This is a genomic window from Patescibacteria group bacterium, assembly GCA_041650895.1.
Classification (GTDB): Bacteria; Patescibacteriota; Patescibacteriia; order 2-01-FULL-39-33; family 2-01-FULL-39-33; genus CAISTG01.
Map to the genome: position 1 here is coordinate 807403 of JBAZKF010000001.1, position 57671 is coordinate 865073.

At 42.4% G+C, this 57671-nt stretch carries 60 protein-coding genes and 2 pseudogenes (2 of these 62 only partly in view); 58 read left to right on the forward strand and 4 right to left on the reverse strand.

Annotated elements, in window-relative coordinates; genetic code table 11:
• The 19 genes from WC473_04010 to WC473_04100 form a co-directional block, all read left to right on the forward strand.
• A protein-coding gene (locus WC473_04010) for a LamG-like jellyroll fold domain-containing protein (protein MFA5124955.1) crosses the window boundary here: on the forward strand, positions 1–8403 show its 3' portion. The gene continues 4179 nt to the left of window position 1, outside the view; only the last 8403 of its 12582 coding nucleotides appear in the window; its start codon lies beyond the left edge, outside the window; the stop codon is at positions 8401–8403.
• An 11-nt stretch (positions 8404–8414) separates the two neighbouring features.
• Positions 8415–9290 carry a hypothetical protein gene (locus WC473_04015; GenBank protein ID MFA5124956.1) on the forward strand — a complete coding sequence of 292 codons (876 nt, stop codon included), beginning with the start codon at positions 8415–8417 and terminating at the stop codon, positions 9288–9290.
• Positions 9291–9383: 93 nt separating this feature from the next.
• Positions 9384–10397: a hypothetical protein gene (locus tag WC473_04020; protein MFA5124957.1), complete on the forward strand. Its 1014-nt coding sequence runs from the start codon at positions 9384–9386 to the stop codon at positions 10395–10397.
• Between the two features lie 8 nt (positions 10398–10405).
• Positions 10406–10837, forward strand: coding sequence for an rRNA maturation RNase YbeY (ybeY, locus tag WC473_04025; GenBank protein ID MFA5124958.1), 432 nt, complete (start codon positions 10406–10408; stop codon positions 10835–10837).
• 96 nt (positions 10838–10933) lie between these two features.
• The gene (ftsA, locus tag WC473_04030; protein ID MFA5124959.1) at positions 10934–12184 is read left to right on the forward strand and encodes a cell division protein FtsA; all 1251 of its coding nucleotides are present in this window, start codon (positions 10934–10936) and stop codon (positions 12182–12184) included.
• A gap of 15 nt (positions 12185–12199) precedes the next feature.
• Positions 12200–12961, forward strand: a complete 762-nt coding sequence (locus tag WC473_04035) for a hypothetical protein (protein ID MFA5124960.1) — start codon at positions 12200–12202, stop codon at positions 12959–12961.
• Positions 12962–12982: 21 nt separating this feature from the next.
• Positions 12983–14329, forward strand: a complete 1347-nt coding sequence (ftsZ, locus tag WC473_04040; GenBank protein MFA5124961.1) for a cell division protein FtsZ — start codon at positions 12983–12985, stop codon at positions 14327–14329.
• A 255-nt stretch (positions 14330–14584) separates the two neighbouring features.
• A complete protein-coding gene (locus tag WC473_04045; GenBank protein MFA5124962.1) occupies positions 14585–16633 on the forward strand; it encodes a ribonucleoside triphosphate reductase in 2049 nt (682 codons plus the stop codon).
• 62 nt (positions 16634–16695) lie between these two features.
• The gene (gene nrdD / locus WC473_04050; GenBank protein MFA5124963.1) at positions 16696–16866 is read left to right on the forward strand and encodes an anaerobic ribonucleoside-triphosphate reductase; all 171 of its coding nucleotides are present in this window, start codon (positions 16696–16698) and stop codon (positions 16864–16866) included.
• A gap of 18 nt (positions 16867–16884) precedes the next feature.
• On the forward strand, positions 16885–17571 hold the full coding sequence (locus WC473_04055) for an anaerobic ribonucleoside-triphosphate reductase activating protein (GenBank protein ID MFA5124964.1): 687 nt from the start codon (positions 16885–16887) through the stop codon (positions 17569–17571).
• Between the two features lie 49 nt (positions 17572–17620).
• Entirely contained in the window at positions 17621–17860 is a 240-nt protein-coding gene (locus WC473_04060; protein ID MFA5124965.1) for a hypothetical protein, read from the forward strand.
• 4 nt (positions 17861–17864) lie between these two features.
• Positions 17865–18966 (forward strand): peptide chain release factor 2 gene (prfB, locus tag WC473_04065; GenBank protein MFA5124966.1). Its coding sequence is split into 2 segments (ribosomal slippage): positions 17865–17909 and positions 17911–18966, totalling 1101 coding nucleotides; the frame shifts between segments, so codons are not numbered across the junction.
• Positions 18966–20489 (forward strand): ComEC/Rec2 family competence protein, encoded by a 1524-nt coding sequence (locus WC473_04070; GenBank protein ID MFA5124967.1) that lies wholly within the window; start codon positions 18966–18968, stop codon positions 20487–20489. Before prfB ends, WC473_04070 begins: the two co-directional genes overlap by 1 nt.
• Positions 20490–20617: 128 nt before the next feature.
• Positions 20618–21265 carry a type II secretion system F family protein gene (locus tag WC473_04075; protein MFA5124968.1) on the forward strand — a complete coding sequence of 216 codons (648 nt, stop codon included), beginning with the start codon at positions 20618–20620 and terminating at the stop codon, positions 21263–21265.
• Between the two features lie 80 nt (positions 21266–21345).
• Complete coding sequence (locus tag WC473_04080; GenBank protein MFA5124969.1) at positions 21346–22410, forward strand: CARDB domain-containing protein; 1065 nt, start codon at positions 21346–21348, stop codon at positions 22408–22410.
• A 186-nt stretch (positions 22411–22596) separates the two neighbouring features.
• A complete protein-coding gene (locus WC473_04085) occupies positions 22597–23220 on the forward strand; it encodes a hypothetical protein (protein ID MFA5124970.1) in 624 nt (207 codons plus the stop codon).
• A gap of 98 nt (positions 23221–23318) precedes the next feature.
• Complete coding sequence (locus WC473_04090; GenBank protein MFA5124971.1) at positions 23319–24203, forward strand: MBL fold metallo-hydrolase; 885 nt, start codon at positions 23319–23321, stop codon at positions 24201–24203.
• A gap of 71 nt (positions 24204–24274) precedes the next feature.
• Complete coding sequence (locus WC473_04095; protein MFA5124972.1) at positions 24275–24652, forward strand: response regulator; 378 nt, start codon at positions 24275–24277, stop codon at positions 24650–24652.
• Between the two features lies 1 nt (position 24653).
• Positions 24654–25145, forward strand: a complete 492-nt coding sequence (locus tag WC473_04100; protein MFA5124973.1) for a nucleoside-diphosphate kinase — start codon at positions 24654–24656, stop codon at positions 25143–25145.
• Between the two features lie 105 nt (positions 25146–25250).
• On the opposite strand, the gene WC473_04105 is transcribed toward WC473_04100, so the two are convergent.
• The 3 genes from WC473_04105 to WC473_04115 all read right to left on the reverse strand — a co-directional run bounded on the left by WC473_04105 (position 25251) and on the right by WC473_04115 (position 26672).
• Positions 25251–25472 carry a DUF2769 domain-containing protein gene (locus WC473_04105; protein MFA5124974.1) on the reverse strand — a complete coding sequence of 74 codons (222 nt, stop codon included), beginning with the start codon at positions 25470–25472 and terminating at the stop codon, positions 25251–25253.
• 4 nt (positions 25473–25476) lie between these two features.
• Positions 25477–26394 (reverse strand): flavodoxin family protein, encoded by a 918-nt coding sequence (locus tag WC473_04110; GenBank protein MFA5124975.1) that lies wholly within the window; start codon positions 26392–26394, stop codon positions 25477–25479.
• A 101-nt stretch (positions 26395–26495) separates the two neighbouring features.
• Entirely contained in the window at positions 26496–26672 is a 177-nt protein-coding gene (locus tag WC473_04115) for a bL28 family ribosomal protein (protein MFA5124976.1), read from the reverse strand.
• A 112-nt stretch (positions 26673–26784) separates the two neighbouring features.
• Between WC473_04115 and WC473_04120 the strand changes: the two genes are divergently transcribed.
• From WC473_04120 to WC473_04155, 8 genes are all read left to right on the forward strand, one after another.
• Entirely contained in the window at positions 26785–27414 is a 630-nt protein-coding gene (locus tag WC473_04120) for a site-2 protease family protein (GenBank protein MFA5124977.1), read from the forward strand.
• A 295-nt stretch (positions 27415–27709) separates the two neighbouring features.
• Positions 27710–28138, forward strand: a complete 429-nt coding sequence (gene rpsL / locus WC473_04125) for a 30S ribosomal protein S12 (protein MFA5124978.1) — start codon at positions 27710–27712, stop codon at positions 28136–28138.
• A gap of 116 nt (positions 28139–28254) precedes the next feature.
• Positions 28255–28722: a 30S ribosomal protein S7 gene (gene rpsG, locus WC473_04130; GenBank protein ID MFA5124979.1), complete on the forward strand. Its 468-nt coding sequence runs from the start codon at positions 28255–28257 to the stop codon at positions 28720–28722.
• A gap of 545 nt (positions 28723–29267) precedes the next feature.
• Positions 29268–29588, forward strand: a complete 321-nt coding sequence (locus WC473_04135) for a hypothetical protein (protein ID MFA5124980.1) — start codon at positions 29268–29270, stop codon at positions 29586–29588.
• 186 nt (positions 29589–29774) lie between these two features.
• Positions 29775–31907 carry an elongation factor G gene (fusA, locus tag WC473_04140; GenBank protein ID MFA5124981.1) on the forward strand — a complete coding sequence of 711 codons (2133 nt, stop codon included), beginning with the start codon at positions 29775–29777 and terminating at the stop codon, positions 31905–31907.
• Positions 31908–32072: 165 nt separating this feature from the next.
• A complete protein-coding gene (locus tag WC473_04145) occupies positions 32073–32327 on the forward strand; it encodes a hypothetical protein (protein ID MFA5124982.1) in 255 nt (84 codons plus the stop codon).
• Positions 32328–32459: 132 nt separating this feature from the next.
• Entirely contained in the window at positions 32460–33179 is a 720-nt protein-coding gene (locus WC473_04150) for a hypothetical protein (protein ID MFA5124983.1), read from the forward strand.
• A 100-nt stretch (positions 33180–33279) separates the two neighbouring features.
• Positions 33280–35973 (forward strand): valine--tRNA ligase, encoded by a 2694-nt coding sequence (locus WC473_04155; protein MFA5124984.1) that lies wholly within the window; start codon positions 33280–33282, stop codon positions 35971–35973.
• A 143-nt stretch (positions 35974–36116) separates the two neighbouring features.
• Here WC473_04155 and WC473_04160 read toward each other — a convergent pair whose 3' ends face one another.
• Positions 36117–36821, reverse strand: a complete 705-nt coding sequence (locus WC473_04160; GenBank protein ID MFA5124985.1) for a hypothetical protein — start codon at positions 36819–36821, stop codon at positions 36117–36119.
• Between the two features lie 304 nt (positions 36822–37125).
• Between WC473_04160 and WC473_04165 the strand changes: the two genes are divergently transcribed.
• The 31 genes and pseudogenes from WC473_04165 to WC473_04315 form a co-directional block, all read left to right on the forward strand.
• The gene (locus WC473_04165; protein ID MFA5124986.1) at positions 37126–37482 is read left to right on the forward strand and encodes a hypothetical protein; all 357 of its coding nucleotides are present in this window, start codon (positions 37126–37128) and stop codon (positions 37480–37482) included.
• 172 nt (positions 37483–37654) lie between these two features.
• Complete coding sequence (tuf, locus tag WC473_04170; GenBank protein MFA5124987.1) at positions 37655–38839, forward strand: elongation factor Tu; 1185 nt, start codon at positions 37655–37657, stop codon at positions 38837–38839.
• A gap of 160 nt (positions 38840–38999) precedes the next feature.
• Positions 39000–39332: a 30S ribosomal protein S10 gene (gene rpsJ, locus WC473_04175; GenBank protein ID MFA5124988.1), complete on the forward strand. Its 333-nt coding sequence runs from the start codon at positions 39000–39002 to the stop codon at positions 39330–39332.
• A 527-nt stretch (positions 39333–39859) separates the two neighbouring features.
• Positions 39860–40465 (forward strand): annotated as a pseudogene (gene rplC, locus WC473_04180) (50S ribosomal protein L3).
• A 275-nt stretch (positions 40466–40740) separates the two neighbouring features.
• Complete coding sequence (gene rplD, locus WC473_04185; GenBank protein ID MFA5124989.1) at positions 40741–41469, forward strand: 50S ribosomal protein L4; 729 nt, start codon at positions 40741–40743, stop codon at positions 41467–41469.
• Positions 41470–41473: 4 nt separating this feature from the next.
• Positions 41474–41911 (forward strand): 50S ribosomal protein L23, encoded by a 438-nt coding sequence (rplW, locus tag WC473_04190; GenBank protein ID MFA5124990.1) that lies wholly within the window; start codon positions 41474–41476, stop codon positions 41909–41911.
• Between the two features lie 5 nt (positions 41912–41916).
• Entirely contained in the window at positions 41917–42765 is an 849-nt protein-coding gene (rplB, locus tag WC473_04195; GenBank protein MFA5124991.1) for a 50S ribosomal protein L2, read from the forward strand.
• A 103-nt stretch (positions 42766–42868) separates the two neighbouring features.
• Positions 42869–43159 (forward strand): 30S ribosomal protein S19, encoded by a 291-nt coding sequence (rpsS, locus tag WC473_04200; protein MFA5124992.1) that lies wholly within the window; start codon positions 42869–42871, stop codon positions 43157–43159.
• Between the two features lie 5 nt (positions 43160–43164).
• Positions 43165–43686, forward strand: coding sequence for a 50S ribosomal protein L22 (gene rplV / locus WC473_04205; protein ID MFA5124993.1), 522 nt, complete (start codon positions 43165–43167; stop codon positions 43684–43686).
• 75 nt (positions 43687–43761) lie between these two features.
• Positions 43762–44442 (forward strand): 30S ribosomal protein S3, encoded by a 681-nt coding sequence (rpsC, locus tag WC473_04210; GenBank protein MFA5124994.1) that lies wholly within the window; start codon positions 43762–43764, stop codon positions 44440–44442.
• A 131-nt stretch (positions 44443–44573) separates the two neighbouring features.
• Positions 44574–44984, forward strand: coding sequence for a 50S ribosomal protein L16 (rplP, locus tag WC473_04215; GenBank protein ID MFA5124995.1), 411 nt, complete (start codon positions 44574–44576; stop codon positions 44982–44984).
• A 1-nt stretch (position 44985) separates the two neighbouring features.
• Positions 44986–45171, forward strand: a complete 186-nt coding sequence (gene rpmC / locus WC473_04220; protein MFA5124996.1) for a 50S ribosomal protein L29 — start codon at positions 44986–44988, stop codon at positions 45169–45171.
• 21 nt (positions 45172–45192) lie between these two features.
• The gene (rpsQ, locus tag WC473_04225; protein ID MFA5124997.1) at positions 45193–45432 is read left to right on the forward strand and encodes a 30S ribosomal protein S17; all 240 of its coding nucleotides are present in this window, start codon (positions 45193–45195) and stop codon (positions 45430–45432) included.
• Positions 45433–45470: 38 nt separating this feature from the next.
• The gene (gene rplN, locus WC473_04230; protein ID MFA5124998.1) at positions 45471–45839 is read left to right on the forward strand and encodes a 50S ribosomal protein L14; all 369 of its coding nucleotides are present in this window, start codon (positions 45471–45473) and stop codon (positions 45837–45839) included.
• Positions 45840–45935: 96 nt separating this feature from the next.
• Positions 45936–46241, forward strand: a complete 306-nt coding sequence (gene rplX / locus WC473_04235) for a 50S ribosomal protein L24 (GenBank protein MFA5124999.1) — start codon at positions 45936–45938, stop codon at positions 46239–46241.
• Positions 46242–46243: 2 nt separating this feature from the next.
• Positions 46244–46792 (forward strand): 50S ribosomal protein L5, encoded by a 549-nt coding sequence (rplE, locus tag WC473_04240; protein ID MFA5125000.1) that lies wholly within the window; start codon positions 46244–46246, stop codon positions 46790–46792.
• A 39-nt stretch (positions 46793–46831) separates the two neighbouring features.
• Positions 46832–47017 carry a type Z 30S ribosomal protein S14 gene (locus tag WC473_04245; GenBank protein MFA5125001.1) on the forward strand — a complete coding sequence of 62 codons (186 nt, stop codon included), beginning with the start codon at positions 46832–46834 and terminating at the stop codon, positions 47015–47017.
• A 6-nt stretch (positions 47018–47023) separates the two neighbouring features.
• On the forward strand, positions 47024–47431 hold the full coding sequence (gene rpsH, locus WC473_04250) for a 30S ribosomal protein S8 (protein ID MFA5125002.1): 408 nt from the start codon (positions 47024–47026) through the stop codon (positions 47429–47431).
• A 38-nt stretch (positions 47432–47469) separates the two neighbouring features.
• On the forward strand, positions 47470–48015 hold the full coding sequence (rplF, locus tag WC473_04255) for a 50S ribosomal protein L6 (protein ID MFA5125003.1): 546 nt from the start codon (positions 47470–47472) through the stop codon (positions 48013–48015).
• Between the two features lie 11 nt (positions 48016–48026).
• Positions 48027–48380 carry a 50S ribosomal protein L18 gene (gene rplR / locus WC473_04260; protein MFA5125004.1) on the forward strand — a complete coding sequence of 118 codons (354 nt, stop codon included), beginning with the start codon at positions 48027–48029 and terminating at the stop codon, positions 48378–48380.
• A gap of 2 nt (positions 48381–48382) precedes the next feature.
• Positions 48383–48865, forward strand: a pseudogene (gene rpsE / locus WC473_04265) (30S ribosomal protein S5).
• A gap of 143 nt (positions 48866–49008) precedes the next feature.
• On the forward strand, positions 49009–49443 hold the full coding sequence (gene rplO / locus WC473_04270) for a 50S ribosomal protein L15 (GenBank protein MFA5125005.1): 435 nt from the start codon (positions 49009–49011) through the stop codon (positions 49441–49443).
• Between the two features lie 60 nt (positions 49444–49503).
• Complete coding sequence (gene secY, locus WC473_04275) at positions 49504–50781, forward strand: preprotein translocase subunit SecY (protein ID MFA5125006.1); 1278 nt, start codon at positions 49504–49506, stop codon at positions 50779–50781.
• A gap of 126 nt (positions 50782–50907) precedes the next feature.
• Positions 50908–51585: a nucleoside monophosphate kinase gene (locus WC473_04280; GenBank protein MFA5125007.1), complete on the forward strand. Its 678-nt coding sequence runs from the start codon at positions 50908–50910 to the stop codon at positions 51583–51585.
• A 681-nt stretch (positions 51586–52266) separates the two neighbouring features.
• Positions 52267–53034, forward strand: coding sequence for a type I methionyl aminopeptidase (map, locus tag WC473_04285; GenBank protein MFA5125008.1), 768 nt, complete (start codon positions 52267–52269; stop codon positions 53032–53034).
• A gap of 4 nt (positions 53035–53038) precedes the next feature.
• On the forward strand, positions 53039–53422 hold the full coding sequence (gene ruvX, locus WC473_04290) for a Holliday junction resolvase RuvX (protein ID MFA5125009.1): 384 nt from the start codon (positions 53039–53041) through the stop codon (positions 53420–53422).
• On the forward strand, positions 53419–53979 hold the full coding sequence (gene recO / locus WC473_04295) for a DNA repair protein RecO (protein ID MFA5125010.1): 561 nt from the start codon (positions 53419–53421) through the stop codon (positions 53977–53979). The genes ruvX and recO overlap by 4 nt, the downstream gene beginning before the upstream one ends.
• Before the next feature lie 51 nt (positions 53980–54030).
• Positions 54031–54879: a hypothetical protein gene (locus tag WC473_04300; protein MFA5125011.1), complete on the forward strand. Its 849-nt coding sequence runs from the start codon at positions 54031–54033 to the stop codon at positions 54877–54879.
• Between the two features lie 224 nt (positions 54880–55103).
• Entirely contained in the window at positions 55104–56366 is a 1263-nt protein-coding gene (locus WC473_04305) for a serine hydrolase (protein MFA5125012.1), read from the forward strand.
• Positions 56367–56413: 47 nt separating this feature from the next.
• Positions 56414–56767: a hypothetical protein gene (locus tag WC473_04310; GenBank protein ID MFA5125013.1), complete on the forward strand. Its 354-nt coding sequence runs from the start codon at positions 56414–56416 to the stop codon at positions 56765–56767.
• A gap of 257 nt (positions 56768–57024) precedes the next feature.
• Positions 57025–57671: the 5' portion of a hypothetical protein gene (locus WC473_04315; protein ID MFA5125014.1), read on the forward strand. It continues 547 nt past the right edge of the window; only the first 647 of its 1194 coding nucleotides appear in the window; its start codon is at positions 57025–57027; its stop codon lies off the right edge, out of view.

A 57671-nucleotide genomic window follows, 5' to 3' on the forward strand; every position in this document is an offset into this window, starting at 1 on the left:
GAAGGCATTCGCTTGAGTCCATTTAATGCTAACGGGCCCACCCGGCTTGATCCCAATACTTTTTATCGTGTTATAATTTTAGGTGGTGATAATGGTGTCAGGGGAGCTAAAAGCCAACAGGGCACTAATGAAATAAAAGAAGGCATTTTGCAAACGCCGTCCTTGGGTGATAATTATTTTAGCGACGGGCAAAATGATTATTTTTGGTATTTTTTGACGGGCGCGGTTGATTGTCCGATTGATTTTGTCGGTGTTTTGCCCCAGAGAAAACTAATGAGGTACGCCGATGAGAGTCAGATTTATATTGCTGATCCGCAGCATAACTGTCAGCACTTGAATCCTTACTTGTATGCCTGGCAATGGAGTTCACTGCTCAATTTGAGTGATGAGAATACGACTTGCAATGCCACTACCGGTAATACGGTGGCGCAGATTTGTCCTTCCACCAGTGTCAGCGCTTGCGCTACGTACGCCGGTACTGCTCCAACAGTGAAAGTATTTGGAAAAAGCGAGGGTTTTGTTAATGTCAAAGTCAGGGCCGTGGGATCGGCTCCAGCCGGAGGAACTTGTTCTTCCGATAAATGGGGTCGAGGCGAACTACAAATCGGTTATGGCGGATTTAAAGTAGTTAATCCGACTAATGATGCTTGTTTGAATACCGAGATTAGGTTTAAATTTACTACTGATGCCATCAGTGCCAGCTTAAGAGGGAATGATAATATACTTCTGTATAAATGTGCTGTCGGCGATGCGGCCTGCGCTATCAGCGACGCTTATCAACCTATTAGTTTACTTTATCCCATTTCGACTGAACAACAGTTCACTAATGAAGTCGTATTGCAAGCCAATGATCTGTTAACCGCGGCCACTCCTTATCGTGTCGTGGTTCGGGGCGGGCCACAGGGGCCGGTATCTTTTGCCAACTCCCAATTAGGTGGCCTGAATTACGCCACTAGTCAAGGTAAGGGTAGCGAGCAATGCGATCCTACAGTTTATCCTTTCCGTTTAGGTGATCCTTATAACGGTCTTTGCGATGCTACTACCTGTTTAATCAAAAAAGGTGAAAATTTGTGCGATACGTCTTTGGCCGAGTGTTCGGCTCAAGATGCGGCTTTAGTCGCTTATTATAAATTTACTGCCGGGAGTAGTTTAAGTGACAGCTCTGGCCATAATTATGTTTTGCGATCGGCTGGCACTACCGCTGTTTCTTTTGTTGGTAGTCCCTTCGGTCAAGCGCCCAAATTTGTTGGCACGGCTGGGCAGACTGCTTTGGAAGCGGTGAGTTCAGCTGGTTTAATCAGCCAATTGGAAAACAGTAGTCCTTTGACGGTTTCAGCTTGGGTCAGATTGGATAACGGAGTTTTGGGCAGATCTGACACCGATGATTCTCGCGGCTTGGGCGTAATCGCTTCAACTTACAAATATGGCGGCGATATTTCTTCACAGTTCAGGGGTTGGACCTTGGGCGATGACTGGGGTTGTTCCTTGCGTTGGGGATGTCCGGCGCCTGATGAAATATTTTTCCAGATTTTTGATAATAACGGTCAGCGTGCCGTTGTAACTTATCGCGATTTTTTCCGCAATTACGGCAGTAAGTGGACGCTAGTTACGGGTGTCTTTGTCCCGGGAGATAGTGTTAAGTTATATATTAATGGCCAGGAAGCGGGGAGTGTAAAAACTTCAATTTCTGCCGTCGCTTACGATTCTGCTACGCCATTAAGAATCGGCCAGCGCGCTGATTATTTGGACCAGGGACAATGGGATGGTTTGGTTGATGAGTTAAAAGTTTATAATCGTGTTTTATCGGCGGAGGAAATCAACAAACTGTATTCGTCCGGCGATTATTGCGATCAACTTTGCCGCGCTAAAGGTAATTCCAATTTAGCATCTTGTGGCAATAAATCAGTTGAGCCGGGCGAAGATTGCGATGATGGTAATATTAAAAATAATGACGGATGTTCCTCAGTCTGTTTGTGGGAAGGCGCCAATGCACGTTGGAATTCCCGCTGTGGCAATGGCCGAATTGAATATGGCGAACAGTGCGATGACGGCAATATTAATTCTGGCGACGGTTGCGATTCCAAATGCTTGTATGAAACTGGTTATGCTGCCGGAACCAGTAAATATAGCGCTCTTAATTGTTCTGATAATAATATTAGTACAACTACAGTGACAGTCAGTGAACGCCCCGTCGTTGCTTCCAAGATTTGTTTTAAGAATTCCGCGGGCTGTACTGAGAATTGTTTGCATACTGGCTCTGCGCCGAACGCACCAGTGTGCGGTAATGGCCAAATAGAAATCGGGGAAGAATGCGATGATGGTTTAGGAAGAAACGGAATCGGTCAGCGTTGCGGTCCTATTTGTTTACTTAACTCGGCCGAAGGAAGCGGTACTTGTCAGAATAATAAATTAGATAGCGCTTCCCTAGACAGTTATTCTTGGACCTTCCAACTAGATCAGAACGTCCAATATTGCGAACCATTTGCTATTGGTTTGAATCCGTGTCCCAACGGTATTTGGCAATTCCATCCGGCTAAGGATGTTAGTGCATTCACTATAACTTTATACAAAGGATATAACGGCAGCGCCAAACCAAGCGTTGACTGTGTTGCCGCTAATAGTTTAGGCTTTTGGCAACGCACTATTAAACAATTAGTGTCGTTTGTTAAACACATGTTTGGTTTGCGTTCAGTTATGGCTGCTGATTATTGGTGCAAGCTTTCAGAAAAGTCCTTTGATTCCATTGACCTACAGCAAATGCGCTGGGGTAATTTTCAGGATAGCGCCAGTTTTACCACCAAGGAGGGAATCACGAATAATCTGGAAATAATCGGTTACTCCGTTGATAATGACAGTTATGAGTTAAATTATATTAACAAGGACAATAATTGGGAAGCTAATACCGAGTATCGCGCTGTGGCTAGTTACGTCAAGTCTAAAGTTAATGCTACTACTTCGGCTACGGTTTTGACTTTTGCCGCCGCTTGCCCGATAAAAAGAGTTACTGCTAATGTTTGGCCGAAAGGCAGTGAAAAATCGGTTGACTCCTTTTTGTGCAATTCTGATTCAGATAATGGCCAACCCGATAATTGCGGCCGTTATTCCGACGATCCTTACGATGATGATATGTCGGCAGCTTGGACCGGCGATCCCAGTCAAAGTGGCTACAATTTAGATGCTAATGGCGCTCCGAGCGCGAGCAACCAAGATTATAAATCAGGCAACCAGCATTTATATCGCGCTTGGGCCAGGGATACCCATGATTATCCCTTACGCGCGACTTTTTATTGGGATTTGGTCAACTTCAATACAGACATGGCTTTTTCCAATATTGATTATACCAGTAATAACAGCTTTGATATCTGGATGACCGCTGGAAAAATAATGGGTAAGAGCGTTTTATCCATCGGCGCAATCGATAGAAGTGCGGCCAATAACCGTAGCGTAGGCGCGGCGACTGGCACTATGTCTATCATGAATGTAGAATGCGGTAATCCTTGGCCGTCACCACAATATTTCCCCTTTGAGGATACTAATGTCAATTGTAAAGATACTGATAGCGGCAGTTGCATTAATACTAATTTCTGGACTTGGTATTGCCGAGACAGGGGAATTATTAATGTTTGCGTGATGGGTGATAATACCGGTAAAGTCTGTCGAACACAAAGCGATTGTTTTGCCAATGGCCAATATGTGGAGGGTAGTTGCCGTTTGTATCAAGACGATGATTTACCGTCGATCGGTGATTTTACCTATGATAGCGCTACTAGTATTATTAAGCCGAAGACGGCAGTGGTGATAGGCAGTCAGGATAATACCTGCGCTAATTTGCCCAATGCTTTTGTACCTAAATTCGGTTATTTCAATAATGAAGATAGTAAACTTTATTTATGGAACAGTAAGGCCGAGGTTTATGCCAGAGAAAGCATTACCGGCGGAGAGAGTTGGCAAAAGATTGATAAAGCGTCCTGGCAAACGTCCGGTTTGCCTGCTAACTTTAAACCAATCTTGGGCTACTACTATAAAGATAGTAATAGTAATTGTACTGCAGAGCCAGTCCAATTATGGGATGCCGTTGGAAAATATTTAGTATTAAAGAACGGCCAATGGATAGAAGGCAGTAAATATGTTGGACCAAAAGACAGTCTGCCGGCTAGTTTTCATCCTATTGCCGCTTACACTTATACCTTAACGATAAGTGGCAGCAGAAAGACTTATTTAGAAGTGATGGATGTGAATGGCAGTTATGCCTATTGGCAACAGCCCAACTCATGCAATAATGCTAATGATTTTGCGCGTTGGTCGGAAATAAAGAAAAAAGAGACCCGTGGCTTACCGGCTGATTTCAAGTTAGCGACCGCTTATAGTTCTGGTAATGTTTTGCATATTTGGAGTGTCCGAGGCGATCATTATAGAGCAGATGCCACGGGTAGCGGATTTATCTTTAATAAAGACGACTCAGTCAAACCGGGTTTAATTTCTGATTTTAAACCGGTTATTGCTTATTATGATAACGCTTACGCCGGTCTGAGTAATCCGGCTGAAGTCATTTCGGACGGCCAGTTTTATTATTATAAAACTGGTAGCACCTGGGATCGGTTTACTTTGCAAGAAAAAGATTGCGACTCTAAAGTCAAGGAGTTTCTCTTTACCCGCAGTACTACTGCCTCTGCCGCCGCTGAAGCGCAAATTTATTTGATGGCCAAAGATGCTGATTTTAGCGACGTTAATTCCGTTTGTGGCGCTGATATTAATTGCCAGCCGCAAGTTTGGACCGACGGCAGTACGGTGCAAATGAACGCTAATTACAGCGGTTTGAAATTCAATTTTGATGTTAAATCGAAAGGCAAATATTATGTTTTCATTCAAACCTCTGACAGTGTCAGAGATTTACCCAATATAGTACAAAATGTTGATTTAAAAGTGGATAATAACCCAACTTCAACCAATAGTATTGAAGCCAGCGCTCCCAGTGATCAGCAAACAACTCGTTTTGGCACGACCGCAGGTGATGCCTATGAATTGGAACGCGGTTTCCATAGCGTGTTGGTTCGTTGGACTAATGATACTCCGGCTGGATCAGCTGATGATTCCAACTTCCGTTTGTATAACGTCCGGTTAGTTAAACAGGAATCGGCCGATTTATTGGATGCCATCGGTATTAGGGTGTATGACAATAACAGTCATTATTCCCCGATTCGCTGGTATGCCGATCGTTTTGGCGGCAAAGATGCTAATCCGAAGTCTTTGTTGGTTGACGGTTATCAGGCGATTTCTGACGGCCGAACGGTTTATGTAGCGGCGGCTGATTTGAATGATGGCGCCAATAAGGCTTACAGCAGTGTCTATTTGATGTCTTATAATTTGAATGCCAACCAGTCAACAGTAAATATTTTTAACCAGTTGGTGGGTAATTGGGAATTCAATGTCGGCGATAATACGACAGTAGGACATGAAGGTGGTTTGTATTATAACGATGCGAGCAGTAACTTGCAAAGTTGTGATAACAATCCGTCTGGTTCGGATTATTGCTTGACTGACATTGACTGTTTAAAGCGCGGCCAGAATTATTGTCTGTCACAAAAAGCAAAATTGATTCGTGACACCAATCGCTTAGCCGATGTACAAGAGATAAACGTTAAATTGAAGAGCTACTACGATCAAACTCGTTGCAGTAATGATTCAACCAAAGCATGTAAGACTACGGCCGATTGTTTTGGTAGCGGTGTTTGCGGAAATTATTACCCCAATTTGAAATCAGGCACTTATATTGCGAGTAAATCTTACAGTGCTTGGCCGTCTTGGCAACAAACTTTAGCCGCGGCCTTAGGCGGTAATCTTCCGGTTGATCCGATTAATAAATTTTTCGGCTGTAGTAGCCCCGCTTCCTCAGGAACTTGCTGGAATGAGGATGCCAAGGCTATGACTTGCCCCTCACCTGCTTCCGCAGTCTATTCTTACGCAGTAGCGGATTCCGGCAATTCGATTATTTTATCAGTCAAACAAGAGTTCAGTAATAATCCTAATATTTGGCAGCCATCATGGCGTTTAGTGCCGGGACTGATGTATTACAATAATGCCTCAGGATTAAGGCAGAATCCCTTTGAGTCTTATTTAGTTTCTGGTATGTGCGAGGTATTGCTTCCAACTTGTGGCAACGGTCGAACGGATACAGGAGAGAATTGCTCCAATTGTTATTTAGATAACGCTTGCTCAATTCTTAAGTCCTGCCAGAATCAAGGTGGTAATTGGGGTTGTTATGATATAACCAACTGCGGAAATGGCATTAAGGATCCAGGCGAGGATTGCGATGGCGGGGTTGGTTGCACTAGCTGCCGATGTGATAACGGTTATAATTGTTCCGGTCAAACGCCATTTCCTGTTTGCGGTGATGGCTTAATCAGGGGTGATGAAACTTGCGAATTTGATCCGGCTACAGGTAAGGCGTTTTGCGAAGCGACGGCTGGTTCTGGTTGTTGCTGTCGTTATCCTACCGACCCTGGCTGTAGCGGCTTTTGCCAATGCAAACCTGGTTATAATTGTTCCAGTCAGACAGCGGTGACAAATTGCGGCAATGGCATTAAGGAGCCGGGTGAAAGTTGCGATTGCGGTAACACCGGCTATACGCCTTTGCCGAAGCCGGCGTTTAATATTTTTGAGTGTTTGACAAACAATGGCGATAATAATCAACTCTATTCCAATTCAAGAAAAGGCGACAGCTATCAATCATGTTCAATTGATTGCCAGGCAGTAGCCAGCGTAAAGTTCGCTTATTGCGGTGATGGTATAATTAACGGCAGCGAGCAATGTGATTCTAGCCAATGTTGCGATAGGTCCTGTAATTGGATTATAGAAAATAAACCAGATGATGATCAGCCGGGAATAACCACTAAATGCAATGGTGATATTTCTCAGAATATCGGCGAGTGCGCTATCGGTTACCAGTGGATATCAAGAATTGGTTGCGAACCTCGAGTGGGGCAAATTTGCAATGAAGCGGGCAACTGCCAATGCGATACAGCTAATAATTTTATTGATCAAAACCCCGATCCTAATTTGGCCGTGTGCGTTTGTAAAACCGGTTATGTGTTGCAAGGCAATATTTGCAAAGCCATACCGCTAGGCCAGAAATGCCAAGATTTGGAGAATTCCGTGTCCCTGGGCAATGGTACTTGCACTACTTGTCAAGAATGGTGTAATTTAAGCGAAAACCCTGGCGGTAGTGTTGTTCATCCGAATTATTATTTTTATTTAGAGCATCCTGGGTTTATCTGGCCGGTAAATGTTGACCCCTGCCAACAGAGCATAGTTAAAGGTGATGCTTGTTCCGTCCCGAGTACTTGGTCTTGCGAACGTTCCCTGGCTAATTCTTGTTCAGACTATTCTGCTTGCAAAACAGAAATAAAATACGGTCCCTATTGTGGCAATAATATTTGGGATAGCCAATGGGAGACTAATAAAATTAACGACGAATCGGCCGATCCTACGGTCGATGGCAGTAATACTTATCCTAAGATTTCCAATTTAAGTTTCTGTTCTGATGCGCCAACTGGAAACCTATCTGATCCTAATTCTCCTTTAGATTGGAATTTGCCGGCTCAAACTGTCACTGATAATGTTAATGATTACATATTATGGAAGAGTAATGTTCCGCCCCAAGCCACGCAAAGCAGTTGGGAGGTGCATCTGTTGCCTTATCGTGGTGAATGTGTTTTGGGCAATTCTCTTTCGTTTGATAATGAGTTTTTGGGTTCTGTTACAGAAGAAGGTCCGTATCAAATAAGCGCCAAAGAAAAATATAGCAATAGCACTGAATCTTTACTTTTATTGTTTTTAAAGCCTTCAGGAATAGCTTGTTTTATGGCCAATTGGGATACGGATCGGGATTATAATTGTTGGTGGGGATGCCCGGGTGTACATTATCGAGCGGGTGAAACCATTTATAGTCCTGTAGGACGCAGCGATGGCAACGCCAGTACGTTCACTATGAGTAACTCTTCCGGTTTCGCCTGCACTAATAACGGCGTGGTTACTAGCAATAATCAATTTTTGCTTTATGATAAAGATTGTAAGTTGATTTCCGGCCAAACTCTTTCTAACGGGGCTTATACTAGTAACTTAAAATATCATCAGCCGGTTAAGATTAGATTTTTACGTGCTTATCAAGATGGTCAGAATTATGTTATAGAAGACAAATGGTTGAGTATGGACAACGCGAGCAATCTAGTTACGGGAATGGCTGCTTCCACTGAGGATACCCAGGGATATACCGGCGCCACTTTGTCTTCTTACAGTAGTTTTGCGGCTAAGCCATTAATCAACTGTACTAGCACTTGCAGTTCTATCGCTGGTTCCGCTAATTATTGTTTTGAATTCAGAAATCGCTGGGGTAATATTGAATAATAATACTTTTTATGTTTGACAACACAACTAACCAAGGTAATCAAACGGGGGTCGGCAGTACCGGTCAGATGCCGCCACGGGCACCGCAATTCGGTCCTAGCCCCTTCAACCAACCACAACCCCTGAATCAGCAACCAGCTCAGCCGGTTCTAGCTCCTGCGCCAACCACTCCCGGCAATCTGCCGGTTGATGATATTTTTTCTAATACTGATCAATCTTCTCGTTCAAGCGGTTCAGCTTTTGTCCGCCAGGCCCTCGGTTCTCCGGTTTCACCGTTTACTCCGCCTCAACCAGCTGATGCTCGGACGCAACCATCCGCTGCTTATCAGTCACCGGCAGGGCCAGTGTCTCGGTCCACAACCTATATTCCATCAAATGAGGAACTTTTTGGCGGTCGATCTTTTCCTTGGGGCAAAGTGATTTCTATCATTGTGATTTTGGCTGTTATTGCTGGAGCCGCCGCCGCGGCTTATTGGGGCTATTCATATTTTTTCACTATAAAAAAGAGTGCCGTTACAACTCAGGTTCCAATGGTAACCGAGCAACCTCAGGTAGCTATTCCCGCCGTCACAACTACTGTGCCGGAAGCTATTCCCGCTACTACTGCGCCAGCCGTCGTTACTATTCCAGCAACAACCGAGTCTTCTCCTGATTCCGATGGTGATGGCTTAACTGATAGCGAAGAACGGGCTTTAGGTACTGACCCGCTTAAGGCGGATACTGATGATGATGGGTTGACTGATTGGGCGGAAATAAAGATTTATCACACCGAACCGCTCAATCCCGATACTGATAGTGACGGTTATAAAGACGGCCAGGAGGTCATTAATGGTTATGACCCGCTCAAACCAGGCAATGCTAAATTATTTGAGGTGCCGAAGCAGTAAAGTAATGAATTAAAATAACCGGAAAAACAATAATATGATAGTTATATTTTTGTTTTATTATTTTTTTGATTAGTTGATTATTTATTTTAATATATGCCCGATCAACAAAATTTAACACCGCCATCCAACAAACCGGCGTTGTCGCCGGACATCTCTGGGGAGGTTTATGTAATGCCGGAAAAATTCAGGCCGGAAGCAGCTAAGTCGGGAAGTTTAGGTTTGATTATCGCTTTAGTAATTTTATTCGGAGTGATTGCTGTCAGTGCCGGCTATTTTGGTTATGATTATTATGTTAAATCCAAAGTCCAGCCACAACCACAGTCCCAGCCACCAGTGATAGAGTTATTGGAGACCCCATTGATTATTCCGGAGGAAGTATTATCGACTGAGGTTATGCCGGAAGCAACGTCTACTGCAGTTGAATCGGTAGCCACTTCTCCCGCCGTTATTTCTACTGAAGAGACAGCGGAGGCAGTTGCAGTAATTACTATCAGTCTAGATACTGACAATGATAACTTGACTGACGTGGAAGAAATAATTTTTGGCACTCTACCAACTAACCCCGATACTGACAACGATGGCTATCATGACGGAACGGAGTTAATGAACGGTTATGATCCGGCCAAGTCTGGCAATGCCATGATATTTGATTCACCGTTTATAACTAGCTTTACCTCTGATTTCAACAGCGATAATTTTCGGCTTTATTATCCTAAAGAATGGCAGATTGCTCAGATTAAAGATAGTAAGCAAGCGCTAATCACCGCCGGTACGGGTGAGGTGATCAAGCTTACGGTAAAAGACAACCAAGCCAAGCAGGCAGCCATGGCTTGGTATCTGGAAAACCATCCTCAGGTTAGTGTTAGTAGCTTGCGTTTGGTTGATTATGGCGATTTATCAGGTATTTTTGCACCTGACGGGCTAACGGCGTATTTGACCGGATCGGACAAAAACAAGCTGTATGTGTTTGAATACTTATCGGGGCGTGGCAGTGAATTCCGTTATCCCAATATCTTTAGTTTTATCATTAAATTTTTCAAATTAACGGCAACTTCATTGAGTGAGCCGACTGTTAATACTTTAGATACGGCTACCACTACAAATTAGACCAGCTTATGATAAGTTTTGATTTGACTAATGAAACCAAGTTTCGTCCGGATTCCGACTTAATTAAAAGGGCAGTCAAGAATTTTTCTCAAGCAGCAAAAATTAAATCAGGGGAATTTTCTTTAGTCTTAGTTAAGTCATCAACGATTAAGAAATGGAATCGTTTGTACCGAGGCCAAGATAAAATTACTGATGTTTTAAGTTTTGCGGAAGCGGAAGCGGAGTTTATTGAAGAAAAAAATAATTTGGGCGAGATATTGATTTGCGTTAGTCGGGCTAAAGAGCAGGCGAAATCTTACGGCTGGGATCTGAACCAAGAGGTTATTAGACTATTGATCCACGGATTAGCCCATTTGATCGGCTATGAACATGAAGGCGTCTCAGTCGTTACTCGTCAGCAGATGGAAAAATTTGAGTCCAAAGTGTTAAAGGAAATTTAATGATAGCGTTCAAGAAACACTGAACACAAATTGTGTTCAGTCTGTTCTTGCCCTTAGAACCAGTATTTGTTATAATTAACCAAGTTAAAAACACCCATGCCCAAAAGCCATTTGATCACCGGATTGGATATCGGCTCGACCGCCATTAGGATCGCGGTGGGAGAACGTTCCAAAAACGACACTAAGATAAGAATTATCGGCGCGGTTGAAGGACCATCTGCTGGGATTTCTAAAGGAGTTATTGTCGGTTCCGAGGACGCCATTTCTTCTATCTCTGCTGTCATTGAAAGAGCTGAACGTATGATCGGTCAGCCGATTGAACGTGCTTGGGTGGGAATTAATGGCAGTCATATTGTAACCACTGAATCACATGGCGTTGTAGCTGTCTCTAAAAGCAATGGCGAGATAACTTATTCAGATGTTGATCGGGTGATTGAGGCGGCTAAGGCCGTGGCTTCACCACCGAATTATGAGATTTTGCATGTCATTCCGAAAAGTTTCACTGTTGATCAACAAGTCGGTATTAAAGATCCGGTTGGCATGACTGGTATCCGTTTGGAGGTTGATGCACAGATTATTCAAGGCCAGTCCGCTCAAATAAAAAATTTAAGCAATTGCGTTTATCGTACCAAGTTAAATATCGACGATTTAGTTTTGTCTATTTTAGCAGCCGCTGAATGCGTTTTGACCACTAAGCAGAAAGAGATGGGAGTGGTCGTGGTGAATTTAGGAGGCAAGACCACTTCTTTGGCTGTTTTTGAAGAGGGCGATTTGTTGCATACCTCCGTCATTTCCTTGGGCTCAGATTATATTACTTCAGATATTGCTTTATACTCTCAAATTTCCGCTGAAACTGCAGAAAAAATAAAAGTTCGCGAGGGCAGTTGTTCTTATAAGGAATTCAAGCGTCAGGAAGAAGTGAAATTTGCCGCGGTTGGCGGTATGGAAGAAGGAACCTTTAACAAGCGGGAAATAGCTCAAGTTATCGGTATGCGCGTGGAGGAGATTTTCGAACAAGTTGACCGCGAACTGAAGAAAATTGGCAAATCAGGTATGTTGCCGGCAGGAGCTGTTATTACCGGTGGCGGAGCTAAAATTGATGGTATTATTGAAGCGGCTAAGCGATCATTGCGTTTGCCCGCATCCGTTGGCTACCCACATGATTTGGTTTCGGCTTTGGACCGCGCTTCCGATCCGGCCTTTACCGCGGCTATCGGTTTGGTGCTTTGGGGGGATCATTTAGCTGGAGGTAATTTCAGTCACGCCAGTAGCTTTTCTTGGAACGGTTCGGCCGTTGGCGGATTAATCGGGAAGATTAAGAACATTTTTAAAACTCTTTTACCATAATTTAATAGCAAACATATGCCTAAAAGTATGCCTAAAAAACGTACATCCAGAAAAAAGATAAGCAGTGTCGTCGATCCTTACGAGGTGCCACAGAATATTCCAGCCGCCTATCGCCGGCCAGAACCATTAGTATCAGGAGGAATTGGCCCAGTGGTTACAGTATTTATTATTATTATTATTATTATCGGAGCCTTGGCCACCAGTTATTACTTTATAAATCATCAGCCACTTGATTTCAGTGATACAGAAGCTGGCGTTGTAGTAGATACTCAGGATTCTACCGCTCAGTCGGATCAGACAGCAGCTCAAATCGATCCGGCAGCCGATTGGAAGACTTATGATTTTTTAGTTAAATCCAGCTCGACTGCAGCCACTTCAACTTTGTTTTCCTTTCGTTATCCTGATGGCTTGACTATAGAACGCAACGGCGAAGTATTGAGGATCTATGGTTCCACTGCCACTGATACGCAAATGTTTGTTTATTATGAGCCGGTTACTGTCGGTTTGGATAAATATTTAAGTGATTTGGACAAAGTTTCAGCCAAGTCCTGGGAAGGTAAGCCTTCAATAGAAGTAGTTACTTCTACTTCTGGCACTTTAGGTGGCCAACCTTTGGTTATTCGTGAGCAGAAACTCTTGGCCGCCGATCTTAGTGCTTATACTGCTTACATATTTAATGGCAATAATGTTTTTACCGTGTCTCTAACCACGTCGGCCTTAAATCAGCAGTTAGCTCAGTTTTTCGTGATATTTTTGAATAATTTTAAACTAGAATAATAATAGTCTTACCAAATAACTATGCCTGAAATTAAACCGGAAATTGAAACCATCGCTAAGATTCGGGTGGTGGGTGTAGGAGGATCAGGAGGGTCGGCGATCAATCGAATGGTCACAGCCAAAATCAGAGGCGTTGATTTTATAGCTATCAACACTGATTTGCAGGCTTTGCATCATAATTTAGCCGATCGTAAACATAAGTTGCCTATTGGGCAAAAATTGACCCGTGGTTTAGGCGCGGGAATGAACCCGGAGGTTGGTTTGTCGGCCGCCCAAGAAAATGCTGCTGAAATTCGCGAACTTTTGCGCGGTTCCGATATGGTATTCATTACCTGTGGTTTGGGTGGGGGTACCGGCACTGGAGCTTCACCGGTAGTCGCACAAATCGCCAAGGAGCTGGGAGCATTAGTAGTGGCTGTTGTGACTAAACCATTTACTTTTGAAGGCAAGAAGCGTCAACAGATAGCCGAAGATGGCCTGGAGGTATTGTCGCAAAACGTTGATGCCATTATTACTATACCCAACGACAAAGTCAGTCAAATCATCGATCAAAAAACTTCCATGGTTGATGCCTTTAAGGCGATAGATGATATTTTGCGTCAGGGTATCCAGGGCATTTCGGAAATCATTACCGTGCCTGCTTTGATAAATGTTGATTTTGCCGACGTTAAAGCAATTATGAAAGAAGCTGGCTCAGCTTTAATGTCCATTGGAGAGAGCAGTGGTGAAACCAGATCGCAGATGGCCGCTCGTATGGCTATATCCTCCCCCCTATTAGATCTTTCCATTGAAGGAGCTAAAGGCATTTTGTTTGTAATTACCGGCGGATCCAGTTTGACCATGTCAGAAGTTGGAGAAATAGCCGATGTTATTACTAAGGGGGCAGATGAAAACGCTAAGATTATTTTTGGTGCCAATATTGACGAGGGAATGAAGGATAAGATTCGGGTCACCTTATTAGCCACCGGCTTTGGTGACGGGATTAGGAGTGATAATAATAGAAACAATCCTTTGAAAAATAAGCTAAACTCCATTTTTGTTGATAAAAGTCCAAAAAATGTCGACGAAGAGATAAAAATAACTAAAAACTCCTTCGGTCGATCCAATCAAGAGACCGTAGTGAAGGTTAAATCACTGACAGATGATGAGGCAAGAGCGGAGAAACATGGTTTTTGGGGGGCAAAACCTCTAACTAAGGATAAAGTTGCTGTTGAAATGGAAGAAACATTATCAGATATAGAAGAAATTGAATCGGAAGGTCAGGAAATCATGCCGGTTTCTTCTCCGGACAGGGTGAATAGGATTCTGGATGAGGGGGAAGATGAGGACTTAGAAATCCCTACTTTCCTGCGGAAAAAAATGAAATAATCGCCTAAATTTAGGCAACATTTGAGGAGCCAAAAAACAGATTTAAAATTAAAAATATTTTTTATAAATCCGGCCTGTGGATAAGGCCGGATTTTTTTAAAAATTTTAAAAAAACCCTTTAAAATTAACGTTTTGACACACCCACTGACTGAGGGTATAATTATAGCAACGACAGGTTTTGCAAGACCAAAAACAACCCATGCTTTTTTGGCTTCGTGCCTGTGTTTTTTATTAATTTATAGGATTAAAGAATACATGGAAACTCAGATTAAACAGGTAAGGAAGCGCAATGGCGACATTGCTGACTTTGACCAGAAAAAAGTTACCGCTGCTTTATATAAGGCTTTGGTAGCAGTGGGGCGCGATGACCAGGATTTGACTCAGGTCCTGTCTGAAAAGGTGGTGCATATAATTAATAGTAAATTCCACCCGCGGTCTATTCCGGCCATTGAGGAAATTCAAGATGTTGTTGAAGAGGTTTTGATTAAAGATGATTTAGTTAAGGCGGCTAAGGCTTACATCATTTACCGCGAGCAGCATTCCCGTTTACGTGAACTCAAGAAGTTGCTTAATTCCAATGACATTATTGAAGGGTATCTGAATAAAATCGACTGGCGCGTCAAAGAAAATGCCAATATGGCCTATTCTTTGCAAGGCTTGAATAATCATGTGGCCTCGGCAGTATCTTCTCATTATTGGCTCAACAAGATTTATCCTCCGGAGATCAGGAATGCTCATAACGACGGTACGATGCATATTCACGATCTCCAGCTTTTGGCCGTTTACTGTTGTGGCTGGGACCTTCAGACTTTGTTACGATTGGGTTTTGGCGGCGTGGAAGGAAAGGTGCAGAGCAAGCCGCCTAAACGTTTCCGCGTGGCTTTAGGCCAGATTGTTAATTTTTTCTATACTTTGCAAGGCGAAGCGGCCGGCGCTCAGGCCTTCGCTAATTTTGACACTTTGTTGGCCCCATTTATCAGATATGAGGGATTAGAGTATAATCAAGTTAAGCAGTCCATGCAGGAATTTGTGTTTAACATGAATGTGCCGACCAGGGTAGGGTTCCAGACGCCCTTTACCAACTTAACCTTTGACCTGGTTTGTCCCTCAACCTTAGCCAATGAGCCGGTTCTAATCGGTGGCATTCCACAACGCGAAACCTACAAAGAATTTCAGCGAGAGATGGACTTGATCAATCGCGCTTTTGCCGAAGTAATGATGGAAGGCGATGCTAGGGGGCGTGTTTTTACTTTTCCTATCCCGACTTACAATATTTCTAAGGATTTTAATTGGCAAAATGAGGTACTTAATCCGATTTGGGAGATGACCGCCAAATATGGCATACCGTATTTTGCCAATTTTATTAATTCGGACATGAAAGCAGAAGATGCCCGGTCCATGTGTTGTCGTTTGCGTTTGGATAATCGGGAATTGCGCAAACGCGGCGGAGGTATGTTTGCCGCCAATCCTTTGACCGGCTCAGTAGGCGTGGTAACGATTAATTTGCCCCGCATTGGTTATCTGTCTAAAGGCAATGAAGAAATGCTTTTTTCTCGTTTGGCCCAGGTAATGGATTTAGCCCGCCAGTCATTGAAATTGAAGCGTGGAATTCTGGAGAATTTTACCGAGATGGGCCTATATCCCTACTCCCGTTATTTCTTGAATGACATTAAAGAGCGGTTTGGACAATATTGGCGCAATCATTTCAATACGGTCGGCATTAATGGCATGAATGAGGCAGTTTTAAACTTTTTAGACAAACCACTTAGCTCCAAAGAGGGCGGGGAGTTAGCCAGTAAAATGATGGATTTCATGTTGCAACGTCTGGTGACTTTTCAGGAAGAGGACGACCAATTGTATAATTTAGAAGCTACACCGGCCGAAGGAGCGACTTATCGTTTTGCTAAAAGGGATAAAGAGCTTCACCCTGATATTTTAGTCGCTAATGAAGGGCAGTATAAAGAACGGGGAGCTGCCCCTTACTATACAAACTCCACTCATTTTCCAGTTAATTATTCAACCGATATTTTTGATGTTTTAGAGAAGCAGGATAATCTGCAAATAAAGTATACCGGCGGTACCGTAGTCCATATTTTCCTAGGCGAAAAGATGCCAGATATTGAGAGTACTAAAAACCTAGTGAAGAAGGTCGCCGAAAGCTTTCATTTGCCTTACTATACTTTGACCCCGACTTTTTCCATCTGTCCTAAGCATGGTTACTTGCCAGGCGAGCATCGTTATTGTCCGATATGCGATGACGAAATCGGTTATATCAGAGAACAAAAGGAGAAATTACCATTGTAAACATAAGATAGGAATCGGAATCTGAATCGTTAATTTTAAATTATTAACTAATTTAAAATAATATGGAAGGTGACAACAAAGAAATTTTAAGGCAGCCCTGCGAAGTTTATTCGCGGGTTGTTGGTTACATTAGGCCGGTAGATCAATGGAATCCAGGCAAGCAGTCGGAATTCACTGATCGCAAGACCTTTGATAACTGTCGGACTTGTTCCGTGGAAGAACTGCCGGTTTAAGGGTATTTTACTTTTACTATGAGAATAGGTGGTCTTCAGCCGGTTACATTATTGGATTATCCGCAAAAAATGGCAGCAATCGTATTTACCTACGGGTGTAATATGCGCTGTCCTTTTTGTTATAATCCGCAATTGGTTTTGCCTGGCCTGCCAGCTGATAGGCTGTACGATGAAGATCAAGTGATTAATTTTTTAAAGCGACGAAAAAAATATCTTGATGGTTTGGTTATTACCGGTGGCGAGCCGACATTACAAAAAGGACTAATAGGATTTCTTGCTAAAATGAAGAAAATCGGTTACTCTGTTAAATTAGATACTAATGGCTTATTGCCGGAGTCGCTTAAAGATTTATTGGATCGAGAATTGGTTGATTATATTGCTATGGATATTAAGGGGCCACTCGAAGAATATGAAAAATATGCCGGTGTTACGCCTGAAGGCGTTGAGAAAAGTATTGCTTTAGTGATGTCCAGTGGTTTGCCTTATGAGTTCAGAAGCACTTTAGTTAAAGGATGGCATAACCGGACGGATATTGCGATTATGGCGGAAACAATCAAAAATGCCGATTTATATTATTTGCAGAATTTTCAGGACAGTGAGTGTTTGGCTGGTAAAGATTTTTCCGGTAAGCCGTTTTTTAAAAAAGAATTGGAGGGATTTCGTCAATTAGCGGAAGACTGGGTGAAGAAATGTGTTATAAGATAATAAATCATTGTTAGATTCTAATTGCCCTTAAGTCATAAAAAATAATAATATGACCGAAGAAAAACCTAAAGATTTAGTATTGGAATTATTACAACAAAACCTGGCGGCGACTCTAGAGTTGCGTGAAGATATTAAAAAGGTCCGCCGCTATATGATGTGGCGAACACTTTGGTCAATTATTTGGATTACTATGGTAATCGCTCCAGCTCTTTGGGCTGCTTTATATCTGCCGACGATTATGAAAGATTATGAAAACTATTTTAAGGTTTTAGAAATGGTCATATCTTAATTATATGAATGATTTATTAATAAAAATTAAAGAGCTGCAAGATAAAGTAGCCGCCACTTGGAGGTTACTTTGACCCCGATCAAGCTGAAAAAGAACTGAAGCAATTGGAAGTCAAGATGTCTAAGCCGGAATTTTGGTCTGATTCCGAAACCGCCAAGGCCGTGAGCAAACAGTATGATGATTTAAAAAAAGAGGCGGCGACTTGGCAAAAGTTAACCGATAGTTTGGTAGAACTTTTGGAATTGTCGAAAATTTTCGACAGTAGCGGAGAGTTGGATGGTCATCAGTCCGAGTTAACGGATAAATTACAGCAACTGCAAGCAGAATATGACCGCTTGGAATTTGCTGTTTTATTTTCTGGTAAATATGATAAAGAAAATGCGGTATTTTCGATTCATGCCGGCACTGGCGGCGTAGATGCGATGGATTGGGCGCAAATATTAGTCAGAATGTATTTGCGTTTTTGTGAACGTCACGGTTTTGAAGCTAAGATTATTGATGAAACAGCGGGTGGCGAGGCCGGAATCAAATCAGCAACTATTGAGGTGACTGGGCGTTACGCTTATGGCTGGTTGAAGGCCGAGGGAGGTGTGCACAGATTGGTGCGTATTTCACCGTTTGACGCGGAGAAAATGCGCCATACTTCCTTTGCTTTGGTGGAGGTGTTGCCAGAATTAGAGGAAGTGGAGTCTATAGAAATTAAAGATGAAGATATTAAAGTGGAGGCTTTCCGCGCTGGCGGTCATGGTGGCCAATCGGTCAATACCACTGACTCCGCTGTCCGCCTGACTCATTTGCCGACCGGTATCGCCGTTAAGTGTCAAAATGAAAGATCACAGTTGCAAAATAAGACTAAAGCGCTGAAAATTTTAAAGTCAAGGCTATTACAGTATTATCAGGAAGAGGCTGGACAGAAGAAAGAAAAAATCAAAGGCGAATATCGCCAGGCTCAGTGGGGCAATCAGGCTCGCTCCTATGTCTTGCAGCCTTATCGCTTAGTTAAAGATCATCGCACTGGTTATGAGACGGCCGATACTGATCGAGTACTTGACGGAGAAATTGATGATTTTGTCGGCGCTTACCTTAAACAACAAGCCGGAAAGTAATGTCATTAAGCCGTGCTCAGTTGTTATTTTTTTCTTGCCTCGCTTTTATTGCCGGAGTGTTCTTCGGTAATTTTTTTAATTTGCCAGCTTTTGGACTTTTTTGCTTAGGATTGATTCTATTGTTTTCGACTGTCGTTTCCAGTTTTAAGATTAAAGATAAGGCTAAAAATAATAACCGATTATTTATTATTTTTTTGCTTTTTAGTTTTTTTGTTTTTGGCTGGTGGCGTTACGTCTTAGCTTTGCCCGATTACAGCCAGCCGGATAGATTAAGCGGCCATACTTCATCCACAGTAGAGTTCATCGGCCGGGTCGCCAGTATTGATAGGACGATTGACAACCAGAAGTTGATGATCAAAGCTGATTATTTAGTCCGGGCAGTCCCAGATTTTTCTCCAACATTAGAAATAAGAAATCAGCCGGTGGCCGGTCGAGCAGCAGTTAAGACTGGTTTATATCCGGAGTGGCGATTGGCGGAAAAAGTTACGGTTGATTGCCACTTAGTCCGCCCGGGAATGATTGAAGATTTTGATTATGCCAGGTATCTAAGAAAAGACAAAGTTTTTGTTTCTTGTATTCTGGCTGAAGTGAGTTCATTATCTTTGCCGGATAACTTTTCAGTTTTGGGGAATATTGGCCGTCTAAAGTCTTGGTTGGCCCAGGGCATTAATAACTCCTTGTCTGAGCCCCAAGCTTCAATTATCAGGGGTATTATTTTAGGTGATAGCCGTGGCATTCCTGAATCTTACAGTACGATCTTTGCCAATTTAGGTTTGACGCATATCATTGCCGTGTCCGGTTCACACTTGGTTGTTGTTTTTGCTATTATTTTGAGTTTGCTTATCGCTCTGGGTATCAGAAGACAGAAAACTTTTTGGCCTTCGGTTTTTATTATTGCTGGTTATGTGCTTTTAGTCGGCACTCCGGCTTCGGCCGTAAGATCGGCTATTATGGCGTTAGCAGCGCTTTATGCAGTAACCTTGGGCCGATTGACCGGAATAAAAAATATTCTAGCTTGTACTGCCGCAATCATGCTTTTATTTAATCCTTTTATTTTGCTTGATGATGTTGGTTTTCAATTGTCCTTTTCCTCGGTTTTGGGGTTAGGTTATTTGTTGCCGATTTTCAGACAACGTTTCAGGAATTGGCCGGAATTATGGCAATTAAAGGAAATGTTTTTGACTACCGTTAGCGCTCAACTTTCCACCCTGCCATTAGTCGTGTATTATTTCGGGCGTTTGTCTTTATTGTCTTTGCCGGCCAATTTGTTGATTCTGCCGATTATTCCGCCACTGATGATTCTGGGGTTGATTAATGCGATAGTCGGGGTAGTTTTCCCATTCCTCGGTCAAATAATCGGCTGGTTGACTTGGTTGGCGGTTCAATATTGGCTAATAGTTTCTAGTTTAATTGATTCTTTGCCATTAAGTTCTGTCGGTTTTTCCGGCTTTGGCGTACCGGCGTTAATTCTTTCTTATATTTTGCTAGGCTGGTTTGTCCGGCATCAGGAGAAAAAAACGTAGTATATTGTAGCTTTTTTCTTATAACTGTAGCTTGACAAGATTAAATTAATAGTCTAATATCGACTTAGGCACTTTACAACCTCAACCGCCGATGCCAAATTTTGGCTAAGCATATAAGGAGATTAGCTATGACACGAGCCATGCAATATCGGATGTTTTGGTTTGATTTGGCTGCTTTATTGGATTTGGGCTTACCGCTGATGCGATCCCTGAATATCATTTGTCAACAATTATCCAATACTGATAGTTTTGGCTGTGGTATCAAAAAAATTATTGAAGACGCTCAAGGCGGTTTGACTTTTTCGGAGGCTCTGGCCGCTTCTTCAATGTTTTCATCAACCGAGATATGCGCTATTAGGGCTGGAGAAGTAGGTGAAATGTTGTGTTTGGCAGTGAATTGTATTGCTGATGGTAGGATTCCTTCCCGCGCCGATCAATATGAGTCTTTTTATCAGATTTTAAGCAGTCTGCTTGCATGCGGGGTTCCTATTCTGCAAGCGCTGAAAGAAAGTGAAAGAGGGTTGGATCCGCCCTTGAGGGAGGCGGTGGAAAAAATTCATGACTCTATTAGGGATGGTGGCACTATCGTCGATGCTATGACGGAGACAGGACAATTTTCCTTTATGGAAGCCAACCTGGTAGACGTTAGTGAGAATAGGTATTCACCATCCGATTCTTTGGATATACCCACTGTTGATATTTGCAGTGATGGATGCAACCTTGATTTTCTACTGTCCCGTTTGGCTATGTTGAGTCGACGACCTAACAATGGATGAACTTTAAACTTAATGCCAAGCCCGCCGGGTTTGGCATTTTTTTTGTCAAATGTTATAATGTTAGTAGTTAAATCGGTATTATGAAAAAAATATTTCTAATTTTAGTTGTTATCTTGATTGCTGGCAGTATCAGCGGTAAGCCGGCTCAAGCCGCTTATTTGCCGATGTCAGGAGATTTAGTCAAGACTGCCGCCAGTCCGGCAGTTTATATTATTGATGACGACCTCAAACGCCACCTGTTCTCCAACCAAGCCACTTTTTTTACTTGGTACAGTGGCAGCTGGTCGGATCAAAAAATCAAGATTGTCACCCAAGATGAATTTGATCAGATAGATAACGGCAAAAATGTCATAGTCAGGCCGGGGAGCAATCTGGTGCAGTTTGACAACAGCAATAAAGTTTTTGCCGTTACTCCCGGCGGCGTATTATGCGAGGTCCGCGCCCTGTACGGTGATAATTGGCAGTCGCGCGTTATTATTATTCAAAGTTCATTTGAGACGGATTATATCAGGGATAATTCCTGTATCCTTACTTCCGTTTCCAAATTGCCCGACGGTTCCATAATCCAGTACGTCGGTTCCAAAGATATTTATTTGATTGACGCCGGCACCAAAAGGAAGGTCACTACCAATGGTTTTAGCGTTAATGGCTATAAAGACAGTTCGGTTATTAAAAACGTCCCGACTACCATGACCTACACCAGCGGCAAGACCTCAGTGACGGCGGCCGAGCGCGGTTTGTCCATTCTTTATAGTTTAGCTTATAGCTTGACTCCGACTTCGCCGACTAAGCCTGATCTGATTGTTTACGATATTATTTTTCCTACCTCGCAACCCAAAGCTAACACCAATTATAATGTGGTGTTGCAAATAAAAAATACCGGTTCGGCTTTGACGACTTCGGCCGGCTTGCGTAATATTTCTTTTATCGGTCAGGATTTTACAATTAATACCATTAACCATGGCGACTATCCTTCCATCTCCAGACCGCTTGGCACTAGTCAAATTTTTGAAATAACTTATAATGGAAAATTCATTGCCAGCGGTAAGAAAACTTTAACCGCTAAGGTGGACGAGCCAAGCGAGTTAGCGGAAGTGAATGAAAACAATAATACTTATTCCGAGTATGTTACCGTTATTCCGTAACAGTTTATTTTTAGATGTTTTTTATAAAACCTCGTTGATTCGGGGTTTTTATTTTGGGCAAACATCTTGACAACAAGTTTAAGATTTGGTACAATTATATATTGATTTGGAATGGTTCAAATCAAGTCAATGAGTTTAAGAACATTAAAACAAACTCCGCTTAACAGCGGAACAAGGAGATGAATCATGGGTTACTTTTCCATCTTAGTCGTCATCGCAGTATTATCGGTATTATTTGGTTGGGCGTTGCATGCATATTCCGAACTCAATCATTTAGAAAGCAAAAAAAGAAAACGAGCAGAAACGCTAGTGTGGCTTAAGGCGGTTTTACCGGAAATTAAAAAGGGGGAAAAACAGTATAGTTATTTATTTTTAAGGGAAGATAAAATGGATCCCCTCGGTATTTTTGAGGAAGAATTAGGCTTGAAGCCGGGAGAATTAGAGAAATATTGCGATGCTGGCTTTGAAAGGGATGAGATATTCGATATTCTTATTCCCGAATTGGAAGAGGGGGCCCTTGATTATGATGAGCGTTTGAGGGGGCTTTATGAGACTATCAAGAGGTATTCCCCACTCTTAGACGATCTGCTTCCCAGTGAAGATCAAGTCAAAAAATATGAGTTAGCTGGAAGGATGGAAAGACGTCGTTTGGCAGTAGTGGCAGTGATTGATGCCGATGATCAGATGCGCATGGCCGTCGCGAAGCTTTATGAAGTTCTTGCAAGCTTTAGCCAAAAAGAGATTGGAGAGTTGGGCTTGGGAATCTCAGATGGTGTTTTGTTAGAACGCATGAAAGCTTACCTTGAGTAAGCTTTGTTACCCGCATAAAATTTGTAATCCCCGAACAATTTGTGCGGGGTTTTTATTTTGGGCGAATACTTTGCAAGGTAATATGCTATAATTTATTTATGAACAAGAAGTATACAAAGTATTTAATTGGCATTGCTGTTGCAGTTTTGTTGCTGGTTGGTATTAATTTTTATCAGCGTCACCCCGGCGCTGTTTTAGGAACTTTTAATATTCGTTCCACCTCGTCTTTGGAACTAATATTTTTTAATGTCGGCCAAGGAGATAGCTCGCTTATCATCACTCCTGATGGCCAGGATATCTTGATTGATGGCGGACATGATAATAAAGTACTATATGGGTTGGGTAAGTATCTGCCGCCAACCGATCGCACTATTGAAGCAATGATTTTGAGTCATCCGCATTCAGATCACGTCGCCGGCTTGGTGGAAGTTCTTAAGAGGTACCAAGTGGATAAAGTGATTATGACCGGAGTAACCCATACCGCGCCTGATTATTCGGAATTTTTAAGGTTAATTGAAGAAAAAAAAGTTCCAGTGGAAATAATCGACCGGCCGCAAGAGGAGACAATCGGCGGGCTGACTCTGCAATTTTTGATGCCGGAGAGGAGCTGGCAAGGTGAGCATGTGGCCAATCTTAATAATACTTCTATTGTCTTTAAGTTGGTTTATGGCTCTACTACGGCTCTGTATACCGGAGATTTTGAAAACGAGGAAAATTTGCTGTTGCAATCAATGGTTCAGATTAAGTCAGACGTACTCAAGGTTGGGCATCACGGCTCAACCAACGCCAATGATAAGGGGTTCTTGTCGGCTGTGGCGCCAGATTGGGCGGTGATTTCTGTTGGCGTTGATAACCAGTATGGCCATCCTCACTATCGTACGCTTTATTATTTGAAGCAGTTGGGTGCCAATGTTTTTCGTACTGACTTAGATGGGGATATCCGTTTGTTCAGCGACGGCCAGGGATTTATAACCGCCGACTAATTTTTTGACTTTACAGTTGATTTTTGTTAAGATTTCTTTGTTATTTAATTATTAATTTAATTTTTATTATTATGCCAGGTGATAAAATTAAAGTGTTGCTCGTAGAAGACGACGCTATGATCGTAGATATGTATAAGTTGCGATTGGAGGAGGAGGGTTATGAGGTCATTATAACCGATAGGGGCAGTCAAGCGATAGAACTAGCTAAGAAGGATGATCCGGATATTATCTTGTTAGATATTATCTTACCGGAAGTTGACGGTTTTTCCGTTCTCAGTTCACTTAAGAGCGAAGTAGCGACCAAGAAAATCCCGACAATTATCATGACTAACTTAGGACAGGAATCCGATCAGGAAAGGGGTCAGCAGCTGGGCGCTGAAGAATATTTCGTTAAAGCGCAACATACGCCGGCTGATGTAATAAACGTTATTAAAAAATATTTAAAATAATATGATTGAACGAACATTGGTTTTGCTTAAACCAGACGCGGTCAAGCGCGGTGTGATGGGGGAGATAATAGCTCGTTTTGAAAAAGTGGGCATGAAGATCGTGGCTTTGCGTTTGGCTTGGGTCAGTGAAGAGAAGGCCAAAGCGCATTATACCGAAGACATTGCTATTCGACGGGGCGAGCATGTCCGCAATTATTTGGTTGATTTTATCACCTCGGGCCCGGTCTTAGCTTTTGTAGTTGAGGGCGTAGACGCTATTGAGAATGTGCGAATGATGGTCGGCGCGACTGAGCCGAAATCCGCTATTCCCGGCACTATCCGTGGCGATTATTCCCATGTTTCTTATTCTCATGCCGATGCGGAGAAAAAAGTTGTAGCCAACCTTATTCATGCTTCCGCTGACAAGGCTGATGCGGAAAGAGAAATTTATGTCTGGTTTAACGAGGATGAGATTTTTGATTACAAGACGGCTTACGAAGCGCATACTTTATAAAGTTATTTAAACTAAAAAATCGCTAGCTTCGGCCGGCGATTTTTTATCACTTTTAATATTTCTCCCTCCTTAATAGTGAGTTAAATGGTTAATTTTTTGTTCCAGTTATTCTACCGCTCCTTCAATACACCAATAACCTCCGTTTAAGCTGTGTTCGATAGTAATCGGGCAACCGCCGCATAAGCAGCCGCTTTTTTTGATCTCACAGGAAGCTTTGCCTGAGGCGCAAAATAAACTTTCCGTTCGATCTCGTAGGCAATCGCTGTAAGAAGGACATTGCCCACAAATACATCTTTTCGAGTTTTCCTCGGTTTTTCGTATGGCCATATGTTTAATTGGCACTATTGACTGTGTGCCAGTCACTAATGCCAGATTTACGAAATAACTTTGCTGATTTGATAGTGTTATCGGCTAAAAGGCTTACTTCTTCAATGAAACAAGGCCCGGTTACGATAGCTTTGTCTGCCGAAGTCGGGTTACAGATTGAGGACATCGCATATAAAGCGGAGAAGGGTGGGAAGATCATCCCAAAATGATTAAGGGTCATAAATAGACTACTGATAGTTAAGGCTGCGCCAGCCTCATGTCCGGTAACAATCACTCCGGCGGTTTTTCCGCTGAAGCGACGGATAAAACCGCTACCCGGAACGTCATCGGAAGCAGTGAGGCGGATAAACTCGGTATGTTTTTTATTGAGTTCGCGATCTTTGGTTTTTTTAGGATCAGCCGGAGGCAAACTGCCGTCTAAACTGATACAGCGGTCTAGAAACAAGGACATGAGTGATGACATTTTAAAATTGTTCACAGGCGTGGCAAAAATAATCGCATCCGCGGCTAAAATCTTGTCGTACAAAGTTTTACTCATATCATCGGCACGCGGTGTGCCTTTTTGATAACAAGAACAAGGGAAGTGGCACTGGGTATTGACCGTAGAATAGCAGGCTTTGCAAGGTTTGATATCGTATTTTCTCAACAGTAATAATTCAGTTTGCGCGCCAAGTTCGTGGCAACGTTTTAGGCATGACTCCAATAATGATTCAGAATTAGATTTCTCTTGCGCCATATCCAATTCATCACGTGCCGAGCCGGATATTCCCAGTATTTTGATTTTGCCGCTCTTCTTTTTTGCCAACTGCCGGACTTCATTAATCCCTTGTTCTTGGATGTCTTTAAACCGTTTTAAGGTGGTGGCGTTAATTTCTAATTGTTTTGTTATCTCCCTATCACTTAGGTTTTTTTGTTTGATCATATGGTGTGACGGATAGCTTGCATTAATTATATCACTTTAAGACTAGAGCAACAAAAAACCCGGCCGGAGCCGGGAAAATCATCAGGGCGTAACAGCAGTAATTACTTTTGTTTTTTAGTTTTGGTTTTTAGGCAGGCGGTGCAGATAGCGGTTGATCTGCCATCCAACTTCTTGCTTTTCAGATTGATTTTCTGAGTGCGCTTGGATTTGATATTGGAGTGAGAAACGGAAAAACTGCTTCTGGTGCCGCGTCCGCAAACGGAACATGCTTTAGGCATAAAATTAAATAAAAAGTTAAAGTCTCAAAATGTAAAGTTATTCTAACAAATTTGAATAAAAAAGTCAAATCTGCTAGAATATAGTTAGATTTTAACTTTGAATTATTTTTTTATGCCTTTAAATTGGTTATTTACCGAACCGTTATTTTTTCTTTCTTGGATTTTGGCTATTTTAGTTACTTTAACTATTCATGAGTTTTCCCATGCCTTGGTCGCTAATATGTTAGGTGATTCCACAGCTAAAGATGGGGGACGGTTGAATTTTAATCCTTTAGTACATTTGGATCCATTGGGATTCATTATGATGCTGATAGCCGGCTTTGGCTGGGCCAAACCAGTGCCGGTTAATCCTTACAATTTGCGTGGCGGTCGTTGGGGTATGGCCCTGGTGTCTTTTGCCGGTCCTTTATCTAATTTTTTTGGAGTGCTGGTTTTTGCTGTATTTTTTAAGATGATTTCTCCTGTATTAGGACCGATGAATTTGCTGGTTAATTTTTTGTTTTTATTGATTTTGATTAATATTTCGCTTTTTGTTTTTAATTTGATTCCTATTCCTCCGTTAGATGGTTCCAGAGTGTTGCTTGCTGTTATTCCTGATAAATTTTACGATTTTAAAGAAAAATACCTCATGTATGGCCCGTATATTCTGTTGGCCTTGGTCTTGATTGACAACTTTACCAATGTCGGCATTTTTGGCAGACTTTTCCAGGGAATTATAAATATATTGAGTAGATTTTTATAAAATTGTTTTTAGCGTTGACTTTTAGGCGGAAATCGGTTAAAATAATATCTATAAAAAACAGTAAAAATATTTTCGGTTAAATTGTTTAAAATTAGCCAAGTTATCCGAAGGATCCCATTCCGGAATTGGGATTTTTTCATTCTCTGCCAACCGCTTGCTTATTGAACGTGAGCTCTCGTCTGGCACTAATGAACTTTGGTAATTTTCGCTGAAATTCAATGTTTTAATCGTTAAATTTTATTAAATATATAATTTTGATTCTTAATTCTTAATTTAAATTTGTAACTATTCAGTTATGCCTACAATAAATCAATTACTCAAAAAGGGACGCAAACCCAAGATTGTCAAATCTAAGACGCCTGACATTCAGACGACTTTGGATAGTTTGCATCGCCGTAAACATACCATGCAGAAAGGCAACCCCTTCAAACGTGGCGTGTGTACGGTTGTAAGAACCACTACGCCGAAAAAGCCGAACTCCGCTTTGCGTAAAATCGCCCGCGTCCGTTTGTCTAATGGCCAAGAGGTTACTGCTTATATTCCCGGCATCGGCCATAATCTGCAGGAGCACTCCATTGTCATGGTGCGTGGCGGCAGGGTTAAGGATTTGCCTGGTGTCAGATATCATATTGTCCGCGGCGTTTATGATTCCGCCGGTGTGGCTAATCGCAAGCGCGGTCGTAGCTTGTATGGAATGAAGAAAGAGAAGAAGGCAGCCAAGTAATTACGAATTTCAAATTACTGATTACTAATTTTCATGTTTAATCGCTAATAATTTCGTAAGTGTAATTTGAAGTTTAATTCGTAATTCTTAATTCGTAATTCTTAATTGAATAACATATGAGAGGTAAACCAGCAACAAAAAGAGTGATTGCCCCCGACGAGAAATATAGTCGCGAGGATATCGCTAAGTTCATCAATTATATTATGGAGCGCGGCAAAAAATCGGTCGCCAAAAATATCGTTTACGAGGCCTTGGAAATTATTTCCGATAAGACTAAAGTTGATCCTTTAGTTGTGTTTGATACGGCCATTAAGAATGCCGCTCCAACCGTAGAAATCAAGGGTCGCCGCGTTGGTGGCGCCAACTATCAAGTGCCGATGGCTGTTCGTCCTTCCCGCAGCTATACTTTGGGCTGCCGTTGGATTATCGGCGCCGCTAAAGCCAAGAAAGGCCGGCGTATGGCCATTAAGTTGGCGGAGGAGTTAACCGCCGCTTACAATAATGAAGGTGCCGCTATCAAAAAGAAACAGGATACTTACAGAATGGCTGAAGCTAACCGCGCCTTTGCGCATTTTTCCAGATAAAAGTAATAAATAATACTTAATAAGTAACCAGTACTTTTAAAATAATATAGTCAAATAATCAATAAGATAGCCACAAAAGGAGATAGATTAATGGGCGGGAAAAACACTGTTAGGGAACTTCAAGAGAGACTGAATGTTATTGAAAGGCAGATTAAAAAAATACAGGCGGATGCTGGGAAAAATATTAAGTCTGCTCGAAAAAGGTATCGCCAAATACAAAGACAGATTAGGCAATGTCAGGTTGCCTGTAAACATGGCTGGGTAGAACAAGGTTTTGACGCGAATTGTGTTTACTATTCATGCATTAAATGTGGTCGAGAAAATAAAATAGTAAGGACACGCACTGAATATAAACCTTATTGATTATTTTTTGAGGCGATAGTCCGTGTTTTCGCCTCTTCCAAAAATATTTAGGATTTTTAATATTTATTATTTGTATTCAAAACGCGAATGCAAGAAATATTGTGCCGATTCTTGGTGGGAATAGCAAATCCTCGTAATTTTGAACCTTAAAAGAAAAAATCAACTGACAGGAGGGAAAAGCAATGGAAGTTAGCCGGGCTGAACTGGGGGTCAGTATCAGCAAATTAGAATTGGATTCCTTGACGGTAAAAATTGGTCAGTTCATTGGCTATGATGGCGGAGAAGTTAAGTTTAGATTTTCGTCCCGTTTATGCCTGAATGATAATTTTGATCATCCCATTTTGCATACCGAAGCCGTATTTAAAACTCCTGAAGAAGCAACTGAGTGGGGCGATAGGTTATTGGATCTATTAAAAGGATTACCGCCGAAATCTCATACTTTTAGTAAAGGCCAGGTCGATCCCGATAAACAGAATAGGGTAATTATTTTAAGATTGCCTTAATATTATTGACAACTTCGAGAACCTGTAAAAAATATGGAAAAAGGTAATGGAAATGCTAAGCAGTTGATTTTTCGAGGTGGCAGCTCGTGCTTCCGCCTCTTCCAAAAAGTTTTATAAAATTTAAATATTTATCAGTATTATCATTAAAATTAGTAATCATTAATTCGTAATTTGTAATTAACCAGTATGCCCCGTAAAACACCCTTAGAAAGAATTAGAAACATTGGTATTATCGCCCACATTGATGCGGGCAAGACTACCGTATCAGAGCGCATTCTTTTTTATACCGGAAAGAAGCATAAGATCGGTGAAGTCCATGAAGGTGAAGCCACTATGGACTGGATGGAACAGGAACGCGAACGCGGTATTACCATTACATCCGCCGCTACCACTTGTTATTGGCCTAACGCCGATTGGCTGGGCGGTCAAGATATCCAAATCAACTTAATTGATACCCCAGGCCACGTGGACTTTACTGCTGAAGTGGAGCGCTCTTTGCGCGTCTTGGATGGCGGTGTCATTGTTTTTGACGGCGTGGCCGGCGTGGAACCGCAATCTGAAACCGTCTGGCGTCAATCAGAGAAATATCATGTGCCCAAACTTGGTTTCATTAATAAAATGGATCGCATGGGCGCAAACTTCTATAATGATCTAAAATCAATCTATGATCGTTTGACTCCTCATGCCCATCCTATCCAGTTGCCGATCGGCGCCGCTGAGACTTTTACCGGCATCATTGATTTGCTTGAAATGAAAGCCGAGGTTTACAAGGATGATTTGGGAACCAAATGGGAAATCACCGACGTGCCTGCCGATGAAGCGGAACGCGCTAAAAAATATCGCCACGAGTTAGTGGAAGCTATTGTGGAAACTGACGAAGCCTTGATGGAAAAATATTTGGCCGGTGAAGAGATCTCGGTAATTGATTTGAAGAAGGCATTGAGGAAAGCCACTATTGCTAATAAGCTTATACCGATATTATGCGGTAGCGCCTTAAAAAACAAAGGCGTGCAATTTTTGCTGAATGCCGTAGCCGAATACCTGCCTAATCCTTTGGAGGTTCCGGCTCCTATTGGCCACAGTGTTGAAGATGAGACAAAAGAAATACCTTTAGTTGTCTCTGATGATGTGCCGTTGGCCGGTTTGGCATTTAAGATTGCTACCGATCCCTTCGTCGGCAAATTGGTATTTTATCGCGTATATTCCGGCGTTTTGAAATCCGGCTCTTATATTATTAATAACAAAACCGGCAATAAGGAACGCATCGGTCGTATTTTGCGCATGCACGCTAATTCGCGCGAAGAGGTTGATGAGGTATACGCCGGAGAAATCGCCGCCTTAGTCGGCATTAAGGATGTTACTACCGGTAATACTCTGTCTGATCCGTCTTTCCCTATACTTTTGGAATCAATTAAATTTCCCGATCCGGTTATTGATATCGCTATCGAGCCTAAAACTAAGGCCGATCAAGAAAAGATGGCTTTGGCTCTATCCAAGTTGGCAGAAGAGGATCCGACTTTCCGCGTTCACACTGATGAAGAAACCGGCCAAACAATCATCTCCGGTATGGGCGAGTTGCATCTGGATATTATTGTAGATCGCATGAAACGTGAGTTTAAAGTAGAAGCCAATATTGGCAAGCCCCAGGTCGCCTATCGTGAAACTATTAAAGGCAAGGCCGAAGCTGAAGGCAAATATATCCGCCAATCCGGCGGTCGTGGCCAATACGGCCATTGCTGGTTGCGTGTGGAACCGTCCGAACCTAATCAGGGTTTTGTTTTTGCTGATGAAGTTAAAGGTGGTGTTGTGCCTCGCGAATTTATTAAGCCGATTGAAAAGGGCGCCAGGGAAGCGACAGAGCGAGGTATTCTGGCCGGTTATCCCTTGATTGATGTCAAAGTCACCGTTTATGACGGTTCTTACCATGAGGTTGATTCGTCCGAAGCCGCCTTTAAGATTGCCGCCTCAATGGCTTTGCAGGACGCCGCCAAGCGCGCCACCCCGGTCATCTTGGAACCGGTGATGAAAGTCGAAGTTACTACCCCGGAGCAGTTCATGGGCGATGTTATCGGTGATTTGAATGCTCGTCGCGCTGTCATTAATTCTATGGAAGATCGAGGTGTCGGAGCTTCGGCCGTTAAGGTCATTAGCGCGCAAGTGCCGTTGGCCGAGATGTTCGGCTACGCCACTATCGTGCGTTCCATGACCCAGGGTCGCGCTAATTACTCTATGGAGTTTTCTCGCTATATGGAAGTGCCGAAGAATGTGGAGATGAAGATCATTGAAGGTCGCCAGGGCAAAAAAGAAGAAAGACGCTAAAGATTTTAAATATAAAAAATACTCCGATAATTGTCGGGGTGTTTTTTTATATTAATTCGTTTATAATCAAGATTAAAATTTTATTAAATATTAAAATAAGGTTATTAATTATTTGTGGTAGGTGGTTTTTATGTTATAATAGGGTTGTTATAATAAGCTATAGTTATGCATAAATCATTTGAAAGAACCCTTATCGGTCCTTATCGCGATATCGCCAGGGAACAGATGCAGCAAAGCAGAGAACCGGAAGTTACCAGTAAAGACAAAGCAGAACTTGAAATGGTGTTAAATTGGCATCTTGAGAATAGGGCTAAGCAGTCATCTTTGGAGAGGGGTACTGTTAAGGGGAAGCAAAAGACTCTCAGTAATCAAAGAGAAATTTTTGAAATTCAAAAAAAGAAACAGAAGTTGGTGGAATAGCTGGAAAATGAGAGGGTCAAATTAAATAATCCTGACTATCGCCCGGAAAGAATTCCCGGAAGTCGTGAAGTCATTGCCGAAGGAGATCAGTATTATGTTATTGAGGAGGACGGCGGTAGGGTCCCGATAACTTTGGGAGAAATAATTACTGATCAGAGATTGGGTTTGAAATATTATTTGGATTCGGCAAGTATTTCCAGAGCCGTTAGGAAAAGATATATTTTTGAGAGAGTAAAAGGCCAATTGCAGGATTTATTGGATTGTCAGATTATTTTGGATCAGCCGGAAATGGCTCCCGCCGTTGTGATTAAAAAAACTATAATTAACGGAAAGCGTAAATTTTTGGATAATAATAAGGGTTTTATTGCGGAAATCATGGTAACTAATTTTTTGGATAAATTATCCTGGGATTTGGACGCTGATTTTGAATTGATTAGGACTGATGTTTACGAAGACGCAAAAAATAAGATTGATTTCGCTATTAGGCGCAAGCGTCATTATCGAGGCGTCAAAATTGAGAATGAAGAAATTGATAGCCAACGGCCAGCCGCTAAATTAGGTTTGGGTATTCAATTTACCATTAAAAAGGAAGGATTAGGAAGAAAACGTAAACAAGTTCAAGGAATTAGAGAAACAGTAAAAGAGGGAGGAGAATTGGACGATATTGTTTTAGTCAGGGTGCCATTAGAGAGTTTAAACATCATTTTTTCTCAGTGGGTAGCGGACGGTCGTCAGCCCGGCGGACCGGACAAGCTTTGGGATACGGCGATTAAACACGCTATCATTGGGGGTGTATTGAAGGGTCTGATGAGTCCCGAAGAAATTCAAGAGATTAAGGATAAGGTTAAATAAAGATCAGCGGTAAAAATACTCCGGCAGCTGTGCCGGAGTATTTTTGTTTAAAAACTTGAAAAAAATAGCATATTTTAGTACTATTAAGGCAATATAATATATGTCAAAAATAGAATTAGCCAAGGCGTATGACGCCGAATCTGTCGAAGACGGAATCTACCGCAAATGGGAAGAATCCGGTTATTTTAATCCCGATAATCTGCCGGGTGAACGGCCGGAGAAATTTGTCGTCTCCATGCCCCCGCCCAATGTTACCGGCGTTTTACACTTGGGTCATGCCCTGGAGAATTCTATTATGGATATCGAGTTGCGTTACCAGCGACTCAAGGGTAAGCGAGCATTACTTGTGCCTGGAACAGATCATGCGGCTGTGGCTACTCAAGCCAGGGTGGAAGATGAACTCAAAAAACAAGGCATCAAGCATCCGCGTCAAGAGTTGGGTCGCGAGGAACTGCTGAAAAAAATTCGCGAGTATGCAGAAGAAAAAAAATCAGTTATTTTATCGCAGATAAAAAAAATAGGTACATCCTGCGATTGGTCGCGTTTAGCTTATACTTTTGATGAACCTCGTACCAAGGCGGTGAATGAATTATTCCGTCGGATGTTTGCCGATGGTTTGATTTATCGCGGTTATCGCGTAGTCAATTGGTCGGTTAAGGGGCAATCCACCTGCTCTGATGATGAGTTGGTATATGAAACCGTTAAGACTACGGTTTATACTTTTAAGTATAGTCAGGATTTTCCTATCGCTATTGCCACCACTCGTCCGGAAACCAAATTGGGTGATACGGCTGTGGCAGTTAATCCTGATGATGATAGATATAAACAATACATCGGCCAGAAGTTTACGGTAGATGTTGGTGCGGCTAAGCCGCTTGTCATTACGATTATTGCCGACAAAAATGTTGATGTGAATTATGGCACGGGCGCGGTCGGCGTTACGCCGGCGCACAGCCAGATTGATTTTGAGATGTATGAGCAGAATAAAGATATTGGTATTATTCCGGTTATCGGTAAAGACGGTCGGATGTTACCTGTCGCGGGCAAAGATTATGATGGTTTGACTATTAATGAAGCCCGGGAAAAATTCGTAGATTGGCTTAAAGCTAATCATCTCTACATTAAAGAAGAGGAGGTTGAACATAATGTCGGCAAGTCGGACAGGTTCGGCGATGTGGCTGAAGCGCTCCCCATGGAGCAATGGTTTGTGGATGTAAAAAAGCAGATTCCCGGCCGCGGTAAAACCTTAAAGGATTTGATGCGCGAAGCCGTAACCATCGGCCATAATCATGACAAAAACAAAATTATCAAGATTACGCCGGAGAGATTCCACAATACTTATTTGCATTGGATTGATAATTTACGCGATTGGTGCATCTCCCGTCAAGTTTGGTGGGGTCACCGCATACCCGTGTGGTATTGCGACGATTGCGGAGAAATATTTTACTCTGATCAACCGGTAGACAAATGTCCCAAATGCGACAACAGCCAGGTACGTCAAGATGAGGATACCTTAGATACTTGGTTTTCTTCGGGTGCCTGGACTTTTTCCACTTTGGGCTGGCCGGAGCAAACTGACGATTTAAAAAAATACCATCCGACAACTTGGATGCAAATGGGTTATGAAATTTTATTTTTCTGGATGGCCAGAATGATCCTGATGACCACTTATGCTCTTGATGACATTCCTTTCAAAGATGTTTATATTCATGGCATTTTACGCGCCAAAGACGGCCGTAAGTTTTCTAAATCTTTGGGTAATGGCCTAGATCCGTTAGAAATTATTGAAAAATACGGCACTGACGCTTTACGTTTGTCTTTAATTAAGGGTACGACCGCCGGCAACGATGCCAGGTTTTATGAAGAGAAGGTGGAGGCGGCGAGGAATTTTGTCAATAAATTATGGAATATTTCCCGCTATATCCTGTCTACCGTGGAAAATCCTCGGTTGGTAGAAGTGGCGCCGGAACCCATTACCCTAGCTGATAAATGGTTATTGGATAAGTTAAATGCTAAAATCTACGAAGCCACCAAGCAATTGGACAATTGTGAGTTCTCTTTGGCCAGTGAGATTTTGTATGACTTTACTTGGAGTGATTTTGCCGATTGGTATTTGGAGGTCGCCAAAATAGAAAAAGGTAAGGATGATATTCTGCTTTATGTTCTGCAAACGCTATTAAGACTCTGGCATCCGTATATGCCGTTTATCACTGAAGAGATTTGGGACAAATTAGCGGACGAGAGAATATTAATGGTGGAGTCCTGGCCGGTTAGTAAAGAAGTGGGATTATGGGATAAGATAAAAGAGATAGCATATTTGTCAGTCAGCGAAGGTGGCAATGATTTTGAAGTTGTCAAAGAGTTAATCATAGCGATTAGGAATCTGCGCGCGGAAAATAAGATTGAACCAGCTAAGTTGATTGATATTGTAATTATTAGCGCTAAAAAGGAATTATTGGAGTCGCAAGCAAAGATTATTAAGCGTCTGGCACGGCTGCAAAATTTGGCGATTGATTCTGTCGGAGTCAAACCGGAAAATTCCGCGGTTAAAGTTATTGAAGGATCGGAGATTTATTTAGTCTTGGCCGGGCTGATCAATATTGGAGCAGAAAAGGAACGCTTGGCTAAAGAAATTATGGAGACGGAAAAATACTTGAGCGGTTTGCAAAGCAAGATGGATAATGAGGAATTTGTGAAAAATGCACCCAAAGCAGTGGTGGAAAAAGAAAAAGAAAAGTTGACTGTTGCCGAAGAGAAGCTTGCTAAATTACGCGAGCAAGTCAATAGTCTATAGCTCACTATTTTTTACGATATTTTCATATTCATTTTTATAAAAAGTTAGTGCAACACCTGTTTGTTAGCGTCTTTATTAAATACATAATTTTTTGAATAAAAAAGAAACCCCGCACTGCGCAAGCAGGGCGGGGAGTTGTGTAATTAGGCGATCTCGGCGGCTTCCGAGCGCATTTTATCAAAGGCGCTTTTTTTGGTGGCGTGAGATCCCCATTTAACATAAGAACTATGACTCATCTGCTGGGCTTTTGCAATATTGCCTCGGCAGATCATGAGGCAGCAGCCAAACAAGTCAAATAGATCGCGCGGGGCGTTGCGATGGCCGTACTTTATTTTTCCCGCAACGATTTGTTTTTTCCCGTCAGTGATAAGCTTTTGGCGGTATTGTCTTGCCCGATATATGGTAGCTAACGCCCCTATGGTTTCGGCGGCTCCCAATTGTACGCCGATTTCCAGGCAGACGAAGTCATACCAATAGCCATACCCGAATGGCAACGGCTTGAATAAATACCGACAGCCGTCGATGGTGTCGACATACTCTGACAATTCTTCCGCTTTGGGAATGCGCGGTATTTTCTGGAAAAAAATGTCGGCTTCAATAAAGTATTCTTCCGCTGATTTTAGTATTCCGTCGAAACACGGGGCGTCGGTCAGCAGTACGCTTCCCGTGCATTGTAGCGCGGCTAAGTCGGCTCTGCCGATTTTGTCAGCTAAGACGTTCATGGCTTCCAAGAAAAGCTCATCCGCGATATGCAGGGCGAAGTTATTGTTGTTGAAATCGCTTGCATTTCCTTCGCCTTCGTTTATGAACACAACATGCAGGTCGCGGCGTGGTCCGTATTCTCTCATTCTCTGATACTCCTTGTTCTTCGGACTTTAATAAGGAACAGATAGAACCGCCATCGTCCACATAAACGATTTTGGTTTCGGATATAGCCAATCGCCCGACAAAGACGATTAACATAGTATTATATCAAATAGTCATGCTTTTGTCAATGTTTTTAACAAATAGTTATCCACACCCTTTAATTTAGTCGTTACTACTTTACAAAGTCCTGCTTTTACTATATTATTATTAAATCAACGCTAAATTATTGCCAGTTAAAGCGGTTAGACAGTATTCAGCCGCTAATTTATCAACTCAGCAATTAATATGCCTAATCTCACAAAATTAGTAAATTTACTCAAAAAAACAGGTGATAAGGCCATTGTTTTGGATGAGCACGGTGAACCGGGCTATGTTATTATGACTGTCGCTGATTATGAAGATTTAATTTTAGGTAAATCCGGCGTCTCGGGCTTGACAGAAGACGAACTTTTAGATAAAATAAATCGTGATATCGCCATTTGGAAGGATAATCAAGAATTAAGAGAATTATCAGTTGATCAGTACAATTTTGCTAAAGACATCGGAGTTGTCCCTGGTGATGAAGTTTTCTCTGAATTTAGCCAAAATAGTCAAGAGATTCAGGATGAGGATCGATATTATTTTGAGCCGGTAAGTGGTTAAATTGATTGTGAGGTAACTGTGGAAAAAACATAGTACCGCTCCCTCTTGATTTTTTTTGTTTTTGTGATATAATAGTCAAGCTAATAAAAATAATAAATAATACTAAATAATCTTGAGTTCTGGCTAAAACTCCCCGGATTTGAGGGCGAGGAACTCAAAAAGGATAACTAACATGGCAGAAGCATTCAACAGAAGCAAGCCCCACGTTAATGTGGGTACCATCGGTCACGTCGACCACGGCAAAACCACTTTGACCGCGGCTATTTTGGCTACTTTAAGCGCTCGCGGTTTTACCGCCCAGCACAAATCAGTCGATCAGATTGACGCCGCTCCGGAAGAAAAAGCCCGCGGTATCACTATTGCGACTGCTCACGTAGAATACGAAACTGAAAAGCGCCACTATGCTCATGTGGATTGCCCAGGTCATGCTGATTATATCAAGAACATGATCACTGGCGCCGCCCAGATGGACGGAGCTATTTTGGTTGTGGCCGCCACTGATGGTCCTATGCCTCAGACTAGAGAGCATATCCTTTTGGCTTATCAAGTCGGCGTGCCTTATATCGTTGTTTTCATTAACAAGGTTGATCAAGCCGATCCGGAAATGATTGATTTAGTAGAAGGTGAAATCCGCGAATTGTTGACCAAGTACAATTATCCCGGCGAAACCACCCCGATTATCAAGGGTTCTGCTTTGAAGGCCTTAGAAAATCCGAATGGTTCTGACGCTGATTGCATTATAGAGTTAATGAACGCCTTGGATACTTATATCCCTGAGCCGCAGCGCGCTACCGACCAGTCTTTCTTAATGCCGATTGAAGATGTCTTCTCTATTGAAGGCCGCGGTACCGTTGTTACCGGTAGAATTGAACGCGGTATAATTAAGACTAACGAGGAAGTAGAAATCGTTGGTTTGGCCGATACTAAGAAAACCGTTGTTACCGGCATCGAAATGTTTAATAAATCTTTAGATGAAGGCAGAGCTGGTGATAATGCTGGCATTCTCTTGCGCGGTACTAAGAAAGAAGAAGTTGAGCGTGGCCAAGTTTTGGCCAAACCGGGTTCCATTACCCCGCACTCAGAGTTTGAAGCCGAAGTCTATATCTTGTCTAAAGAAGAAGGCGGACGCCACAAACCCTTCTTTAATGGCTATAAACCACAATTCTATGTCAGAACAACTGACGTAACCGGTGAAATCACTTTGCCGGCCGGAACGGAAATGGTTATGCCTGGAGATACCGTTAATGTTATCGTCAAACTAGGTAAAACCGTTGCCATGGAAGAGAAAATGAAATTCGCTATTCGTGAAGGTGGCCATACTGTCGGCGCCGGCGTTGTAACGAAGATCGTTAAATAATTTTTCAGGATTCATCATACTTAGCGGGGAGAAGCGCAAGTTTGTCCCCGCGATAGTAGAATGGATTAGTTAAATTTGTAATTTTTAAAACTATTCTGCCTTAGTCATTGCGTCCGTTATAAATTAATTAACGTATTCGGACGGTAAGACCAGTATAACTATGACCACTAAAGTAGCCGAGGGCAAAGCCCACCAAAGAATCAGGATCAAGCTTAAAGCGTACGATCATAAGATTATTGATAACTCTGCCAAGAAAATTATTGAGAGTTGCCATCGTTTTGGCGTGAAGGTTGTCGGTCCGGTACCCTTGCCTACAGAAAAACGCAAGTACACCGTTAACCGTTCCACTTTCGTGCACAAGAATGCACGTGATCAGTTTGAAATGCGTACGCACAAGCGTTTGATTGATATTATTGATCCGACCGCCCAGGTCGTTGACGCCTTAATGGGGCTAAATTTGCCAGCTGGCGTAAATATTGAAATTAAAATGTAGTTTTACAATTAGGAACCAAAGACAGTACGTTTTTTTTGGGGGGGGGAGATGAACGTCAGAAACCCTGACGCGGGACAAGCTATATTCAAGGTGTGGCCGAGGGAGTTACACAGTATTTCCCGTTGATAGCAGGTACTAAGTCCCCCTCCCCTTATTTTGGGAGAAAGGTCCGTAAACTTCTGATTAGATTTCTGGGGGAGCGCCTCAGTATCGAAAAGAATACCTTTCTCCTTTGTCTCTGGTTCCTAATTGATAATTAAAATATAATTCGCTTCGTTATTAAACGAGGCTAGGCCTAAGCGGCCGCTAAAGAAAATGAAGAAAGATCCCAAGCTTAAAGCAGCAATCAGCGGGAAAACCTTCATGAGTAGGGAGCAGCCCGCAAAAAGGAGTTTTACCTAAAAACCACAACTTAATAACGACTGTAGCCAATTTTTGTCTTTAGAAGATGAATTGGGTAGGGCGTGTTAAAGTTAAGGTTCGGGTAAAACCGGACTTTTTGTTTAAATAGCAAATGTGATTCAAAGATTATGAAATTCATTTTGGGAAAAAAAGTAGAAATGACACAGCTGTACAAAGAAGATGGCACAGTTGTTCCAGTAACGGCAGTTTTGGCTTTGCCTAATGTTGTTACTCAAGTCAAATCAACCGATACCAAGGATGGCTATAACGCTGTTCAAGTCGGTTTTGGCGTTGATAAAAAACCGGGTAAATCCAGAATCGGTCATTTGAAGGATTTGCCATTAGTTAAAACCGTCCGCGAATTCCGCTTGGCCGATAAAGAGGTTGCCGGTGTTAAACGCGGTGACATTATTACGGTGGAAGTTTTTGCCGAAGGCGATGCTATCGCTGTAACTGGTCAATCCAAGGGTAAGGGTTTTCAGGGCGTGGTCAAACGTCATGGTTTTCATGGTCAGAATTCTTCTCATGGCCATAAGGATCAAGAAAGAATGCCTGGTTCTATTGGCGCCGGTGGAGTTCAGCGTGTTTTTAAGGGCCGGAGAATGGCAGGACAAATGGGTGATGAGCAGGTTACTGTATCCGGACTTCAGATTATTGCCGTTGAACCGGAAAAAAACATTTTATATGTCAAAGGCGCTGTTCCTGGAGCCCGTCATGGTTTGATCATGATTTACGGTCCCGGAGAGATGATAATCAAGCAAGAAGAGCCGATGAAAGAAAATTTAGCGGAACAAGTCGTTGAAGCTCCGATTGCTGAAACTAAGGAAGTTAAGGTGGAATCACCGGAAGAAAGTGTTACTGAGACTAAAACTGAAACTAAAGAAACTATTGTTGAAGCAGCACCAGTTGAAGAAAATAAAATCGAAGAAGCAAAAGAATAAATAAGTTATTGGCCATAAGCTATCCGCCAGTTGGCAGAGCTATACGCCATAAGCCATATATAAGTATGAAATTCCCCGTATACAATTATCAAGGTGAACAAATAAAAGATACAGAGCTGCCCGCTCGGTTGTTTGGCCGTGCCGTCAATACAGCCGTAGTTCATCAAGTGGTTATTGCCCAAGAAGCTAATTCTCGCGAAGTTCTGGCTCACACCAAAACTCGGGCGGAAGTACGCGGTGGCGGTAAGAAACCCTGGCGCCAAAAAGGCACCGGTCGCGCTCGCCACGGTTCCAGCCGTTCCCCGATCTGGGTTGGCGGCGGTGTAACTTTTGGTCCGAGAAATGATCGCAATTTCACCCAAAAGGTAAATAAAAAAATGAAGCAAGCGGCTCTGGCTATGTGTTTATCCGATAAAGCCGCCAGCAAGGGATTAATCATTTTTGATAAATTGGAGAATCCTGCCGGTAGAACCAAGGACTTGAATGCTTGGCTTAAAAATATTAAGAAAGCGATTACTGGACTGAAAGACAGCAAGAAATTTCTTTTGGTGATGAGCGAAGCGGATGATAAACTGACTCGTGCCGCTAAGAATCTTAAAGGCGTGTCAACGATTTCTGCCAAGAGCTTGAATTGTGTTGATCTGCTTAAGGCCGATGCTTTGCTGGTTGGTATCAAATCAGTGGAAGAAATTGATAAAGCTTATAAACAAGTTAAAGAAAAAACTAAGGAAAAGGCCGTAGTCAAAGTTGCTAAGGTTAAGAAGACCAAGACCGCTAAGACTAAGACTAAGTAAGCATATGGGTTTATTCAATAAAAAAACAACTAAAGAAGAAGAACCGAAGGTTGTGGCGGAAAAAGCCATTGAAGTTAAAGAAGAAGCCAAGGCTGTTAAGGCTGTTAAACCAGTGAAGTCTGCTAAGGCCGTTACTGATAAAAGCAGTGTTAAGGTTTCGGTTTATGGCGTTTTGATCGCTCCATTATTGACGGAGAAGACCGCTTCCGGCGAAGCTAATAACCAATATGCCTTTGCGATTGACGCCAAGGCGACTAAGAATGAAGTTAAAAAAGCGGTAGAAAGCCGCTATGGCTTGAAGCCGGTTAGTGTTAATGTTTCAAATGTACGCGGTAAATTCGTCCGTTTCGGTCAGCAATTCGGCAAGCGTAAGAATTGGAAAAAAGCCATTGTTACCTTACCCAAAGGCAAGTCGATTAATGTTTATGAAGGTATTAAATAACAGATATGTCCATCAAGATTTATAAACCAACAACTCCCGGGCGTCGTCAGACTTCGGTCTTGACCCGCCAAGATATTACCGCCACTAAGCCGGAAAAGTCTTTATTGATTTCAGCCAAACGTATGGCCGGCCGTAACGCTCAAGGGAAAATAACTGTACGCCATCAAGGCGGCGGAGCCAATAAAAAGATCCGCGTGATTGATTATCGTCGCGATAAGTTTGATGTGCCTGCCGTGGTTAAGACGATTGAGTATGATCCAGGCAGAAATGCCCGTATCGCTTTACTGGCTTATGCCGATGGCGAGAAACGTTATATTGTGGCACCTCAGGGTTTGCAAGTCGGTGAAACTGTCTTGAGCTCACAGAATAAAATTGAATATAAATCAGGCAATGCCATGCCTCTTAAGCATATTCCCGCTGGCGTTGTTGTTTATAATGTGGAGATTCTGCCCGGTCGCGGCGGCCAATTGGCTCGCGGTGCCGGCACTGGCGTTAATTTGATGGGTTTTGACCGCGGTTTTGCTCAACTTAAGATGCCATCGGGAGAAGTTCGCTTGGTGCCTGAGACGGCTTTGGCGGTTATCGGCATAGTGTCTAATCCTGATTTTAAGAATATTCGCTGGGGCAAAGCCGGCAGGATGCGCCATCGTGGCATCAAGCCGACGGTTCGAGGCAAGGTTATGAATCCGGTTGATCATCCTCATGGTGGCGGTGAAGGCGTAAACCCGATTGGGTTGAAGCATCCTAAGACTCCTTGGGGCAAACCAGCTCTAGGCGTTAAAACCAGAAAACAAAAGAAGGCATCCGGTAAGTTTATTCTAAGCCGACGTCCATCCCGAAAAAAGAAAAAATAAAAATTAGTCAAAAGCTAAAAATCTATAAAGCTGAAAGAAATAATAATCTGTTAATGAATTGACTTTATAGACTTTAGACTTTCAGACTTTATAAATAATATTTATGTCTAGAAGCCTTAAAAAAGGTCCCTACGTCGATCCCAAACTGTTAAAGAAAGTCCAAAACACCCCCAAGGGTGCTAAGGTTGTCATTAAAACCTGGGCCAGAAGCAGTACGATTACTCCGGAAATGGTTGGTTTGACTTTTGGCGTGCATAACGGCAAAGAACATTTGCCGGTGTTTGTGGTAGAAAACATGGTCGGCCACAAGCTAGGGGAATTTTCTCCGACTAAGAAGTTTTTCCGTCATGGCGGCAAAATCCAAAAAGCCATTGAACAGGGAGCCAAAGTTTAAACTATATGCAAGTTATCGCTAAAATGAACAATTTGAGAATAAGTTATCGTAAGGTGAGATTAGTGGCTAATCTGATTAACGGTTTGACTGTGGAAAAAGCCTTGATGCAATTAACTTTCAGCAAGAAAGCGGCGGCTAAGGAATTATTAAAATTACTTAAATCCGCTATTGCTAATGCCAAGGAGAATTATGATTTGACCCCGGATAATTTGAAGATTGCCTCGATTACGGTTGATGCCGGTCCGGTATTGAAACGTTGGCAGCCCAGAGCTTTCGGTCGCGCCACGCCTCTTCGTAAGGAATCATCCAAGATCAAAGTAATTTTGGAAGAAATTGTCGCTTCCGGTAAGGCTAAAAAGGAAAAGAAGACTGATACCTCTGATATTATTAAGGTCGGAACCGGAGAGTTTGATGAACTCAAAGATATCGCTGGCAAACAGGAAGGCAAGAAAGAGATAAGGAAAGCCAAAGCTAGCGATAGGGGATTCGCCTCTAAAATTTTGAATAGGAAAACAGGTAGCAAATAAGAAATAAGAATTAAAAAGTTATCGGCTATAAGCTATCCGCCAGCTGGCGGAGCTACAAGCCATAAGCTAATATTTATGGGTCAAAAAGTTAATGCCAAAGGTTTACGGCTAAATATCAATAAAACTTGGGAATCGCGTTGGTTTACAGAGAATGATTTTTCCGAGTATCTGAAACAGGATGTCCGCATCCGCAGGTTTGTGATGAAAAAATTCCGTAATCTGGGAATCTCCAAAGTCGAAATGGAACGCTCACCAAACGCCATTGTTTTGAATATCCACGCCTCCCGCCCCGGATTGATTATCGGTCGCGGCGGTTCTGGAGCTGAAGATTTGAAGAAGGAGATTAAGGATAAATTCCTTAAAGATGATTTCAGCCGCAAGAAGGGGTTAAAGAATATCAATGTCAATATTCTGGAGTTAAGCGATCCTAACTTGGACTCTGCTTCTCTTATTCAGTCTATGGCAAGCGATATTGAAAAACGCATTCCTTTTCGTCGTGTTGTCAAACAAGCCATGGGTCGGGCGGAAAAGGCCGGCGCCAAAGGCATTAAGGTTATCATTACCGGACGTCTGGATGGGGCGGAAATCGCTCGTCGCGAGCTTTTTCTGTACGGTAAAGTGCCTCTACATACCTTGCGCGCCGATATTGATTATTGTCGCGGCATTGCCCAGACTATTTACGGCACTATCGGAATCAAGGTGTGGATCTATAAAGGCGATATCTTTAATGACAAGGAAAGTAATAAGCAAAAGTAATAAATAATTAATTTAAACAAGTTAATAATTACGGATTACGGATTACGGATTACGGCTTAGGCCTAATTTACAATCCGTAATTGTCAGAATAATGATTCGTAGTTCGTAATTTGAAATTCGTAATTGAATATATGTTGATGCCTAAAAAGTTAGCCCACAGAAAACAACATCGCCCCGATGTCAAAGACGGCGTTGCCACTTCCGGCAACTACGTAGCTTTTGGCTCGTTCGGACTCAAAGCGACAACGGCCGCCTGGGTGTCGGCACAGCAATTGGAAGCGGCTAGACGCGTCTTGGCTAAATATATCCGTCGCGGCGGCAAGAGTTGGATCAGGGTTTTCCCGCACAGCGCCATAACAGCTAAAGGCAGTCAGACCACGATGGGTGGCGGCAAGGGCGCGCCGGAAAAATATATTGCCACAGTCCGTCCGGGGAATATTATTTTCGAGCTTGATGGTATCTCCGAAGTTGAAGCGAGACAAGCCCTAACCTTGGCCGCTTATAAACTGCCGATTAAAGCAAAAGTAGTGAAGAAACAATAATATGAATATCAAGGAATTAAATTTAAAAGAAGTTCCCGAGCTTAAATCGTTGATTAACGATGCCAGAAAAAAACTGGACGAATTGAAATTCAAGGTTCATCAGGGGCAGTTGAAAAGCGTCAGGGAAATTCGTGTCCTAAAGAAGGACATTGCTTTGATTTTGACTGCTTTAGCGTCCAAGAAATAATTAGTTATTTAGCATACATATATGTCTGAGAAGATTTTAAGAAAATTTAAAGGTACAGTGGTGTCGGACAAGATGGCCAAGACTTTAGTCGTGGTGATACAATCTTTTAAGATGCATCCCAAGTACGGTAAACGCTACAAAGTCAGCCGAAAATTCAAAGTGCATGATGAGAAAAACCAGTATCATGAAGGCGACGTGGTGGAATTTGTCGAATGCCGGCCGTTGTCTAAAGACAAGAAATGGCGAGTAATATACAAATAACAGTTAAAAGTCATTAGGATTCATAAGCTAACCATTATATGATTCAGTTAAGATCAATAGTTAAATCAGCGGATAATACCGGCGCCAAACGCTTGGCTGTTTTTCGTGTCTGGGGAGGTTATAAAAAGCGTTATGCCGGGATTGGCGATATTGTCACTATGTCGGTTAAAGAAGCCGTACCCCATTCCGCGGTTAAAAAGGGCGATGTGGTTCATGGTGTTGTGGTCAGGGCCAGAAAGGAAATTCGTCGCGCTGACGGTTCTTATATCCGTTTTGACGATAATGCCGTAGTTTTGATTGATGCCAAGAAAGAAATGCGCGGCACGCGTATTTTCGGGCCGGTTGCCAGAGAACTGAGAAATCTTGGTTACCAGAAGATAATCTCTTTAGCGCCGGAAGTGCTATAGAAAGCTAAAAGTCAAAAGTCCATAAAGCTAAAAGATTAATCCGATACTTATGCCTTTACAGGCTTTCGACTTTACAGGCTTTTAAATAATAATACTATGAAAATAAAAACAGGAGACAAAATAAAGATGCTGGCAGGCAAGGATAAGGGTAAAACCGGTAAGGTCTTGCAGGTAATGACTACAGACAATAAAGTCGTGGTTGAGGGTTTGAATTTGCTGATCAAGCACCAGCGTCCCAAGCGTTCCGGAGAAAAAGGCCAGAGAATACAGTTTCCTTCCGCTGTGGCCATGGCTAAGGTCGCCTTAGTTTGTCCCAAATGCGGCCAGGCCGCCAGAGTTGGTTATAAGATAGTCGAGGATAAGAAGTTTAGATTTTGTAAAAAATGTAAAGAAACAATTTAAATATGACATTACGTTTACAGGAAAAATATAAAAAAGAGGTCGTACCCGCTTTGCAGAAAGAATTCGGCTATAAGAATATTATGGCTGTGCCTAAAGTTACTAAGGTGGTGTTGAATGTCGGCATAAACTCCCGCAATACCGATAGTGGCTTTCTTGATGCTGTGGAAAATACTTTAACCAGAATCAGCGGCCAAAAACCGGTTCGCACTAAAGCTAGAAAAGCCATCTCTGCCTTTAAAGTTCGGGAAGATATGGTAGTCGGCGTAGTCGTGACTTTACGTGGTCGAAGGATGTATGATTTTTTGGACAAATTGATTAATGTTTCTTTGCCTCGCATCCGTGATTTCCGCGGTATGTCAGAAAAAAATATTGACCAACAAGGCAATCTGACAGTCGGTTTTAAAGAACATATTGTTTTTCCGGAAATCCGCTCTGATGAAGTTGAGCGTATCCATGGCTTGCAAGTTACTGTTACTACTAATGCCGGAGAACAGAAAGCTGGCAGTGAATTATTCCGCTTACTGGGTTTTCCTTTCCAAAAGAAACAATAACTTATTTTATTAATTTAGAGATTTCATTTTAAATATTTTATGGCTACCGAAGCACAAATTGCTAAATCCAAAAGGAAACCGAAGTTTTCCACCCGAAAGGTCAACCGTTGCTGGAGATGCGGCCGACGTCATGGTTTTATCCGTGATTTCAAACTTTGCCGTATTTGCTTCCGCGAACTCGCTACTAGCGGCCAGATTCCTGGTATTACTAAATCCTCTTGGTAAATAATTATATCTATGACTGACACAATCGCAGACATGCTTACTCGCATCCGGAATGCTTCTCGGATAAAAAAGGGTGAAGTTTTCATACCGTTTTCCAAAATGAAGTTGGAGATTGCCAAAATTTTAAAGCGCGAAGGCTTTATTTCTGATTTTGAAGAAATCCAACCGGGCACCGAAGGTTATAAATTCGGCGGACTTAATGTTGTCTTAAAATATGAAGACGGCCAGCCGGCAATAACTGCTATTAATCGTATTTCCAAGCCGGGACGTCGCATTTATGTTGATAAGGACAATTTGCCTGTTGTTATAAATAATTATGGCATTGCTATTTTGTCTACCTCCAAGGGATTGATGACTAATCGTCAAGCCAAAAAAGTGGGATCGGGCGGAGAAGTTTTGTGCGAAGTTTACTAATCTAATTATTATCATCAATTACTCAATTGATTCAATATATGTCCAGAATCGGAAAAAATCCTATTAGCTTTCCGGCCGGAGTCGAGGTCAAAGTTTCTGACGGCTTGGTTACGGTCAAAGGTCCCAAAGGCAGTTTACAAGAGAAACTGCATCCTTTAGTTTCCGCTGAAGTTAAAGACAATTCTATTATAGTCAGTGTTGAAAATCAGGAAGTCAAATCACAGCGCGCCTTATGGGGGTTATTCGGCAGTTTGATCCGTAATATGATCAAGGGAGTCACTGATGGTTATAGTAAACAGTTGGAGATTTCTGGTGTCGGGCAAAAATTTGCTGTCAGCGGCAAGAAGGTTGTCTTAAATGTTGGTTTTTCTCATCCCGTAGAGTTTGCCATTCCCGAAGGTATTACTATCACAACTGAAGGCAATATTATGACGATCTCCGGCATTGGCAAGCAGTTGGTTGGTGAGACAGCCGCGCAAATTAGACGCATTAAGAAAGTTGAGCCGTATAAAGGCAAAGGAATTAAATATGTCGGCGAACAGTTTATTAAGAAAGCTGGCAAGGCGGCGGCGAAAGCGAAATAATAGCAATTATTATGAATAAAGTCAAAGCTAATAATTTAAGAGTCGAAAGAAGAGCCCAGCGAGTGCGAGCTAAGGTTTCCGGTACAGCCGGTTGCCCGCGGCTTTCAGTTTATCGCAGTTTAAGTCATATCCAAGCCCAATTGATCGATGATGCCAATAGTAAGACGATCGTGGCGGCTACTGACCTAGAAGTCAAAGTTAAAGGCGGTAAGACGGAAAAGTCCCAAGCCGTAGGAAAACTTTTAGCGGAGAAAGCCAAGGAGAAGGGAATCGCTTGCGCCGTGTTTGATCGCGGCCAATTTAAGTATCACGGCAGGGTTAAGGCCTTGGCCGAGGGCGCCAGAGAGGGCGGATTAAAAATATAAATATGTTGAAAGATAACAATAAAAAAGATTTTAGAAGAAAAGGTCCAAGACCTCCGCGTGAAAAACCGGAGTTTGATCAAACGATTGTAGAGATCGCCCGCGTTACCCGTGTTATGGCCGGAGGCAAACGTTTAAGTTTCCGCGCCTGCGTGGTTATCGGTGATCGCAAGGGTCGTGTCGGCATGGGATTGGCGAAAGCCAAAGATGTGCCGCAAGCCGTACAGAAAGCTGTGCGTCAAGCCGAGAAGAACATAATCAAGGTGCCGATCCACGAAGGTACCATCACCCATCAGGTGAGGATTAAAGTTGGCGCGGCTAAAGTCCTGCTCAAGCCGGCTCCTCCCGGTACCGGTATTATCTCCGGCGGCGCCGTTCGTATTGTTTTGGAATTGGCCGGCATTGAGAATATCGTGTCCAAGATTTTTGGCACCGGCAACAAGATTAACAACATCCGCGCCACCATTGAAGCTTTATCTATTCTGAAAAAATCCAAGTTCGGCAAGAAGGAAAAAAAAGAAGATAAAAAAGAAGAAAAAGCGGTAGTAGCCGAAATTGCCTAATTAGTCCTATTCAATTGTTAATATTATAAAGCTACGGGCCACCGGCCATAAGCTATAAGCTATTACGTATGTCATTATCATTATCTAATATCAAGCCCGCCAAAGGATCCAGAAAGAAAGCCAAAGAAATCGGACGTGGCGGTAAGCGCGGTTCATTTTCCGGACGCGGCATCAAAGGCCAAAAAGCCAGAAGTGGCGTTTCCGGCTTGAAAGCCTTGGGATTGAAGCGTTTAGTGCAGTCTACGCCAAAATTGCGCGGTTTCAGGTCAATTTATCCTAAATTGGCCGTCGTTAGTGTTGGCAAATTAGAAGCTTTTGAAGACGGCGTTATTGTGGACATCAAAAAATTAATTCAACACGGTCTCTTGGATAAAAACAATAAACAGGTTAAAATTCTAGGTGAAGGCAAATTGACCAAAAAATTGACCGTTGTGGTTGATGCTTGCTCTGCTTCAGCTAAGGACGCTATTGAACAGGTCGGCGGCAAAGTGGAAATAAAGTAAGTCAAAAGTCTTTGAAGCCGAAAGAATAGTTAGCTTTACTGATTTTATAAACTAATTTCTATGTTCGAAAAGTTCAGCCAAATTTGGAAACTTAAGGATCTGCGCAACAGCATCTTGTTTGTGTTGGGCATATTGGTTGTTTCTCGCATCGTCGCTACCATTCCCATATCGGGAATCGACGCGACCGGCCTGAAGCGGATTTTTGATAATAACCAGATTTTGGGATTAATGAATATTTTTTCCGGCGGTGGCATGAGCAATTTTTCTATCGCCATGATGTCGGTGGCTCCTTACATCACTTCTTCCATTATTTTTCAGCTCTTAACCATGGTGGTGCCTTCTTTGGAGGAATTATCCAAGGAAGGGGAGTATGGGCGCAATAAGATTAATATGTGGACACGTTGGCTGACTGTGCCTTTGGCCATTGTGCAATCCGTGGCCATGATCCAATTATTGCGTAAGGCCGGTGGCGCCGCCCTATTTGCTTCTTTCACTCCAATGAATATGCTGGTCGCTGTTGTTTCCATCACTGCCGGCACGATTTTTGTCATGTGGTTGGGAGAGCTTATTTCCGAAAAGAAAATCGGCAATGGCATATCGCTGTTGATTTTTGCCGGTATCGTTTCTCGCTTGCCCAGCGTCCTCACTCAAACAGTTAATAATTATACTCAGGCGGAGATTATTAATACCGTAGTTTTTGCCTCTATCGCTTTAGTGACGATTATCGGTGTGGTTATCATCACCGAAGGCCAACGAAATATTCCGGTGCAATACGCCCGGCAGATGCGTGGCGGCCGAACTGTAGGTGGCGCTTCTAGTCATCTGCCTTTGCGCGTTAATATGGCTGGAGTTATTCCGATTATTTTTGCCATCTCTTTAATTATCATGCCTCAGACCCTGGCTCAGTTATTTACCCAGGCGAAAACCGAAGTCGTTGCCCACGCCGCCCAATGGGTGATTATGCTGTTTGGCAACCAATGGTTCTATGGCATTGCTTATTTTGTTTTAGTGGTTGCTTTTACTTATTTTTATACGGCCGTAGTCTTTCATCCGGAACAGGTGGCGGAAAATCTTCAGAAGCAAGGCGGTTTTGTCCCAGGCACTAGGCCGGGAAAACCTACGGAGGAGTATTTGCAGAATATTGTATCCCGCATTGTTTTAACCGGCGCGTTGTTTTTAGGTATTATAGCTGTTTTGCCGATGATTACCGCCGGCTTAACCGGTACTAGGAGTATGGCCATCGGCGGCACTTCGCTTTTGATTGTTGTTTCTGTGGTTATTGAAACCGTTAATCAGATTAATGCCCAGTTAGCTATGAGGGATTACGAAGAAATCTAAGTCAATTACCAATCATAATTTTTATTAAAATATATAAAAAGAGGCGTACAAACGTCTCTTTTTAGTTGATTTTTTGTTACATTTAAGTTAAGATGGAGGAAGTATAAATTACTAATTGAATTATCTATGAATAAAAATGACAAGCCATTCGAGCTAATTGTTTTGGGCCCGCCAGTCTCCGGTAAAGGAACTCAAACTGAACTTATCGCTAAGACTTTTGATATCCCGCACATCTCTACTGGTGTTATTTTGCACGCCATCAAATCCGATGTTTCTAATCCTTTAGCTGTCGAAGTTGTGGGTTATATGGATAAAGGCCAATTAGTTCCGACAGAGTTGGTTAACCGCTTGGTAGCCGATAGGATTAAGCAGGATGATTGCCGTTTAGGCTATGCTATGGACGGTTTTCCGCGTACTTTGGAACAGGCGGAATTTTTGGATAAAAGCGCGGATGTTGATTATGTATTTTCGATTAATGTTTCTGATGAGACGATTGTGGAGCGCATGTCCGGTCGTCGGGTCTGTAAGAACGGCCATACTTTTCATTTGAAGTATTCACCGCCTAAGGATTCGGCAGTCTGTGATATTTGCGGTGAGCCGTTATTCCAGCGTGATGATGACAAAGAGGAGACCATTAAATCACGTTTGGAAGTGTATCACCGTGAAACCGATGCCATTGTTAAATTTTATCAGGATAAAGGATTATTAATGGAGATTGACGGCGAAAAACATATTGAAGAAGTTTATCAGCAAATCGTCAGAAAAATGGTAGGAGATTTACGAGGCAGGATCGGCTGGGAATAGATTCATATAAATTAAAAACCCCGGGTCGGCGCAATTGCAGACTCGGGGTTTTTTGTGCGATTTTATTAATGTGGAATAAGACTGTGCAGAAGTGCAATACGTATCATTTGGGTTAGTAGGGCGGATGCCGATATTATCAAAAAAATATAAGCAAAACACGCGTCCCGAGTGGAAATCTGTTTATTTTTTTCTCCTTCCCAGACTATTGTTCCTATGTATGCTAATGCGAGCATTAATACTAAGCCAATATAGAGTATCATGTTTTTTCTCCTTTTGCTAGTTATTAATTCGATCTTACTTTTTCCAGCGACTGTCCATATTCCGCTGGAATTGCTGTTCAGCTTCGTATCGCTGTCTCAGATCATTTGGGTTCATTAGGAGCTCCCACAGAAGTTGTCCGCGGCAATCCGGTGCTGTCGTTTTGTGTAACTTTTTCCACATCCGGTATTCTTCGACGAATTCTTGGCAACGTTTTTTGATCATATCCCACATAAGTGTCTCCTTAGTGTCTCCTTGTAATGTCCCTTTTCCTAAAGACTTCAATATAGTATTATAGCATACTTTGTTTTTTTGTCAATATATTTATCCATAACTTGATTATTAATTTATTATTTGTTTAAATTTAGCTAAATTAAGCTAGATAAGTTGGTAAAAAAATAGCCGATAAGTTATAATTAATTTATGATTAAACTTAAAAACCAAGAACAAATTAAGATTATAGCGGAAGGCGGTAAAATCTTGGCCAAAATTTTGGATTTAGTGGAAAAGCGGATAAAGCCCGGCGTCACTACGGCCGAACTCAATGATTATGCCGAGCAACTAATTAAGGAATACGGGGCAACGGCCAGTTTCAAGGGTTATAAAGCCGCTTGGGCGGAACACGTTTACCCGGCGGCTTTATGCGTCTCCACCAATGAAGAAGTGGTTCACGGCATTCCTGATGATAATCGCCGTTTAAAGGAGGGTGATATTGTCGGGCTTGATTGCGGAATAAAGTATAAAGGATTATATACTGACATGGCGCGAACCGTGGCTGTGGGAGTTATAACGCAAGAAGCCAGACGTTTAATGACTATTACTAAGGATTCGTTGTATTTGGGCATCAAAGAAATCAAATCGGGTAAAAAGTTATCCGACATCGCTAAAGCCATCCAAGCCGAGGCTGAGCGAAACGGTTTTGGCGTGGTACGGCAGATGTGCGGCCATGGCGTTGGCTTCGCCGCCCATGAAGAACCGCAGGTGCCCAATTTTTGGCCGGCTGGCGTGCCGGATGCAGTTTTGGAAGAAGGCATGGTGTTGGCGATTGAGCCCATGCTGAACTTAGGTGGCTGGGAGGTTGACACTTTGGATGATGGCTGGACGATTGTTACGAGTGACGGGTCGCTATCAGCGCATTTTGAACATACGGTCGCCGTTACTGCTGATGGTTATCAAATCTTAACAAAATAATGTTATGAAATATTTAGGTATAGATTATGGCGAAGCTAAAGTTGGACTGGCCATGGGCGATGATGAGTCGGGTATGGCTTTGCCGCTTAAGATAATCAAAAATTCGGGTCGGCAAAATTTGCTTAAGGAATTGGCGGAATTTATTATTGCCGAAGATACTGAAAAAGTAGTGGTGGGGTTGCCCATTAATACTCGAGCCGAATCTTCAAATCAAACGGAAAACGTCAGGCGCTTCAGCGAGGAATTAGCTAATTATACTCAGGTGGAAGTGATTCTTCATGACGAACGTTTTTCTTCTCAGGAAGCACAAAAATTGCGTCCCGGAGTCCAGGATGATGATTTGGCCGCCATGATTATGCTCCAGTCATATTTAGATATTAATCGATGACTTTTTTAACCAACGCTTACATTTTACGCCAGGCTCCCCGCGGCGATTATGACTTGGCGGTTACGGCTTATACCAAAGAGTCGGGTAAAATTACCGTCGTGGCCAAAGGCGCCAAGAAAATGACCTCCAAACTCCGGTCGCATCTGGAGTTTTTTTGCTTGACCAGATTAATGGCCGCTCCCGGCAGTGGGGTTTTTCGCTTAGCCGGAGCCAGTATCATCCAGGTTTTTAAAGCGATTTGTCTGGAGCCGAGCCGGGCTGTTTATGCTTTAGCCTATTTGGAGACGGTAGATCTTTTGACTCCCAGCCAGTCGCCGGATCAAGAGTTATTTTGTTTATTGAACAATTTTTTTGTTCAGCTTGATGCGGCTTCAGATGGCAAACAGCAACGGCTGGCATTTAATCTGTCCGCTTATGACCTATTGGCTCATCTGGGTTGGCGGCCACAGCTTAAATCACGAAGTCAGAAACAATTAACCTTGGAGCTTGGCCGGCTGATAACCGAGGCGGGGGATAAAGAGTTAAAATCTTTTTATTCTTTGTCGCGTCAGGAATAAAAGTGGAGAATAATCTCCACTTTTATTTTTGTTTATGATATAATAAAATATATGGAAGAAACAAACATGCCGTCTATTCCTTCAAGCGAATTGACTAGTAAACAACTAAAATGGAGTTATTGGTATGTGACCAATAAATTATTTTTGCGCCGGGTATTGATTGTATTCCTAATCATCGTGGCTGTTTTATTTTGGCTTTATGCTTTGTACGGCTTAATTACTTATTTGTTGGATTTTAATCGCCTAAATACCGAAGCGGCCAGCATGTTGCATTCGCCTTCAGCCGCTCAAACTATTTTAGATCAGAGTCGCCCCCAGCCCTTGAAGTTTTCCGAGGTAATAGTATTGCCCGCCGCTGCCGGCCATTATGATTTAGCGGTAGAAGTTAGAAATCCTAATGCAGATTGGCTGGGTTTGTTTGATTATCGTTTAAGCGCCAACGGTTCAACCTCCCCGGTTCGTTCCGGTTTCATCCTTCCTGGCACTGATAAATATCTTATCGGCATCGGTTCGGACAGCACGCAAGCGAATTTTATCGCCGAGAACTTTCGTTGGCAAAAAGTAGAGAACTTTTCCGTCCTGCAGAAAAGTCGCGATCGTTTTGTTATTGAAAATGAGCAATATTTGTCCCCGACCAAAGTCGGCGAACCGTCGCGCATAAGCTTTGACATTAGCAACGATTCATCCTATGGTTATTGGCAGGTTAATGCCGTAGCGCTGCTTTATAGCAGAGGATCCATTGCCGCTGTTAATTATGCCACTATCACTCGCCTGGAATCATTGGAAACAAGGACGGTTGAAATGAATTGGGCGCAAGATTTGCCGACAATTGATAGTATTCAAATCTTGCCCGAGGTAAATTATCTTGATGTGAGCAGTATTATACCGCCCGGCTATTAAACGGTTGACATTAGATTTATCAGTATTTAGAATAGCGCCAGATTTTTGGCGTTGTTTTTTTACAATAGAATGACTGATTATGCAACCTAAACCGCTCTGACAGTCTGACTAATAGAGTGAGGACATTGGATAGAGCTTTTAAACCCCGATTAAAGCGTTTTTTAAGTTATTAAAAGCGAAGTTTGCTCGACCGGGGTGATTGTGATAAAATAAGATTATCATATATGAAAAAAATCATCTCACATATTTTATTTTTTGTCTTGACGGCGGCAATTATTATGCCGTCTGGAGTTTTGGCTGCCACCAAGAAGCCAGTTGTGACGTATAAGGGTTACAGTATGGCGCAGTTGTCTGGACGTTTGGTTTTGCAAGCCAACACCGATAATCGTTTTTGGTATGTCGCCTCGGACGGCAAATCACGTTATATCGTGGAAAACGATGTGGAGATGTATGAGCTTATCGCCCAAGTCGGAGTCGGTATCGCTCAAGCCGACATCGCAAAATTCACCGTCCAGAAAAAGCTTTCCGCCTCTTTTCTTAAAAAATATTCCGGCAAATTCGTATTTTTAGACAACCAAAGATCACAGATTTATTACATTAATCCGAGTAATGGTTATGCTTACCGCGTCGCTACTTTCAATAAGGTTTTTGACGCTTCCAAAACTATCGGTTTAAGGGCTACCGACGCCAGTCTGCGTCAGGTGCCGATGAATGATTATCAATTCACTTATGATCCGCTTTATAACGATATTGCTTATGTCAGTTATAATGGCAAGAAGTACGAAGATAATTATCACAGTCAAACCATCCTGCCCCTAGCGTCACTGTCAAAAGTCATGACCGCGTTGGTATTAAAAGATCAAAATATTAATTGGAATAAGATCGTTGAGATTACACCGGAAGAAATACGCTATCCCTGTACCCTGCAACCCTGCGGTTCCACCAGCGAGGTTAATTTGAAAGTCGGCGATAAGATTAGAATGATGGATTTATGGATTTCCATGCTGACTGCCTCCTCCAACCAATCGGCGGTGATTTTGGCGGACAATAGCGGTTTAACGCGGAAAGAATTTATTAAGAAAATGAACGACAAAGCTAAGGAGTTAGGACTTGTCAAAACTCACTTTGAAGAGATGTCCGGCTTGTCGGCTGATAATATTTCCACAGCCGAAGAGTTTGCGGTCATTGCTAAGGTCGCTTTTGACAATGAACTCATATCTTCGGCTACCCGATTTACCGATTATACTTTTACCGTGGAGCAAGCTGACGGTTCATTGCGAAATGTCGGAGTATCAAATCGCAATTATTCTCTATTGGCATTTGATGTGGCGGCCTCCAAAACCGGTTATTTGGTGGAAGCACAACGCAATGCCGCTATTGCCAAGGACGGCAGGGTGATTGTAGTGTTACATGCTGCGTCTTTGTCACAGAGGAATAATGTAGTGGCCAAGATATTGTCTGCCGGTTGGTTGGCCACGGCTCAGTAATTTTCTTGTAGCCTTAGATTAATTATTAATTTTTCATTTATTTTATTATGTCCAACTTGCAGGAAGTGTTCAGTCGTATCAGAGAAACCAAGAAAGAACAAAAGAAGCTCAAAGAAATTTATCGCGACGCCTTAATTAATTTGCCGGAATATAAAAAAATCACAGATGAACTGAAGGAATTAAGGGATCGGAAAAAAAAGATTGAAAATGACGTCCGGGAGCAATTGTCCTCCGAATTGACTAAAATAGATGACTTAAAAATAGATTTGGAATCGGATTATACTGTTTTGTCGGATATCGCCTTAAATCAATTAGTCAAAGGCGAGACCGTCAAAGTTAAGGATGAATATGAGATTGAATATGAACCGATTTTTACGGTTAAATTCAAAAAAATGGCTTAGTATGCAGTATGCTTCCGGCGTGGCGTCAAGCCATTGACACTATGCCGGTTTTTTGATAAGCTGAAGTGAAATATCGTCTCCATAATTGAGGCGAAAAAGTTCGTTACAATCTGTGTTTAAGCCGGAAAACTTAGCTAATGTGAGGTTAGGCGGTTTCGGTTAATTCGGCGGATCGGTTGGCATCAGGCCAATCCATCGCGTCACCCACTCCGATTTTGGCTTAAATCGGGGTCGGTAACCAATAGGAGGATCAAACCATGATCCAGAAGAAGATAGCAGAAGCCCAGGTTCCCAATTACGCCCCCATACCGTACGGAGGAATAAAGATTTTTCTTTATACTATCTTTGTTGGTTTTGTGCTTTTCATGGCGTTTGTGATGTTCGGACAGTTACATCCCGCCGTCAGTATTGGGTGGAAGCTATGCTCCAGCATAAGCGTAGTCGTTGTAAGTTTATTTCTCTTCGGCCCGTCGCTTAATTTTCTGAAAGAATATTATCAGCGCAATATCCGCGGATACATTTTGATTATTATACGAAACCAAGGTCTAACGGATGAAAATTTCTATTTAATCACTGAAATATCTCGTGCTTTTAAGAAAATAGATATCGCAAAAGATTACTATATCGTCTTGCGTTTGGGCGGTTGGTTCGGTCAATGGCGAAGTGGGAGTTATTGTCGAACTTTTTTTTGTTCTGATGATGGCCGCATAGGAGATCCTTTTGTTAGTTTTGGGTTGGTCCATTTATTTTTCCGTTATGTGGACAAAGTTAAATCATCCATAAACGCGCCGGAGGACTGGCTGATAGAAATACGTGACTACGAAGGTAATCGGATTATCTGTGATTGGCGCAAGGCCTTCGTTTTGCTTAGAGAGATAAGATTTTCGCCAAAGGAATTTGAGAG

What these genes read in the sequence shown, in the direction of transcription:
- WC473_04095 (MFA5124972.1), top strand. Translation starts at nt 24,275, where the DNA reads ATGCCAGGTGATAAAATTAAAGTGTTGCTCGTAGAAGACGACGCTATG.
- rplX (MFA5124999.1), top strand. Translation starts at nt 45,936, where the DNA reads ATGAAAATAAAAACAGGAGACAAAATAAAGATGCTGGCAGGCAAGGAT.
- ybeY (MFA5124958.1), top strand. Translation starts at nt 10,406, where the DNA reads ATGATAAGTTTTGATTTGACTAATGAAACCAAGTTTCGTCCGGATTCC.
- WC473_04155 (MFA5124984.1), top strand. Translation starts at nt 33,280, where the DNA reads ATGTCAAAAATAGAATTAGCCAAGGCGTATGACGCCGAATCTGTCGAA.
- tuf (MFA5124987.1), top strand. Translation starts at nt 37,655, where the DNA reads ATGGCAGAAGCATTCAACAGAAGCAAGCCCCACGTTAATGTGGGTACC.
- rplP (MFA5124995.1), top strand. Translation starts at nt 44,574, where the DNA reads ATGTTGATGCCTAAAAAGTTAGCCCACAGAAAACAACATCGCCCCGAT.
- WC473_04085 (MFA5124970.1), top strand. Translation starts at nt 22,597, where the DNA reads ATGGGTTACTTTTCCATCTTAGTCGTCATCGCAGTATTATCGGTATTA.
- WC473_04115 (MFA5124976.1), bottom strand. Translation starts at nt 26,672, where the DNA reads ATGCCTAAAGCATGTTCCGTTTGCGGACGCGGCACCAGAAGCAGTTTT.
- WC473_04245 (MFA5125001.1), top strand. Translation starts at nt 46,832, where the DNA reads ATGGCTACCGAAGCACAAATTGCTAAATCCAAAAGGAAACCGAAGTTT.
- WC473_04110 (MFA5124975.1), bottom strand. Translation starts at nt 26,394, where the DNA reads ATGATCAAACAAAAAAACCTAAGTGATAGGGAGATAACAAAACAATTA.
- WC473_04105 (MFA5124974.1), bottom strand. Translation starts at nt 25,472, where the DNA reads ATGGCCATACGAAAAACCGAGGAAAACTCGAAAAGATGTATTTGTGGG.
- WC473_04305 (MFA5125012.1), top strand. Translation starts at nt 55,104, where the DNA reads ATGAAAAAAATCATCTCACATATTTTATTTTTTGTCTTGACGGCGGCA.
- WC473_04075 (MFA5124968.1), top strand. Translation starts at nt 20,618, where the DNA reads ATGACACGAGCCATGCAATATCGGATGTTTTGGTTTGATTTGGCTGCT.
- rpsG (MFA5124979.1), top strand. Translation starts at nt 28,255, where the DNA reads ATGAGAGGTAAACCAGCAACAAAAAGAGTGATTGCCCCCGACGAGAAA.
- secY (MFA5125006.1), top strand. Translation starts at nt 49,504, where the DNA reads ATGTTCGAAAAGTTCAGCCAAATTTGGAAACTTAAGGATCTGCGCAAC.
- ftsA (MFA5124959.1), top strand. Translation starts at nt 10,934, where the DNA reads ATGCCCAAAAGCCATTTGATCACCGGATTGGATATCGGCTCGACCGCC.
- nrdD (MFA5124963.1), top strand. Translation starts at nt 16,696, where the DNA reads ATGGAAGGTGACAACAAAGAAATTTTAAGGCAGCCCTGCGAAGTTTAT.
- WC473_04300 (MFA5125011.1), top strand. Translation starts at nt 54,031, where the DNA reads ATGGAAGAAACAAACATGCCGTCTATTCCTTCAAGCGAATTGACTAGT.
- WC473_04145 (MFA5124982.1), top strand. Translation starts at nt 32,073, where the DNA reads ATGCATAAATCATTTGAAAGAACCCTTATCGGTCCTTATCGCGATATC.
- WC473_04160 (MFA5124985.1), bottom strand. Translation starts at nt 36,821, where the DNA reads ATGAGAGAATACGGACCACGCCGCGACCTGCATGTTGTGTTCATAAAC.
- WC473_04055 (MFA5124964.1), top strand. Translation starts at nt 16,885, where the DNA reads ATGAGAATAGGTGGTCTTCAGCCGGTTACATTATTGGATTATCCGCAA.
- WC473_04080 (MFA5124969.1), top strand. Translation starts at nt 21,346, where the DNA reads ATGAAAAAAATATTTCTAATTTTAGTTGTTATCTTGATTGCTGGCAGT.
- rplN (MFA5124998.1), top strand. Translation starts at nt 45,471, where the DNA reads ATGATTCAGTTAAGATCAATAGTTAAATCAGCGGATAATACCGGCGCC.
- ruvX (MFA5125009.1), top strand. Translation starts at nt 53,039, where the DNA reads ATGAAATATTTAGGTATAGATTATGGCGAAGCTAAAGTTGGACTGGCC.
- rpsJ (MFA5124988.1), top strand. Translation starts at nt 39,000, where the DNA reads ATGACCACTAAAGTAGCCGAGGGCAAAGCCCACCAAAGAATCAGGATC.
- WC473_04100 (MFA5124973.1), top strand. Translation starts at nt 24,654, where the DNA reads ATGATTGAACGAACATTGGTTTTGCTTAAACCAGACGCGGTCAAGCGC.
- WC473_04035 (MFA5124960.1), top strand. Translation starts at nt 12,200, where the DNA reads ATGCCTAAAAGTATGCCTAAAAAACGTACATCCAGAAAAAAGATAAGC.
- rplE (MFA5125000.1), top strand. Translation starts at nt 46,244, where the DNA reads ATGACATTACGTTTACAGGAAAAATATAAAAAAGAGGTCGTACCCGCT.
- WC473_04020 (MFA5124957.1), top strand. Translation starts at nt 9,384, where the DNA reads ATGCCCGATCAACAAAATTTAACACCGCCATCCAACAAACCGGCGTTG.
- WC473_04120 (MFA5124977.1), top strand. Translation starts at nt 26,785, where the DNA reads ATGCCTTTAAATTGGTTATTTACCGAACCGTTATTTTTTCTTTCTTGG.
- rplV (MFA5124993.1), top strand. Translation starts at nt 43,165, where the DNA reads ATGCAAGTTATCGCTAAAATGAACAATTTGAGAATAAGTTATCGTAAG.
- fusA (MFA5124981.1), top strand. Translation starts at nt 29,775, where the DNA reads ATGCCCCGTAAAACACCCTTAGAAAGAATTAGAAACATTGGTATTATC.
- rplW (MFA5124990.1), top strand. Translation starts at nt 41,474, where the DNA reads ATGGGTTTATTCAATAAAAAAACAACTAAAGAAGAAGAACCGAAGGTT.
- rplO (MFA5125005.1), top strand. Translation starts at nt 49,009, where the DNA reads ATGTCATTATCATTATCTAATATCAAGCCCGCCAAAGGATCCAGAAAG.
- rpmC (MFA5124996.1), top strand. Translation starts at nt 44,986, where the DNA reads ATGAATATCAAGGAATTAAATTTAAAAGAAGTTCCCGAGCTTAAATCG.
- rplD (MFA5124989.1), top strand. Translation starts at nt 40,741, where the DNA reads ATGAAATTCCCCGTATACAATTATCAAGGTGAACAAATAAAAGATACA.
- rpsS (MFA5124992.1), top strand. Translation starts at nt 42,869, where the DNA reads ATGTCTAGAAGCCTTAAAAAAGGTCCCTACGTCGATCCCAAACTGTTA.
- WC473_04045 (MFA5124962.1), top strand. Translation starts at nt 14,585, where the DNA reads ATGGAAACTCAGATTAAACAGGTAAGGAAGCGCAATGGCGACATTGCT.
- WC473_04135 (MFA5124980.1), top strand. Translation starts at nt 29,268, where the DNA reads ATGGAAGTTAGCCGGGCTGAACTGGGGGTCAGTATCAGCAAATTAGAA.
- WC473_04310 (MFA5125013.1), top strand. Translation starts at nt 56,414, where the DNA reads ATGTCCAACTTGCAGGAAGTGTTCAGTCGTATCAGAGAAACCAAGAAA.
- WC473_04165 (MFA5124986.1), top strand. Translation starts at nt 37,126, where the DNA reads ATGCCTAATCTCACAAAATTAGTAAATTTACTCAAAAAAACAGGTGAT.
- rplB (MFA5124991.1), top strand. Translation starts at nt 41,917, where the DNA reads ATGTCCATCAAGATTTATAAACCAACAACTCCCGGGCGTCGTCAGACT.
- map (MFA5125008.1), top strand. Translation starts at nt 52,267, where the DNA reads ATGATTAAACTTAAAAACCAAGAACAAATTAAGATTATAGCGGAAGGC.
- WC473_04060 (MFA5124965.1), top strand. Translation starts at nt 17,621, where the DNA reads ATGACCGAAGAAAAACCTAAAGATTTAGTATTGGAATTATTACAACAA.
- WC473_04015 (MFA5124956.1), top strand. Translation starts at nt 8,415, where the DNA reads ATGTTTGACAACACAACTAACCAAGGTAATCAAACGGGGGTCGGCAGT.
- rplF (MFA5125003.1), top strand. Translation starts at nt 47,470, where the DNA reads ATGTCCAGAATCGGAAAAAATCCTATTAGCTTTCCGGCCGGAGTCGAG.
- recO (MFA5125010.1), top strand. Translation starts at nt 53,419, where the DNA reads ATGACTTTTTTAACCAACGCTTACATTTTACGCCAGGCTCCCCGCGGC.
- rpsQ (MFA5124997.1), top strand. Translation starts at nt 45,193, where the DNA reads ATGTCTGAGAAGATTTTAAGAAAATTTAAAGGTACAGTGGTGTCGGAC.
- rpsL (MFA5124978.1), top strand. Translation starts at nt 27,710, where the DNA reads ATGCCTACAATAAATCAATTACTCAAAAAGGGACGCAAACCCAAGATT.
- WC473_04070 (MFA5124967.1), top strand. Translation starts at nt 18,966, where the DNA reads ATGTCATTAAGCCGTGCTCAGTTGTTATTTTTTTCTTGCCTCGCTTTT.
- ftsZ (MFA5124961.1), top strand. Translation starts at nt 12,983, where the DNA reads ATGCCTGAAATTAAACCGGAAATTGAAACCATCGCTAAGATTCGGGTG.
- WC473_04090 (MFA5124971.1), top strand. Translation starts at nt 23,319, where the DNA reads ATGAACAAGAAGTATACAAAGTATTTAATTGGCATTGCTGTTGCAGTT.
- rpsC (MFA5124994.1), top strand. Translation starts at nt 43,762, where the DNA reads ATGGGTCAAAAAGTTAATGCCAAAGGTTTACGGCTAAATATCAATAAA.
- rplR (MFA5125004.1), top strand. Translation starts at nt 48,027, where the DNA reads ATGAATAAAGTCAAAGCTAATAATTTAAGAGTCGAAAGAAGAGCCCAG.
- WC473_04280 (MFA5125007.1), top strand. Translation starts at nt 50,908, where the DNA reads ATGAATAAAAATGACAAGCCATTCGAGCTAATTGTTTTGGGCCCGCCA.